Genomic DNA, 57671 nt, shown 5'->3' on the forward strand with positions numbered 1-57671 from the left:
GTCGAACTGACGTAGGCATACTGGCGGTCCCACTTTATCAGCGGAATTTTGTTCAGCGCTGGCGCGCGCCAGGGTTCGTCCGGGAAAAACTTGCGCGCACGTGGCCCGCCTTGAATCCACAGGTTGCCGAACTTGTGGTTCTTGTAGATCGAATAATTGCCCGCATCGAACCACGATGCGATTTCAATCGGGTCCTGATTGCGCTGGTATGGCACATCATCAATGCGCCCCTTTGGATACATATCCAGCAACATCGCCCCGAAGGATTTGATCGACGATGCATCAAGCCAGTCCGTCAGCGCACGCAGAGGGCGGGTATCACAAAACGGATAGACCAGAAATTCGTCCGGATCGACCACAAGGCACCAGTGCCCGTGCGCGTATTTCAACTGCAACCAGTTGAGCCAATCGACCCCGAACCGCGCGCGTTTGTAACTTCCCTTGGTCGTCCATAGTGACACATCGGGCTGGTCGGCAAGGTATTCGCGCCCGCCATCATCGCTGTCGTTATCAACCATCAGAAAATGGTTCACACCCTTGTCGCGATAATACTTCAGGAAATAGGGCAGGCGGATGTCTTCGTTTCGGAAGGTCGAAAAGACGAGGATATCGCCCTTTTTGATCTGCTTGGTGCGGTCCTGAACCGGTTTCAGTTGCCGACGTTTGCGAAACGCACGGATGCGCCAGCGCTTGCGCTGCAACCTGAGCCGATATGACTGCCAAGCACCCATCTAGTTCCCTTGATCTTCAGAGGCGCCCAGCCTCACACACCCGCGATATCATGTCATGCTTAACACGATCTTGAAATGATCTGCCCAACTTGGCGCGATCATCTTGCTTCTGGCGCGTGAATCCTGCTGCTCTGCGATCGATTTAACTGCCTTTTCCCACTCATAACTGTCTGTGACGTCTAGGTAAACGCCCCTGTCGCCCAGCACTTCGCGCCAGATGGCAAGATCGCCACAGATTACGGGCGTTCCCCGCGCTGCCGCTTCGACGGGCGGAAGGCCGAATCCTTCGGCAAACGAAGGGAACAGCATCGCGCGCGCGTTTTGGGTCAGCGCGGCAATCGCGCCATCACTTAGGCCCGCCAACTCGGTGACGCCCACGATGCCGGCATCAAGGCGCGCGAACACGTCCTCGTTCTGCCAACCCCGGCTGCCACAGATGAACAACTGCGGCGCATCGGCACCCAACCTTTCCCAGACATCCAGCAAAAGCCTGTGGTTCTTGCGTGGTTCAATTGTGCCAACGGTGATAAAATAGGGTCGGGTCAGGTCAAGTTCTTGCGGGATCGCAGTTACATCAGGCACGGCCAGATCCGCGCCCAGATGCGCCACGACCGAACCAGCATAAGGGTCAAGATCTTCGCGCGCGATATAGGCATCCAACCGGTCTTTGGTGTCTTGCGAATTAAAGATGATGCGGTCCGCCAGCCCAATCGCAGCACTGATCTTGTCGCGAAACTGCGCAACGGTATTGGGCCGCTGCATGTCCGGCAGTTCAAGCGGTATGATGTCATGGATCAGGACATTCACGCGGTTGCCTTCGTATCGAAACGGTCGCAACGCGGCTCGGGTCAGATTGCTGTGCGCAACGGTATAGTAGTCCACATCGCCCAAACCGGCGATCAACACTTTCAGGTTGCGCGGACGAGCCCGCTTGATCGCATGTCGTCGCGCAAATCCAAGTGCCGCTTGTTGCGGCTTAGTCAATCTGCGCGAAAGCCGCGACAACAGCCCCGCGCGGCCCCAATCTCCGGACAGAACCGCCGCATCAAAAGCCCGGATGCCGTTCCGATCCAGCAAAAGCCAGCCAAGCGACGTGCGGATCAATCCAAAGGCGGGCGTATCATCGGCAAGAAACTGGCGTAGATAGGCCAGTTCGACCCGATCAACGCCGGTGAGCATACGCCCGGCGCGCGACATCAACCGCGTAAGGTTCAGTAATCGTGTGGGTGGAATATGGTCCAACGGGACCTACTGCGCGGCCTGACGCATCGACATCATCTCGCCGAGATACTGGCCGAATTCTTCGCGCAGGTCTTCACGGGCCAAACCAAAGGCCACAGTCGCCTGAAGGAACCCCGCCTTGGAACCGCAGTCAAACCGTTGACCACGGAACCGGAACCCGTAAACATCGCGATCCTGCGCAATTTCTTCGGCAATGGCATCGGTCAGTTGAATTTCGCCGCCTGTGCCCGATTTGATCCGGTTCAGGTTCTGCATAATCTTCGGAGTCAGAATATAGCGGCCGATCACGGCCAAATTCGATGGCGCCTCGTCAGCAGGGGGCTTTTCGACCATGCCTTTGACGGACACCATGCTGCCCATGTCCTCTTTGATATCAAGCACACCATAGGACGATGCCTTGTCTTGTGGCACTTCCATCGCGGCAACCATACAGCCACCGGTTTCGGCATGCGCTTCGACCATCTGCTGCAAGCAGGGCTTTTCGGCTGCGATCACGTCGTCAGGCAGGATCACGGCAAAGGGTTCATTCCCCACCAGACGGCGCGCGCACCAGACCGCATGACCAAGGCCAAGCGCTTTGTGCTGGCGGATATAGGCAATCGCGCCGCTATCCATGTTGGTGGTTTTGAGAACCTCAAGCAGATCATCTTTACCTTTTTTGCGCAGATTGTTCTCAAGCTCGGGCGAGTGGTCAAAATAGTCCTCAAGCGCGGATTTCCCGCGCGATGTGACAAAGATAAATTCCTTGATGCCTGCCGCACGCGCCTCGTCAATCGCGTATTGGATCAAGGGGCGATCAACCAGCGTCATGATTTCCTTGGGCACCGATTTCGTCGCAGGAAGGAACCGTGTCCCCAGACCGGCCACAGGAAAAATTGCCTTGGTTACTTTTTTCTTCATCTTGCTACCCACTCACCAGCCCCGATGTGTTCGGGATCATTTGGTTAAGCTTAACACGGGAAACCGTGTCAAAAGAATGACCAATCCCCACATCGGGCGGGGAAAATCCGGCCATAGTTGTCAATTCGCACCGCTCCGCACCGGGGCGACACGGTCAACCTCGCGTTTCAGGCGGCGGGGCCAACTGTAGGGCCACCACAGGCGATCACTGCGCAGCGAGCGTCCGAACAGCCCGCCGCGCTGTTCCCAATAGCCATCCCGATGAAAGGCAACCCTGTGATAGCGCCCAGAAGTGGAGAACAGGTAAACACTGACAATCGCGCCGTCCCGCACAGCCCGCGCCGCATCAATGCGTCGTTTGCCCCAGTTCCAACGCCGCGCCGACAGCACCACATGGTCTTTGGCCTGCACGAACGGCGCGAAGGCAAGAAAGGGTGATTGCGCCTGATCAAGCGGTGGCATCACCGCAAGCTCACGCCCCCCTGCCTCGGCGGCACCCTTGTCGAACCCCCGAAGCAAAAGCGCCACATCACCGGGCATCAGATTGCCCGCCACCATATGACCAAGCAGCCGTTTGCGTTGCTGCGCGCGTTCAGCGGCAATCACCCCGGCGTGTTCCGCATTGGGCGCATGACGCCGCAGAAATACGGCAAGACTGGCACCAATCTGCGTCAGGTCCCTGGGCGCGCGATTTGCAGCGCGATAGTCGCTGGCCGCAAACCCGTGATGCACCTGCGCACGCGGGGCGATCGCGGTACTTGCTCCTGTTGCCGCCAGCCGCATATTCAAATCACTTTCGTCCAGATAGAACGCATAGGCCGGATCGAACCCGCCAAGCCGCGCAAGAACATCGCGCCGGAACGCCATGTTCGTGCCCTCGGTCTTGATCCCGCGCGTGGGCGTTCCTTGCAGCGCGGTCGGTCGGGTGTCATCGACTGCAATCGGAGCGGAACTGCCATCAGGGCGAATGTCGCGCGCCTTCCATTGAAAACTGATGCCGTTGCGCCCGATGACAAAGCCACCGACAGCGCTGACGGTTTCATCCGCAAACGGCGCGACAAGATAAGACAACCAAGTTGGTTCAGGCACGGCGTCATCGTCAATAAAGGCAACGATTTCGCCCGCGGCTTGGGCGATGCCAAGGTTGCGCGCTTGCGAGATGTTGGGTGCATCGAACGGAACCGTCTTGATCCGGTCTGCCAGCCCGTCAATGGCTTTCAGGCCTGCCCGGTCGGCGACAACGATTACCTCGAAATGCGGATAGCGCAGTTGGCTGATGCCCGTCAGGCACAAACGCAAAGCATCGGGACGCCCACGGCTGACAACAATGATGCTGACGTTTGCTGCGCTCACACGGCCCCCATTTGCTGCAACATCAACTCGATGCGAGGCACGTCTTCGGGGTTGTTCAACTCCCAGAACTGACGACCGCGCGCTTCGACCTCAACGCAAAGCATATGCGCGCCGCGTTCAAGGAACCGCAGCTGCTCGAGCCCTTCAAGCTGCTCCAGCGGTCCTGCAGCCCAGCGGGGATAGGCCGCAAGGGCGGACGGGCGGTAGGCGTAAACACCAACGTGATGAAAAACAGGTGTTTCGTCGTCATCACCATAGGTCTTTCCCGTATAGGGTATGACCTCTTTCGAGAAATAGAGCGCGTTGTGATCGGCCCCGAAAACAGCCGTTGTGCCACCCACACGCCCTGCACGGCGATCTTCTAGAAAACCGTTCAGCGCGCGCCCTTCGGTGCGCAGCACGGGCGTTGCAACTTCGGCCACCGGATGCGCGCGCAAGGCGCTAACCAGATCTTCGACGAACCATGCAGGCGTCAGGGGCGCATCGCCTTGCAAGTTGACGATCACATCGTAACCGCCACCCAAGGTGTCAAAGGCTTCGGCGCAGCGTTCGGTGCCGTTCTGGCAAGCCTGCGATGTCATCACCACTTCGGCGCCGAACGCCTCGCTTGCTTCCTTGATCCGGTCATCATCCGTTGCGACAACCACGCGGTCAGCACCCTGCACGGCCTTCGCCGCCTCCCACGAGCGTTTGATCAGGCTTTTGGCCTGCCCGTCCGCACCGCGCAATTCGACCAGCGGTTTGCCCGGATAACGGGTGCTGGCGTAACGGGCGGGAATGACGATCAGGGTGCCCATGCTATGCCTGCTTCAGTTCAACGCCGGGGGCATAGGCAATAAAGAACGGGTTCGCGAACCCTACTTTGCCATACCCAAGTATTTCGTGGTTATCGAACCGGACCACATGCCCACCCGCACCCGTCAAAACAGCATGGCCGGCGGCAGTATCCCATTCCATCGTGCGGCCAACGCGCGGATAAATATCGGCCTCGCCCGTCGCGATAAGACAGAATTTCAGGGACGAGCCAGCACTTTTCATATCTTTGACAGCGTATTTGTTGATGTAGTCGTCCGTGGCCTGATCACGATGCGATTTCGATGCAACGACCATCAGCGCGGTATTATCGGGCGAGGACACTTTGATTGGCGTGGTCGGGCCGGCGGTATCCTTGGCGAAATCACCTGTTTCTTCAACGGACTGACCATCAGGACGGGTATAGAACAGGCGGCCTTTGGCAGGCGCATAGACGACACCGCGCACAGGCACACCATCAACGACATAGGCGATATTCACCGTAAAATCGCCACGGCGGTGCACGAATTCCTTGGTGCCATCCAGCGGATCGACAATCAGAAAGGTGCTGGCAGTCTGCCCGTGGGTCGCCGCCTGTTCTTCGGTCACAAGGGTCACATCAGGAAAGGCGGCGCGCAGGCCCGCGGAAATGATCGCGTCAGCCGCTTCATCGGCGACAGTGACAGGGCTTTCATCGCTCTTGGTTTTCACTTCAAAATCGGGGCCGTTGTAGATCTCCATGATCTTGTCGCCCGCTTCCAGGGATAGACGACGCATCACATCGCCCAGCTTGTCAAAATCCATGCCTTCGGTTCCTCATGTGGCCACACAAACACCCCACGGCCTTGTTATTGAAAAAAGGGGGCAATCCCCTTATGGTCTTGTGCTAAGAGATCGGCAAGATTTTCGTGCCAAACAAAGGCACAGCGGCAAAGGCAGGCCCACAATGTTTGAAGACACACGCCCCTCAACAAGGTCACGTACGGCCTTTTCCATGCTTGGGCTGATTTACCACAGCATCGTGCGCGATATCCGCAAGGATAGCCGCAACGCGCTGGTTGGCCTGTTGATGAACATGATGCAAACGATTGTCTTTGTGACGGCGTTCTATTTTATGTTCACGGTGCTGGGCCTCAAGGGTAACGCGATCCGCGGTGATTTCCTGCTGTATATCATGTCGGGCATCTTTTTGTTTCTGACCCATACCAAGGCGATGACAGCCGTGTTCCGATCAGAAGGTCCATCATCGGCGATGATGAAACACGCGCCGATGAACACGATTATCGCGATCACGGCTGCGGCGCTTAGTTCGCTTTATATTCAGGTTCTGTCGATGGCGACGGTGCTGTTCATCTATCACGTGGCCATCACACCTGTTTATATCGACGATCCCATCGGCGCTTTTGGGTGCTTGTTGCTGGCGTGGTTTTCCGGTGCCGCGGTTGGCGTGATTTTTCTGTCGCTCAAACCCTGGTTGCCCGGTTTCACGCAAATCGCATCATCAATCTATGCGCGGGCAAACATGATCGCTTCGGGCAAGATGTTCGTGGCCAATTCGCTCCCCAGCACGATGCTAGCCCTGTTTGACTGGAATCCGCTGTTTCACTGTATCGACCAATCGCGCGGCTTTGCGTTTATCAACTACAATCCGCACTACAGCTCGATCAGCTATCCGGTGATCGTCAGCGTTGTGCTGATCATGATTGGCATGATGCTGGAATTCTACACGCGCAAGAACGCATCCATCAGCTGGGAAGCCGCACGGTAATCTGGCGCAGGAACGCTACGGCCAGCTCTTGATTCCGTCCGGTCGCACCCCACAGGGCGCTGCCGATGTGTCTTGAGTTGGGCCAAAGAACCGACACTCAGCGGCAACTTCTGCAAAATAGGCGAAAATGCTGTGCTGGCATAGGTTGCAGCGCTTTGAACCCGTCCCTATATACCCCAGTGATCCGCGAGACGGGCTTGCCCCCTATCGCACTAACTATCGGGCGCGGATGCCGGAACGGGTCCGCTCCGCTCAAACTGCCTTAAGAAGGGATTTGAAACATGGCCAAAGTCATTGGTATTGACCTCGGAACCACCAACTCTTGCGTTGCCATCATGGATGGCTCCAAGCCACGTGTTGTCGAAAACTCGGAAGGCGCGCGCACCACACCGTCGATCGTCGCTTTTACGGATGACGAACGCCTTGTCGGCCAGTCTGCCAAACGTCAGGCCGTCACAAACCCCGAAAACACCGTCTTTGGTGTCAAGCGCCTGATCGGTCGTCGCAATGACGATGCCGATCTTGCCAAGGACAAAAAGAACATGCCGTTCAGCGTCATTGATGGCGGCAACGGAGATGCATGGGTCGAAGCCAAGGGCGAGAAATACTCTCCCAGCCAGATTTCCGCATTCATCCTCGGCAAGATGAAAGAAACCGCCGAGAGCTATCTTGGCGAAGAAGTGACGCAGGCCGTGATCACGGTGCCTGCCTACTTTAACGACGCCCAGCGTCAGGCAACCAAGGACGCCGGCAAGATCGCCGGCCTTGAAGTGCTGCGCATCATCAACGAACCAACAGCCGCTGCGCTGGCCTATGGCCTTGATAAGACCGAAACCCACACCATCGCGGTTTATGACCTTGGCGGTGGCACATTCGACGTGACCATTCTGGAAATCGACGACGGGTTGTTCGAAGTGAAATCCACCAACGGCGACACCTTCCTTGGTGGTGAAGACTTTGACATGCGCATCGTCAACTATCTTGCCGAGCAGTTCAAAAAAGAGAACGGCGTTGACCTGACCAAAGACAAGATGGCCCTCCAGCGTCTGAAAGAAGCTGCCGAAAAGGCCAAGATCGAACTGTCCTCGTCCAGCCAGACCGAAATCAACCAGCCGTTTATCTCGATGGACGGCGCATCGGGCCAGCCCCTGCACCTTGTGGTCAAGCTGACCCGCGCCAAGCTGGAAAGCCTTGTGGGCGACCTGATCAAGGCCTCGATCAAGCCATGCCAAGCCGCGTTGAAAGACGCGGGCCTGACGATCAACGACATCGACGAAGTCGTGTTGGTCGGTGGTATGACCCGCATGCCCAAAGTGATCGAAGAAGTGACCAAGTTCTTTGGCAAAGAGCCAAACAAAGGTGTGAACCCTGACGAAGTTGTCGCCATGGGCGCCGCCATTCAGGCCGGCGTTCTGCAAGGCGACGTCAAAGATGTGGTTCTGCTGGACGTGACACCGCTGTCGCTGGGTATCGAAACGCTGGGTGGCGTATTCACCCGGCTGATCGACCGCAACACGACGATCCCGACGAAAAAGTCGCAGATCTTCTCGACTGCCGAAGATAACCAGAACGCCGTAACGATCCGGGTGTTCCAGGGCGAACGCGAAATGGCGCAAGACAACAAGATGTTGGGCCAGTTCAACCTTGAAGACATCCCCCCCGCACCGCGTGGTCTGCCCCAGATCGAAGTGACCTTTGACATCGACGCCAACGGCATCGTGTCGGTGGGCGCATCCGACAAGGGCACCGGCAAAGAGCAAAAGATCACGATCCAGGCCTCGGGTGGCCTGTCGGACGAAGACATCGAAGCGATGGTCAAGGACGCCGAGGCAAACGCCGACGCCGACAAGGAACGCCGCGAGATGGTCGAAGCCCGCAACCAGGCGGAAAGCCTGATCCACTCGACGGAAAAATCGGTCGAGGAACACAGCGACAAGGTTGACCCGACCACGATCGAAGCGATCGAACTGGCCGTTGCCGCCCTCAAGGACGACCTTGAAGGTGACGCGACTGCCGACAAGATCAAGTCCGGCATCCAGAACGTGACCGAAGCGGCCATGAAGCTGGGCGAGGCGATCTACAAGGCCAGCCAGGACGAAGCTGGCGAAGAAGGCCCCGCGAATGTGGACGACGATATCGTCGACGCCGACTTCGAAGACCTTGATGGCGACAAGCGCGACTAAGCGCAGGTGAACAAAAAGACCGGCCCCGTAATGGCGCGGGCCGGTCTTTGCCTTCCCAAGGGAAAACAAAGTCATGGCAAAACGCGATTATTACGAAATTCTGGGGGTCTCGAAGGGCGCAAGCGCCGACGAGATCAAGAAGGGCTATCGCACCAAGGCGAAAGAGCTTCACCCGGATCGTAACGCCGACAACCCCAAGGCAGAAGCCCAGTTCAAAGAAGCGAACGAGGCCTACGAAGTCCTGAAGGACGCCAACAAGAAGGCGGCCTATGACCGCTATGGCCACGCCGCATTTGAAAACGGCATGGGCGGGGGTGGCGGTCGCCCCGGCGCTGGCAGCCAAGGCGATTTCGCCAGCGCGTTCAGCGATGTGTTCGACGACTTGTTCGGCGATTTCATGGGCGGCCAACGTGGCGGCGGCGGCGGACGCCGTGCCGCACGCGGCAACGACCTGCGCTACAACCTGCGCATCGACCTTGAAGAGGCATATACCGGTCTGCAAAAGACGATCACCGTGCCCACCGCTGTTGAATGTGACACGTGCCATGGCAGCGGCGCCGAAGGCGGCGCCGAGCCACAAACCTGCCCGACCTGTTCAGGCATGGGCAAGGTCCGCGCACAGCAGGGCTTTTTCACCGTCGAACGCACCTGCCCGACCTGTAACGGCATGGGCCAGACGATCAAGAACCCCTGCAAGTCTTGCCAGGGCCAAGGCCGTGTCGAGAAGGAAAAGTCGCTGTCGGTCAATATCCCCGCAGGCGTCGAGACCGGCACCCGTATTCGCCTTGCTGGCGAGGGCGAGGCAGGTATGCGCGGTGGCCCGACCGGCGATCTGTATATTTTTATCGAAGTGCGTGAACACAAACTGTTCGAACGTGAAGGCAACAACCTCTTTTGCCGCGTTCCTGTGTCAATGACCGATGCAGCACTTGGTGGCGACATCGAAGTCCCGACCATCGACGGTGGGCGTTCACGCGTGAAAATCCCACAAGGCAGCCAATCGGGCCGTCAAATGCGCCTGCGCGCCAAGGGTATGCCGGCCCTGCGCGGTGCCGGTGCGGGCGATATGTTCATCGAACTTGCCGTTGAAACGCCTGTGAACCTTACTGGCAAACAGAAAGAGCTGCTGCGCGAGTTTGACAAGCTGGCAACTGACAACAACCCGCAAAGCACCAGCTTCTTTAGCTCGGTCAAGTCGTTTTGGGACAGTATGAAGGGCTGATCTTAGCCCTTCATTAACCAAACGGTAAGGGAATCGCGCCAGTCTGGGCGCATGAAACAACTTCGCGCCATGGGCGAAATGCCCCTCCCCTTGCTTGACCCCGATTTGATGGGCCAGGACGAGGTCACGATCGTGCCTGCCATGCCCAAGGCCGCAAAACTGCCGTCCTACCTTGGTGATCACCGCAAACGCCTGCGGGAACGCTTTATGGCTGGCGGCGCGGATGCCCTGCCTGACTATGAAATGCTCGAAATGGTGCTGTTTCGTGCAATCCCGCGGCAAGACGTCAAACCGCTGGCGCGCACCCTGATTGACACCTTTGGCGATTTCAATCGCGTGCTATCGGCGCCACCGGCCCGGCTGACCCAGATCAGCGGCGTCGGTGATGCGGTGGTGTGCGAGTTGAAACTGGTCGAGGCAGCATCGCAGCGCCTTGCGCGGGCCAAAGTCATGCAGCAACACGTGATTTCAAGTTGGGATGCTGTGCTGGATTACTGCCACACCGTGATGGCCCATCGCGATACCGAACAATTCCGCGTCCTCTATCTTGACCGCAAAAATACCCTCATCGCAGACGAGGCACAGGGCAAAGGCACCATTGATCACGTGCCGGTTTACCCGCGCGAGGTCGTGAAGCGGGCGTTGGAACTGAACGCAAGTGCCCTGATATTGGTGCACAATCACCCCTCTGGTGATCCAACGCCATCTGACAGCGATATCGACATGACGCGCCAGATCAACGAGGCCGCAAGCGCACTGGATATCACCGTGCATGACCACCTGATCATCGGCAAATCACGCGAACTCAGTTTTCGATCTGCCGGACTGCTTTAGCCACGATCAGCGACCCACAATTCAACACGGCGGTTGATCTGCTGACCCCAGATTGTATCGTCGCATGCCATTGGCAAAGCCTCGCCAAAGGCTTCGGTCTCAAGCGTAACAGATGGCGGCAAACCTTCGCCCAAGGCCGCGACGACAGCGCGGCGCACAACGTCAGCCCGCGCGCTTGATAGATCACGGTTCGCAATTGCAGGGCCACGCCCGTCACTGAAACCGACCAGCATCAACACGCGCCCGTCATGGCGTCCGTCATAAATGTCACGCGCCAGTTGCAGCACATTCGAACGCGATTGCGCATCCAGTCGGGTCGACCCCGCCTCGAACCGGAAGGTTGTCGACAAACGCACTTGCGGACCCAGAACCCGCACCATGCGCTGCAATTCGACCAGTGGCACCTCGGCCCCCGCTGCACTGATGGCCTGCGCAAACCGGTCCCCCTGTTGCCCAATGGGTATCGGAATCGCGGTCTGGTCAACAAAGCCCGCGCGCCGGATTACCAATTGCGCCGCGGGGCGGCGCAGCCAGCCAAGGAGCGCGTCCAATTCGGGATGCAAACGGCGTTCGGGCAAATACAAAAACAACGGCATGGTCAGCGGGTAGTCCTCGGTCTTGAGGGTCATTCGCCCCGCGGCAACACCGATCCCGCATTCCCCGATTAATCGCAAAGGCTGCGTGTCGCCCAGCGCGCCAAATGGCAATACGCCGATGCCGCGCGGATCATTCATAAGGGCCGCCGCCAACCCCTCGGGTGTGGCATAGCGTTGAGCATCAGCCGATACAGTGCGCTCGGCAGGCCCAAGGATGCGCGTCTGAAATCCCTGCATCTGACCCATCCAGTCGGGCAAAAGGTGCAATGAAATCGCGCCCTCGGGTCTGCCCACCTCGGCCCAATTCGTCACCTCGCCCGCAGAAATACGTGACAGACTTTCAAGCGAGATTTGTGTCATGCCCGCTTCGGGCGAAACAACGGCAACCAAAGCGTCCAACGCCACAATGCGGCTGCGCCCTTGCCGGTCAAGCCGCCCAAGGCCCGACTCGCGCGCAAGCGCTAATTCGGCGGCGGTGACTTCGCGGGCTGACATGACGATATCGGCCTCGTTGGCCACAAGATCGGCAAACCCGTCCGCACTTGTTGTCGAACGCACGATAATTTGCATCAGGTTGCCGCCCGTGTCCGAGCGGATATGGAAGGCCACAACGCCATCGATTCCCGGTTCAACCGTGACACTGGCCCCGATATCACGCGCGTAGGCGGTGATCAGAGGTGGCAAAATGATCTGTCCCATCCGTTGAGCGCCAGAAAAGCGCACAGTTGGAACAAAAGTCGCATCAGGACAGGACGCGCCGTCACAGATCAACCCATCATAGGCAAGCGTCACTTCGCCAGCGGTCGTATCCACCCGAATAAACTGCCCGTCATAGCCAAGAAATTGCCCCGATACAGCGAAATCACTGTTGGGCGAGGATAGCTGAATGGCGCTGTCCTGTGCCCGTGCAATCGAGCATAGACAAACGAAAAGTGCGGCAAGATATGCCGCACTCTTCAATCCAAAAAAGCTGTCACCATTCTGTTTCCACGTCATCTCGACGCGAGTGTCAGGTCCTGGAACATATTTTTCAACAGAATAAAGTCACCGACCGCGTCGCAATCGGGCATCACCATGGTCAGATCAAGCGCTTGTGTCTCGGCACCCGGCGTAATCTGGATCGACTGCGCAGCGATTTCACGACCACAGTTACCTGCGGTGATTTCGGCCTCGACGCTTAGGACGACATCGCCGTTCAGCGCGCCCATGCCGGACGGAAAGGAATAAACTTCGACCATGAACGCGGCATCGACATCTGCAGTGCCCATGCGCGACATAAAGCCGTTCGCGCCTGTTGTAGCGCCGTCCATGTCACCCATCGCGGCAGACCAAACGTGGCCATCTTGTCCATATTCGGCACCGAATTCCAGCGCGTGAAGCTGCAGGCCGGTGTCCCCGCTCCACTGCAAAACAGCGCGGTCATAGTTCGCCACTTCGGGCGTTGTAAGAGTCGCAACCGCGCCTTCGCCATTGTCAAATGCGGCAATAAACACCGCCATTTCAGCAAGCGACGGGCTTGTGAATTCCGCGTTGCCTTCATCATCAGTGACGACCGTGAACATCATGCCCTGATGGTGGATCGTAGCGGCCGCGTTCGGCTGACATGGGGCTGACAGAAACAGATCAACCATCGCCATTTCTACCGCAGCGCCAATCATTTCAACGGTGCAGGCTTCGGCGGCAATCGGGTCTTCAAGGATTGCATCCGTCACGGGCGTATCTGTTTCCACAGCCGCAATCTGCACCGGAGCTTCGACACGGTCGGGTGCTTGCTCGACTTCGGGCACAGCGATTGCAGCAATCACATCATCAGCTCTCGGTGCAACGATCATCGGGCCGTTGTCGATCTTGGGTGCCAAACCAGCCTCCTGAACGGGGGCCACGTCTTGGACTGTCATGGGTGCAGTTTCGGCCATCGGCGCAGCTTCACTGACCTCGTCAGGCATCGTGATTGGCGCAACCGCTTCGGCTGCTGCAGGCGGCGGCGCATCATTCCCCAAACGGGACGCAAGCGCATCACCATTCTGCATTACAAAACCAATTCCAAGCGCCACCGCAAAGGTGCCACCTGCCATTACAATCTGCTTCGTGCGGGACATGAAATGCCTCCTTTTCCTGACGGATTTGGAGGCAATGTGCCTATTGATGGTGGCCTTAGAAGGTCACGACAAGGGTATGTTCAAGGCTGAATTCGGGCAAAAACCGGACGGTGGCGCTAGGCCAGCCGCCCGTGGCAATGTTTGAACTTCTTGCCTGATCCACAGGGGCACTGGTCGTTTCGGCCCGGATTCCCCCATGTTTTGGGGTCATTTTCGTCAAACCCGTCCGCGGCGGTCGCCAACGCTGGCGCAACCGCACCGGCGGCGGCCGCGGCGGCCTGCATCTGCTTTTGCTGCGCTGTGACCTGCGCGATCATCGCTTTTTGCTCTTCTTCAGTCATCGGACGGATTTGCGCCAGTTTCTGGGTCACGTCCTCGCGCAGGCTGTCCAGCAAACCTTCAAACAGCTGAAAGCTTTCGGTCTTGTATTCATTGAGCGGATCGCGCTGGGCATAGCCACGGAACCCGACGACCGAACGGAGGTGTTCCAGCGTCAGCAGGTGTTCACGCCATTTCGCGTCGATCGTTTGCAGCAGGATCTGCTTTTCGATGTTGCGCATCGTATCCGCGCCGAAACTATCGGTCTTTTCAGACATGAACTTGTCGGTCGCGTCTTCCAGACGCTCGCGCACATCTGACTGATCAACGCCATCTTCATCCGCCCAGGCCATCACCGGCAGATCAATCCCAAGCTGGGCGATCACAGCGGCATAGAGCCCCTCGGTATCCCACTGATCCGCATAGCTGCGCGGTGGCAGGTACTGGTTCACAAGATCCTCGATCACCTGATGGCGCATGTCCTGTGCGATCTCGGCCAGGTCCTGGGCTTCCATGATTTCGCGGCGCTGACCAAAGATGACCTTGCGCTGGTCGTTCATGACATCATCGAATTTCAACAGTTGTTTGCGGATGTCAAAGTTGCGACCTTCGACCTTGGCCTGCGCGCGCTCCAGCGATTTGTTGACCCAAGGGTGCACAATCGCCTCGCCGTCTTTCATACCCAAGGACGACAATACCTTGTCCAGCCGTTCAGACCCGAAAATGCGCATCAGGTCGTCTTCCAGTGACAGGAAGAACGACGACCGGCCGGGATCACCCTGACGGCCGGACCGCCCCCGCAGCTGGTTGTCGATCCGGCGGCTTTCATGACGTTCCGTGGCCAGGACAAACAGGCCACCGGCGGCGATCACCGCCTCCTCGTCGGCCTTGTGCGCCGCCTCAATGCTTTGACGCACTTCTTCGTTGTCATCATTGGGATCGGCGTCAATGGCCTGCATCACCTGCATTTCGACATTACCGCCAAGTTTGATGTCGGTCCCGCGGCCAGCCATGTTGGTGGCGATTGTCACGGCGCCCAGCTTTCCCGCATCAGCGATGATCTGCGCTTCTTGCTCGTGCTGACGGGCGTTCAGCACGTTGTGCGTGATCCCTTCCGCGGTCAGCATCTGGCTTAGGGCTTCAGATTTTTCGATCGAGGTCGTGCCAACTAGGATCGGCTGGCCCTTGGCATTCGCCTCTTTCACGGCTTTGACAACGCCGTCGAATTTTTCCTTGGCGGTGCGATAAACCTGATCGTGATCATCGACGCGGGCGATGGGGCGGTTGGTCGGCACTTCGACAACACCCAGCCCGTAGATTTCAGAAAACTCTTCGGCTTCGGTCAGTGCGGTGCCGGTCATGCCGGCCAGCTTGCCATAAAGGCGGAAGTAGTTCTGGAACGTGACGGACGCCAGGGTGACGTTTTCCGGCTGAATCTTGCAATCTTCCTTGGCTTCGATCGCCTGATGAAGCCCGTCCGACAAACGCCGGCCTGCCATCATCCGGCCCGTGAACTCGTCGATCAGCACAACCTCACCGTCACGCACGATGTAATCCTTGTCGCGCGTGAACAGCTTGTGCGCGCGCAGACCCTGGTTGACGTGATGCACGACTGTTGTGCTTTCAGGATCATAGAGCGTCTGGTCCTTGGGCAAGATACCCTCGAACTGCAGACGGTTCTCGAGGAATTCGTTACCTTCATCGGTAAAGGTCACGTTGCGGGTCTTTTCATCGAGCGAGAAGTGTTCGTCGGTCAAAAACGGGATCAAGCCATCAATGGTTTTATACAGCTCGCTGCGGTCCTGCGCGGGGCCGGATATGATCAGTGGCGTGCGGGCCTCGTCGATCAGGATGCTGTCCACCTCGTCCACAATCGCGAAGTTGTGGCCGCGCTGGTGCATCTGGTTCAGTTCAGACTTCATGTTGTCGCGCAGGTAATCGAACCCAAGTTCGTTATTGGTCGCGTAGGTCACATCGGACTGATAGGCGGCATTTTTTTCGTCGTCGGGCTGCTGCGGATAGATCACGCCCGTGGTCAGGCCCAAGGCACCGTAAACCTTGCTCATCCACTCGGCGTCACGTTTGGCCAGATAGTCGTTGACGGTGACGATATGCACGCCCTTGCCTGTAAGCGCATTGAGATAGGCTGGAAAGGTCGCGACAAGGGTCTTGCCCTCGCCGGTTTTCATTTCGGCGATATTTCCCTGATGCAGGAAAATCCCGCCCATCAGCTGTGTATCAAAAGCCCGCAGGCCCAACGCCCGTTTCGCGGCTTCACGGCAGTTGGCAAAGGCTTCGGGAAGGATCGCATCAAGCGATTCACCACTCATGGCACGTTTTGCAAGTTCTTCGGTCTTGGCCTTGATGCCTTCGTCATCGAGTTTCTCAAACTCTGGCTCCAGCGCGTTGATTTTTTCGACCAGCGGGCGCGTGGCCTTGATCTTGCGGTCATTCGGTGTGCCAAACACCTTTTTGGCAATTGTTCCGATACCCAGCATGTTCTCTCCGCTGCCTGCCTTGGTCAAATAATGAGGAGGTTGGTTGCCCCTGTCGGGCATGGCCCCTAGAAATAGCGCCAAGACCGGCCCCCTAAGGACCATAAAGCGATGTAAGGGGCCGCATACACACTGTCAACGTCACGCACCCGCGTGGCCCATCAAGGGATCGTTAATATGCACTTTAAGGCGAAATTTTTGGCCACAGCCGCACTCTCGCTGGTTATTTCCACGGCAGCACAGGCGCAATCCGCGAGCGACGTTGTCGCAACCGTGAACGGCACGGACATCACACTGGGTGAAATGATCATCACGCGGGCGCAACTTCCGCAGCAGTATCAATCGTTGCCCAACGACGTGCTGTTCACCGGTATCCTTGACCAGTTGATCCAGCAGCAGCTTTTGGCTGACCAGCTTGAGGTCGAACCCGCCCGCGTTGCCATCGCCCTCACAAACGAGGCGCGCAGCCTGCGCGCGGGTGAAGTGATTACCGCAATCACCGATGGTGCAGTGACTGACGAAACCCTGCAAGCCGCCTATGACGAACGTTTCGCGGGTGCCGAGCCTGCCACGGAATACAATGCCGCGCATATTCTTGTCGAAACCGAAGAAGAAGCCGTCGCCGTCAAGGCCCGCGTTGATGGCGGTGCCGATTTCGCCGAAACCGCACGTGAAGTTTCAACCGGTCCTTCCGGCCCCAACGGCGGCGATCTGGGCTGGTTCGGTGCGGGCATGATGGTTGCACCATTTGAAGAAGCCGTGCTTGCGCTTGAGGTCGGTGACGTGTCCGGCCCCGTGGAAACGCAATTCGGCTGGCACATCGTCAAGCTGAACGAAACACGCGCACAGGCGTTGCCAACGCTGGATGACGTCCGCGAAGAGTTGACGGGCCAGTTGCAATCGTCCGCGATCGAATCGCGCTTGACAGAACTACAGGACGCAGCCGAGATCACGATGCCGGACGAAGGTGCTTTTGACCCCGAAGTTCTGATCAATCTTGACCTGTTGAAGGTAGAATAAGCATGGTCTTGTCGCCCCTCGCTCCTGCTGCGTTTCCAGACCTTCCCGTCATTGACGGGGTGCGGTTTTCCGCGGCGGCGGCGGGGGTGCGATACCAGGGCCGCACCGATGTGATGCTTGCTGAACTGGCCCAAGGGTCTGTTGTTGCAGGTGTCTTTACGCGGTCGTCGACCCGGTCATCTCCGGTTCTGGATTGCGAGGCCAAAATCAAAAAGGGCGGCACAGGGCGTGCTGCCTTTCTGGTCAACTCCGGCAATTCCAACGCCTTTACGGGGGCCGCTGGCGATGGCTCGGTTGCGGCAATCGTTGATGCCGTTTCGGATGTGACGGGTGTCGACCCCACTCGCGTCTTCACCTCCTCGACGGGTGTGATTGGCGAACGTCTTCCCCATGACCGGATCATTGCAAAGCTGACTGAACTGAACGCTACACTTGCTGCGGACGCCATCGCACCTGCGGCCAAGGCCATCATGACCACCGATACTTTCGCCAAAGGTAGCGGCCGCACTGTCGCGATTGACGGCCAGACGGTCAAGATCGCCGGTATCGCCAAAGGGTCCGGCATGATCGCGCCCGATATGGCGACCATGCTGGTATACATCTTTACGGATGCGATGATCAGCCAACCCGCACTGCAATCGCTGCTTGGCACTTTGACCGATCAGACATTCAACTGCATCACCGTCGATAGCGACACTTCCACCTCTGACACGCTTTTGATGGGCGCGACCGGCGCATCTGGTGTCGAGGTTGGCGAAAGCGTCGCGTTTGCCCAAGCCCTGCACGATGTCATGCTGGATCTTGCCCATCAGGTGGTGCGTGACGGCGAAGGGGCGACAAAATTCGTCGAGGTGCGGGTGAGTGGCGCTGCGACGGACAGCGATGCCCGCAAGGTTGGTCTGGCTATCGCCAACAGCCCCTTGGTCAAGACCGCGATCGCTGGCGAAGACCCAAACTGGGGCCGCATTGTCATGGCGGTGGGCAAATCCGGCGCGCAGGCAGATCGCGACAAACTGACGATCCGGTTTGGCGATATTGTGGTTGCCGTAAACGGCTGGGTTTCACCCGATTACACCGAAGCCGCCGGTGCCGCCTATATGCAACAGCAGGAACTGCGTATTGCGGTTGATATGGGGCTTGCGGGTGGCCTGGCAACGGTCTGGACCTGCGATCTGACCCATGAATACATTCGTATCAACGCGGACTACCGGTCTTGAAAACGGTTCTCGTTTCGGCTGTCGCGCTTATTGATGTGGACGGGCGCGTGTTGCTTGCCCAGCGTCCCGAAGGCAAATCCATGGCCGGTCTTTGGGAGTTTCCGGGTGGCAAAGTCGAACAGGGCGAAACGCCCGAAGCCGCGCTGATCCGCGAATTGCACGAAGAGCTGGGGATCAACACATGGCGGTCTTGCCTCGCGCCACTGACCTTCGCCAGCCACGCCTACGATGATTTCCACTTGCTCATGCCCTTGTTTGTCTGCCGCAAATGGGAGGGCACGCCTGTCGCGCAGGAGGGGCAAACGCTCGCCTGGGTTCACGCGCGCGACCTACGCAACTACCCGATGCCACCCGCCGATATTCCGCTAATACCAATCCTGCGCGACTGGCTTTAAGCGAATTAAGGCAAATTTGCGGCAAGTTTGGCAACAATGTGTCAAAAATTAGTCGACCATTAACCAAATTGCCCCTAGGTTATCCACAGGACTTCATCTGGGGAGGATTCGACATGCTACGCACAATCATGGTCGGTAGCTGTGTTTCGGTTCAAGGTATTCTGGTGCGCACGCTCGCAAATGGCAAACTGGTCGTCAGTGTTGGCGAGCGGACTTTTGAAGGTAAGCCTGTCTAGGCAGGACGCACCGACATTCCAATGCAAAAGGGGACGCGCTGGCGTCCCCTTTTTTGTTTCTTGCGCTGGCTGATTACAGCGAACGTTCGATTTCTTCGCGCTCGAAAATCTCGATGACATCGTCGGGGCGAATATCGTCGTAGTTTTCAAAGGCCATACCGCATTCCTGACCGGACTGCACTTCTGGCACTTCGTCCTTGAAACGCTTGAGGGTCTTGAGCGTGCCCTCGTGGATCACGACATCGTCACGCAGCAAGCGCACGCCAGCTGAACGGCGCGCAACGCCTTCAGTCACAAGGCAGCCCGCAACTTTGCCGATACCTGTCACTTTGAACACTTCCTTGATCGTCGCATAGCCGATGAACTTCTCGCGGATTTCCGCGGACAGAAGGCCCGACGCCGCCGCTTTAACGTCATCCACAAGGTCGTAGATTACCGAATAATAGCGAATCTCGACGCCCTTTTGGTTCGCCGTGTTACGGGCCGAAGCATTTGCACGCACGTTAAAGCCGAACACAGGCGCACCCGAAGCTTCGGCGAGGCCGATATCGGTTTCCGTGATCGCGCCAACACCGGAATGCAGCACGCGCACGCGGACTTCATCGTTGCCGATTTTCTCCATCGCCTGAACGATCGCTTCCGCAGAACCCTGCACATCGGCCTTGACCAGAATGGGCAGTTCGCTGACGTTTTCGTCGGCCTTGGCGTTGGCCATCAGCTGTTCAAGGGTTGTCGCGGCACCGGCGGCGGCGCGCTTTTCCTTGGCGGCTTTCTCGCGGTATTCGGCGATTTCACGCGCCTGCGCTTCGGTTTCGGTCACGTTCAAGACATCGCCCGCTTCGGGCGTGCCGTTCAGGCCAAGAACCTCGACAGGAACCGAAGGGCCAGCCTCTTTGACGCGCTCGCCCTTGTCGTTGATCAGCGCGCGGACCTTACCGTATTGTTCGCCGACCACAAAGATATCGCCCTGACGCAGGGTGCCGTTCTGCACCAGAACAGTCGCAACAGGGCCACGGCCCACATCAAGTTGCGCCTCGATCACGGCACCTTGGGCGGCGCGATCAGGGTTGGCCTTCAGTTCCAGAATTTCCGCCTGAAGCGCAATCGATTCAAGCAGTTCATCAAGGCCCTGACCGGTGATGGCCGACACTTCGACGTCTTGCACTTCACCTGACATCTTTTCGACGATCACCTCGTGCTGCAACAGATCGGTGCGCACTTTGTCCGGATTCGCCGCGGGTTTATCGATCTTGTTGATCGCGACAATCATCGGCACCTTGGCAGCTTTGGCGTGGTTAATCGCCTCGATGGTTTGTGGCATCACCGCATCATCAGCGGCAACAACCAGCACAACGATATCCGTCACATGTGCACCGCGTGACCGCATTGACGTAAACGCCGCGTGGCCCGGAGTATCAAGGAAGGAAAGCACCTGACCGCTATTGGTCGTGACCTGGTATGCGCCAATGTGCTGCGTGATCCCGCCAGCTTCACCGGCGACAACCTTGGCGTCACGGATCGCATCCAGCAGCGATGTCTTGCCATGGTCAACGTGACCCATGATCGTGATGACCGGAGGGCGGTCTTTCAGATCTTTGGGATCCTCTTCGATCTTGGTGATCACGTCTTCAACGTCGGAATCGGACACGCGCACAACGGTATGGCCGAATTCCTCGATGATGAGTTCGGCGGTATCCGCGTCAATTGACTGGTTCTGCGTGGCCATGATGCCGTTGTTCATCAGCGATTTCACCACATCAGACACGCGCTCGGCCATACGGTTGGCAAGTTCGGACACAACAATCGCTTCGGGCAGTTTCACGTCGCGCACGACCTTTTCGCGCTCGACGTTCTGGCCCATCGCTTTTTGACGGGCGCGCTCCTGCTTGCGCTTCATCGCGGCCATTGACCGCTGGCGGCCGCCCTCGCCGCCCGACAGCGCCTGGTTCAGCGTCAGCTTGCCAGAACGGCGGCCATCGTCGCCACCCTTGTTGCGGGTATTGCGCTGTTCGCGATCGGATTCATTCTTGCGCGGTGCAGCTTGTGGTGCCGAACGGGTCGGGCCGCGCACGGCAGCCGCATCGGGATCAACAACAGCGGCGGGTGCGGCAGCGGCCTGTGCGGCTGCTTCGGCTTCGCGCTTCTTGCGTTCTTCTTCCTCGGCCTTGGCTTTCAGCGCCTCTTCGCGCTCGCGTTCTTCACGCTCTTTGGCTTCCGCGTCGGCGCGGCGTTCTTCGCGCTCGGCGGCGCGTTCTTTTTCCTCGGCTTCGCGCTTGGCGGCGTCTTCGGCTTCGCGTGCCTTGGCCAACGCAAGTGCCTTCATGCGGCGCTCAAGCTCGACATCCGAAATTCCGGCTGGACGCTTGGATGGATCACCACCCGCAGGTGAGCCGCTGGAAACGGCTGGCTTTGCCGCACCGGGCTTTGGCACCACAACGCGTTTGCGCTTGGTTTCCACCACGACGTTCTTGGTGCGCCCGTGGCTAAAGCTTTGCTTGACGTTCGCAGGACGCGATCCGCCCAGACCAAGAGGTTTTTTGCCGTCGTTATCGCTCATTTAGCTACTTATCCTTCCCGGCAGCACTGTCGCTACCGTCAATCTCGCGCAAGCCTTTCAGCTTTGTGGCTTCCTCTACAACACGATTGCCGAGTCCACCAGCCGCGAGCGCGCCATGTATCACACTTTGGCGCCCAAATGCCAAACCCAATTCCTGTGCCGTCAAACAGCCAAAGAACCGGGCACCTTCGGGGGTCCACAACTTGGCCTTCCCCCGTTCAGAACCATCGCTGGCTTGCAGCAAAACACGCACGCGCGCGCCACCTGCCAGCCAGCTTTTCACTTTTTCAAACCCGCAAACCGCATATCCGGCCTTGCGGGCCATCGCGATCAGGTCGACCACGCGGCGCACTTGCTGGCGCTCCACCTCGTCCACAAGGTTGTCAGGCACGTTCACAGGCTGTTTCGCAGACCGCGAAAACTGCCCCTTTGCCGCTTTTTCAAGCACCGCACGTTCGGCCGTCACATACATCCCGCGACCCGGTAACTTGTCGAACACATCGGCAAAAACCAGAATCTTCGGGTCCGACAACAAACCGGATCAGCCCCGACTTTGGCTGGACCTCGCCTGTGACGATGCACTTGCGCTCCGGTTCGTCCCGTTTTCTGGATTGACCACCTCGTGCCATGTCGCGCCCTCGAAGGCCTGCGATCAGGCCTCCGCCTCCAGTTCTTCTGCGTCGTCGTCAGGTTCAGCAACAAGATCAGCAGGGTCAACCCAACCCAGCATTACGCGGGCCGTCATCACCATGTCCTGTGCTTCTTCCAGCGAAACATCGAATTTTTCAAGCACGCCGTCATCTTTGACGCGTTCGCCGTTTTCGGTCGTCCAGCCACCGGCCAGTTCCCAATCGGCACATGTTGCAAAGTCCTCAAGCGTTTTCACGCCGTCTTCGGCCAAGGCCTCAATCATCTGGGGTGTCAGACCCTCGAATGCAACAAGGCTGTCCTCGACTCCCAACTCGCGGGCATGGTCAAGGGCGGCCTTGTTCGCGGCTTCCAGGACATCGCGGGCGCGGGCCTGCAATTCGTTGGCGGTATCTTCGTCGACACCGTCGATCACCAGAAGTTCGTCCACTTCGACATAGGCGACTTCTTCAAGATTGGTGAACCCTTCGGAAACCAGAAGCTGGGCAAAGAATTCATCAAGGTCCAGCTTGTCCATGAACAGCTTGGTGCGGACTTCAAATTCGGCCTGACGACGCTTGGATTCCTCTTCCTCGGTCATGATGTCGATGTCGAGACCGGTCAGCTGCGAAGCCAGACGCACGTTCTGACCACGACGGCCAATCGCCAGCGACAGCTGTTCTTCGGGCACGACAACTTCGATTTTGCCGGCTTCTTCGTCCAGAACAACCTTGGACACCTCGGCGGGCTGCAACGCGTTCACAAGGAAGGTCGGCATGTCTTCATTCCAAGGAATGATGTCGATCTTTTCGCCCTGCAATTCATTCACAACGGCCTGCACGCGGGAACCACGCATACCAACGCAGGCACCCACGGGGTCGATGCTGCCATCATAGGAAATCACGGCGATCTTGGCACGCGAGCCGGGGTCGCGGGCCACGGCCTTGATTTCGATGATGCCTTCGTAAATCTCGGGCACTTCCATCTTGAACAATTCGGCCATGAACTGTGGATCGGTGCGGCTCAGGAAAATCTGCGGACCGCGCTGTTCGCGGCGCACTTCCTTGATGTAGCAGCGGATACGGTCATTGGGGCGATACGCTTCGCGACCGATCTTTTCATTGCGGCGCAGGATTGCTTCGCCAGCACCCACATCAACAATGACGTTGCCGTATTCCTCGCGCTTGACCAGCGCGTTGATGATGGTGCCGGCCTTGTCCTTGAATTCTTCGTATTGGCGGTCGCGCTCGGCTTCGCGCACTTTTTGCAAGATCACCTGCTTTGCCGATTGCGCGGCGATGCGCCCCATTTCAACGGGGGGCACTTCTTCGATGAACTGCTGACCCACTTCGGGGTTTTCCATGTATTCCTTGGCTTGCTCGACGGTGAACTCGGCCTGATAATTCTCAAGCTCCTCCTCGTCGACAACCGTGCGCACACGGGTGAACGTTGCCTTGCCGGTCTTGCGGTCGATATGAACACGGATGTCCATTTCCGCGCCGTAGCGGGACTTCGCAGCACGGGCGAGCGATTCTTCCATCGCTTCGACAACCAGATTTGGGTCGATCATCTTTTCGCGCGCAACAGCCTCGGCGGTTTGCAAAAGCTCAAGCTGGTTAGCGGAAGTAATAGCCATCAGTCGTTCTCCTCATCAGTCCCATCCACGATGGTCTGCACTTCATCGAATTGTTTCTCGTCAATTTGGCCCGCGTCTTTGCGGCCCTTCAATACGTCACGGATTAGGTCATCCGTCAGCACCAGTTTGGCATCGGTCAGCCAGTCAAATTTCAAACCAATCGTCACGGTTTCGCCGTGGTCTTCGATCTCGATCAGCACTTCATCGCCCTCGGTACCAGCGATCTGCCCCTTGAAGCGGCGGCGACCGTCGATCATTTCGTCGGTCTCCAGCTTGGCCTCAAAGCCTTCCCACTGGTCAAAATCTTTCAAGCGGGTCAGCGGGCGGTCGATACCGGGGCTGCTGACCTCAAGCGTATATGCCTCGACAATCGGATCCTCGACATCCAAAACGGCGCTGACGGCGGTGCTGATGTCGGAACAATCGTCAACTTCGATGGTGCCCTCAGGTTTCTGTGCCATGATCTGCAAGGTGCTTTCCTTGCCCGTCATCAGACGCACACGCACCAGTTCATAGCCCATGTCCTCGATGACGGGAGCAATGATTTCGGCGATACGGCGGTCAATGGCCGCTTTGGCGATCAGATCAGACAAGGTTACTCCAGACACAAAAAAACGGGCGCGCGGCCCGTTGGAAATTCCGGTGGGCGCTGGGGGTGGAAGCCAGCGCGCCGCTGTTGAAAACGGATATAGGGCGGTTCGGGTGAGTCTGCAAGTAGATTGGCGCACATGTCCAAAAACTGCCGCAATCTCGCGTTAACCACGCTGTCAGACGAAACCAGACTGGAGAAAAAGATGGATTATGGACTCTTGATTACTGTTGGTGCGGGCTCGTTCCTGTGCGGTGTTGCGCTGATGTATCTTGTGATGTCGCGCACGATGAAAAAGCGCGCTGCCGAAGCAGGCATGACCGCCTAAGACAAAAAGCCCCGCCAAACGGCGGGGCTTTTCGTTTCTAATGGCAGGTTGGCCTTATGCCTTGGACCAACGCTCGGCCATGCGGCCATTGTCCATCTGCCAGAGGTTGCCAACCGTTTCCGGCGTCTGGATCGACGTGGCAAGACCCTGCACGTAGTTGGCGAACATCGGAATGATTACGCCACCTTCGTCACGCAGGATCATCTGCATTTCGCCATACTGTTCGGCGCGCTTGGCGCTGTCCAGTTCGGCACGGGCGGCCAACAACAGCTCCTGAAAGCGCGGGTGATCCCACTGGCTGTCGTTCCACGGCGCGCCGACTTCGTAGGCGGTCGAGAACATCCAGTCTTCGGTCGCGCGCCCGGACCAATACGAAGCACACCAGGGCTTTTTCAGCCAGACGTTCGACCAATACCCATCAGCCGGTTCCTGAATGACGTTGATGTTGATACCTGCAGCCGAGGCAGACGCCTGATAAAGTTGGGCCGCATCAACCGCACCTTCAAACGCTGCCGAGGAAGCAGAAAGATCGACGTCGATGCTGTCAAGGCCTGCTTGCTGCATGTAGAAACGTGCCTGATCGGGATCGTATTCCAGCTGCTCCAGTTCCATGTAGTAAGGGTTTGCAGGGCCGATGGGTGTATCGTTCGCAACCTGCCCGTGACCCAGCAGGATCTTGTCGACCAGTTCTTGACGATTTACGCCGTATTTCAGCGCCTTGCGCACGTTCACATCATTAAACGGTGCAGTGCCTGTCAACATGGGGAAGGTATAGTGCTGGTTGCCTGTCACTTCCTGAATGCGGACATTCGGGTTGGCGTTCAGCAGCGCTTCGGTCTTGAAGTCGATCCGGTTGATCGCGTCGACCTGACCGGTCATCAGCGCATTCATCCGTGCCGTGTTGTCGTTGATCGCGATGTATTCGATTTCATCAAAGAAACCGGCGCTGTCACCTTTGTAGTGATCAGGATAACGGGTTGCGGTCATGCGCACACCGGGATCGAACGACTGTACCTGATACAGGCCCGTGCCGATCCCGTTGGCAATCGCCTCTTCGATCATGCCGGCGGGATACATCATGATGTGATAGTCTGACATCAGATAGGGGAAGTCGGCGTTGCCGCTTGCCAGCACGAACTGCACCTGATGATCGGTGATCTTGTTCATTTCGGCCACGGCTTCGACAATCGGCTTGGCGGCCGACTTGGATTCTTCCCCAACGTGCATCTGCAGGGATTCAATCACATCATCTGCACCAAAGGACTTGCCGTTGTGGAATGTCACACCCTGACGCAGATTGAATGTCCAGGTCTTGGCATCTGCGCTGGCTTCCCAGCTTTCCGCGAGTTCGCCAACAAGGCTGCCGTCAGCGGCAACTTCGGTCAGGCTGTCAAAAACAGCGCCCTGACAGCAGGCAATCATGAAGATGTCCGAGTGCGTGCGCGCATCCCAGCTATCGCTGGTGTTGGCGCCCGAAAGGCCCGCCGTCAATTTGCCGCCGCGTGTCATTTGTGCGCGCAGGGGCATGCCCGTTGCGGCCAGAACACCGGCTGCGACACCGGTCTTGAGAAGTCCGCGTCTGTTCATCGTTGTCATATTATTCTCCCTTGTTGGTCGTTTAAGTCGCCCGATGGAGGGCGATTCGTTTTACATCTTATCAACTGCAGCATCGCCAATGTTATCAACTCCGCGTTCCGCGAGCAGATTATCGAGCCAATCCGGGTCCATTTCAGGGACCGAAGACAGCAATAGATCCGTGTAGGCATGGTGCGGCGGTGTGAACATGGCAGTTTTTTCACCCTGTTCGACAACGCGGCCGTCTTTCATCACCACGACTTCGTCGGCAATGGCCCGCACCGTGGCCAGATCGTGCGTGATGAACATATACGACAGGCCCAATTTATCCTGAAGATCGGCCAAAAGGCGCAAAATCCCCTCGGCAACCAACTGGTCCAATGCGCTGGTCACTTCATCACAGATGATAAATTTCGGTTCGGCGGCAAGCGCGCGGGCAATCCCGATGCGCTGCTTTTGCCCGCCCGACAACTCCGATGGAAGCCGGTTGAAATACTCGTCCGGCTCAAGCTCGATCTGTTCAAGCAGTTCATTGACGCGGCGGCGGCGGTCGCCTCCGGTCAGCCCCGTGTAAAACTGCACGGGTCGCCCGATGATCTGACCAATGGTCTTGCGCGGGTTCAGCGCCGTATCGGCCATCTGGTAAATCATCTGTGCCTGACGCAACTGATCCTTTGAGCGTTTGCGATAATCCCCCGGCAGCACCTTGCCATCAAAGGCAATCTCGCCCGTCGTAGGCGGCAACAACCCGGTGATACAGCGCGCGGCGGTCGATTTGCCCGACCCGCTTTCGCCCACGACAGCCACAGTGCGGCCCGCGTGAATATCAAAGCCGACATCATGCAAAACCTTGACCTTGCCATAGGCGGCATCAACGCCCCTCACCGACACAACCGGCACGGCGCCACTTGCAACGGCGGGCTTGGCGGGGCGCTCAAAACTGCGCACGGCCCACAGGCTTTTGGTGTAATCCTGCGTTGGGGCGGACAGCATCGTGCGGGTATCCGCCTGCTCGACCTCGTCACCGCGCAGCAGCACCTTGATCGTGTCGGCCATCTGCGCGACCACAGCAAGATCATGCGTGATATAGATTGCGGCGGTGTCGTATTCCTCGACGATTTCACGGATCGCGGCCAGCACTTCGATCTGGGTGGTCACGTCCAGCGCAGTGGTCGGCTCGTCAAAGATGATCAGATCGGGGCGGCACGACATGGCCATCGCCGTCATTGCCCGCTGCAACTGGCCACCCGATACCTGGTGCGGATAACGGAAACCGATGTTGTCGGGATCAGGCAGGCGTAGTTTTCGATAAAGCTCGATCCCGTCCGCGATGCTTTCGGCGCGCGACATGACACGGTGCTGCACCGGCGCTTCTGTATGTTGGTCGATAATCCGATGCGCGGGGTTGAAACTGGCCGCGGCGGATTGCGCCACATAAGCAATGCGTTTGCCCAGCAAATTACGTTTGACAGAAGCAGAAGCCTTGACCAGATCAACGCCGTCAAATTCAACCGTCCCGTCGGAAATGCGCACGCCGTCACGGGTAAAGCCCATCGCGGCCAGCCCGATCGTGGACTTGCCCGCACCACTTTCGCCGATCAGCCCCAGCACTTCGCCCTTTTTCAGGTCCAGATCGACACCGTTGATGATCGGGTTCCAGGTTTCGTCAGACCGGCCTTCGATCTTGAGACCTCGGATTTTCAGCAACTGATCGGTCATTCTTTCAGCCCCGAAGATTTGTGCAGCATCCAGTCGACGACAAAGTTCACACCCACGGTCAGCAAGGCAATCGCGCCTGCGGCCAGCAGTGGCGGCAAGGCAGCCGTCGGTGCAAAGGCGGCGTAGTTGATAAAGGACGCGCTATCACGCACCATCGTGCCCCAGTCAGCCAGAGGTGGCTGGATGCCAACACCCAGGAACGACAGGGCCGCAATCGTCAGGAACACAAAGCAGAACCGCAGGCCAAATTCAGCCAGCAAGGGCGCCGTGGCGTTGGGTAGAATTTCCTTGAACACCAGATAGCGCAGCCCTTCGCCACGCAATTTGGCCGCTTCGATATAGTCCATCACGACGATATTCGCGCCGACCGCACGGGCCAGACGGAACACGCGGGTGCTGTCGATCACGGCAATGATCACGACCATGAAATAGGTAAGCGGAATACCAATGATCGGCGCCCAGACACTGGCGATCGTCATCAAGAGAAGCGCAAAGATCAGCGAAGGAATCGCCATCAGCACATCAACAGCGCGCGACAGCAACTGGTCAAGCCAGCCGCCCAGCGTGGCCGCAAGGAACCCAAGTGATGCGCCGATAAAGAACGCCAGCATGGTCGTCACGAACGCGATACCAACGGTGTTCTGCGCGCCGTAGATCAAACGGCTAAGGACATCGCGCCCGATCTGGTCGGTCCCCATGATATGATTTGGATCACCGCCCAGTTCAGGATTTCCGCCGGGCACGATATTGGCAACCGGAAGAATTTCAGCCTGACCATAGGGGGCCAGCAGCCCCGCAAAGATCGCAACGAATGCATAGACCAGTATGACAAGCACCCCAAAGGATGCGGTCAGCGGCATGGAGCGGAACATCTTGCGCGACCACTGGGTGCCGACAGCGCGGCCAAGCATGCGGAACAGATAGGCGGCGATGGCAAAGATAATGAAACCTTCGACTGCCCGCCCTACGAAATAGAACTTGTTGGCGACAGCGGCTTCACCGCTCATGCTTTGCAAATAAGCCCAGATGACGCCAGCGACGAACACCGCTGCCAGAACATATCCATATGCAACGCCGTAAGGCATGTCGCGAAACGCGGGCGCGTTGCCCGTGGCCGCCTGCCCCGCAGCGCGCATGGCCCAGGCAACTGCGCCCATGACGACAAGCGCCAGAATGATCCACAACCACCAGGTCATTTCGGATGCCTCAGACGGGGATTGCTGATGATCGACAGGATGTCAGCCGTAAGGTTCAGCAGAATATAGGCGGCGGCAAAAATCAGGCAGCAGGCCTGCACCACCGGAATGTCGCGGATTTTCACGCTATCGACGAACAGTTGGCCGATGCCGGGATAAACGAACACCACTTCGACCACGACAACACCGGTGATCAGATAGGCAAGGTTCAAGGCGATCACATTGATGATCGGCGCCAGCGCATTGGGCAGCGCATGTTTGACGATCACGCGCATAGGCGACATCCCCTTGAGGCGCGCCATTTCTATATAAGGGCTGGCCAGCAAATTGATGATCGCGGCCCGCGTCATCCGCATCATATGCGCCATCACCACCAAGGTCAGCGTCAGGGCCGGCAAAAGTGATTTCTCGAATCGTTCGCTCAGCGGCATGCCCTCATAGATATTGGACAGGCTGGGCAGGATCGGGTTCAGCACCGCCAGAAACAGGATCAGCACATAGGCCATGAAAAATTCGGGGCTGCTGATGCTGGAAAGGGTGAAGATGTTGGTGAACTTGTCAAACGCCGAATTGCGATAAAGCGCGGCCAGCACACCCAGCAAAAGCGAAATCGGCACGGCAATCATCGCCGTGACACCCGCCAGGAACAGCGTGTTGGAAAAGCGCGGCGCGATCTGTTCGACCACGGTCACGCCCCCGCCACCACCAAGGTTGGTCTGAAAATTCAACTGCGCGAAACTGGTGCCAAGATCGCCTGTCAGCATTCCGCCAAGCCAGTCGAAATACCGCACAACCATCGTTTGATCGAGACCAAGATCACGGCGGATTGATGCAACCGCATCAGGCGTTGCGCTTTGTCCAAGGATCAGTTCGGCAAAATCACCCGGCAGCAGGTTCACCGCCACAAAAATAACGATCGACACAACCAAAAGCGTCACAAGGCCCAGCGCCAAGCGTTGAATTATAATTCGTAGGACAGTGTCCAAGTGTTCGTTTCCCCGCAGGTTTCCGCAAGCGTAGCGGCTTGGGACCACTTGTAAACCCTAAAGGCCCAAGCTGGTGCGCTGCGACCCGATCGCATCCATCGTGTTGATCAACTCGCGCGTGATACCCGGTTCGGAAAGCGCGTGACCGGCCTGTCCAATCATTTCCAGCCGCGCTTTGGGCCAGTTCTGCGCCAGTCGATAGGCAGAATGAGGCGGGCATATCATGTCATACCGCCCCTGCACGATCACTCCGGGGATATCCTTGATCCGGTCCATCCGCGCCATGATTTGTTGGTCCCGCGAAAGAAATCCTGCGTTCAGGAAATAGTGGTTTTCAAGCCGCGCAAAGGCACGCGCATACTGCGAGGGGCTTTCGCCTGACATGCCATCGGAACTGATCGAAGCAAGCGCATTTTCCCATGTCGCCCAAGCACGCGCAAACCGGATTTCCAACGCTTGATCACCCGAAAACAGGCGTTTGTGATAGGCCGCAATCAGGTCATTGCGTTCGCTTTCAGGCACCAGGCTTGCGAACTTTTGCCAAAGATCGGGCCAGAACTGTCCTGCGCCACCACCATAAAACCAGTCCAGTTCGGGCTGGGTCATCAGAAAAACACCGCGCAGGATCAATGCCGCCGCGCGGTCTGGATGCTCTTGCCCATAGACCAGTGACAGCGTGGCGCCCCAGCTTCCGCCAAAGACAATCCAGCGATCAATACCAAGCGTTGTGCGGATCAGTTCGATGTCGCGCACAAGGTGCCAGGTCGTGTTGTCCGCGACACTTGCATGTGGTCGCGAACGCCCGCACCCGCGCTGATCAAACAGGATCACACGATATACATCTGGATCGAAGTAGCGGCGCATCGCGGGGCTGCAGCCACCGCCCGGACCACCGTGAAGCACAACAACGGGAATCCCGTCAGCCCGCCCGCATTGTTCAACGTAAACCCGGTGGCCCTCGCCAACCTCCAGCATCCGCTGATCAAAAGGGTCGATCGGCGGATAAAGTCGCGTCTCTGCGCGCTTTTGACCTGAGACCTTGTCCATATTAGTCCTATACACCCACGCAGAGGCGTGATCCATGCCCAGCGATGTCACGAGGAAAAAAGCAATGCAAGCTGCGCGCAATACCGTTGATCCTGCCGAAGTCGCCAAATTCGAGGCGATGGCCGCCGAATGGTGGGACCTTGAGGGCAAGTTCAAGCCGCTGCATATGCTCAACCCGACGCGCCTGGACTATATCACGCGCCAGATCGCCGCTAAGTTCGGGCGTGACCTGACCGCAGATCAACCTTTTGCGGGCCTGCGAATCCTCGATATCGGCTGTGGCGGCGGGCTGTTGTGTGAACCGATGGCACGGCTTGGGGCCACGGTTGTTGGTGCTGATGCCGCCGCGCGCAACATCCCCGTCGCGCAGGTGCATGCCGAACAGTCAGGCCTGACGATCGACTATCGTCACACCACGGCCGAAGCGATGGCTGAAAACGGCAAACAATTCGACGTGGTGTTGAACATGGAAGTGGTCGAACATGTGGCTGACCCGCTGGCCTATCTGACCGCCTGCCATGACCTTTTGAAATCCGGCGGGTTGCACATCTGCTCGACGCTGAACCGCAACCCGAAAAGTTTCGCGATGGCGATTGTCGGGGCTGAATGGGTCATGCGCTGGCTGCCCAAGGGCACGCATGAATGGAGCAAATTCATCACACCCGATGAATTGTTCGGTTTGCTACGTCAGGCTGGCCTGAAACCTGTTGATCGCAAGGGGTTTCAGTTCAATCCGCTGGCATGGACATGGCGAATTTCAGATCGGGATTTGTCGGTGAACTATGTCACGGCAAGCCTGCGGCCCTAACCTTCGTCGGCAAGCCGGATCCGCATTTCACGCAGGATCGGCAAAACCGCGCGCACCCTTTCGCCGCCAACCTTGCTCACGACATCGGCAATCAGCGGCGTTATCGCGGCCAGCCCCGCATCGCGCGCCGCCAGACCCGAAGGGCTGATCGACACCATCTTGCGCCGCGCATCTTCCCAATCAGGGCGGATATGCACCCAACCGGCCCACTCAAGCTTGCCCAGCGTATTGGTCATCGCCCCGCGCGTCAGGTGAAACGTGCGCGCAAGCTGCGCTGGACTGCGCTCGCTTTGGGTATGGGCAAGGTGGTTCAAGACCGAAAAATGCGACAGCTCCATTCCCTTGGGAAGGGCCTTGGCCACGCGGTTACGCGCCAACTGGTCAACGGTCAGAATTTCGCTGAAAAGCGATACCGCAAGGCTGTCGGTTACATCATTCATCCGGACCGCTAAAACTCGCATCATGTCTCAGCGCGGGAATGCGCTGCCGTGCTTGTGCCACTTCTGCGAGGTCAAGATCAACGATTGTGATTCCGGTTTCCGTGCCTGCATCGGCCAAAACTGCGCCCCATGGCGACACCGCAAGGCTGTGGCCGTGCGTTGAACGGCTTTTCCCCGATGTGGCGGCATGGGTTCCGGTTTGGGCCGCAGCCAAGACAAAACAGCCCGTTTCAATGGCGCGCGCGCGCAACAGCGGTTCCCAATGGGCCGCGCCGGTAACTGGCGAGAATGCAGCGGGGATCAGCAAAATGTCTGCCCCCGCTTGGGCCAGCGTGCGGTGCAATTGGGGAAAGCGCAGATCATAGCAAATCGTCAGCCCGACTTTTCCAAAAGGGGTATCTGCCAGAACGGCGCAATCGCCTGCCCGAAATCCCGCCGACTCGCGGTATGTTTCTTCGGTGCTCACTTGCACATCAAACATGTGGATCTTGTCATAACGCGCAACGATGTCGCCAACAGGCGAAATCAGGAACGACCGGTTCGCAAACCGCCCATCAGGATCATCAGTGCGCAACGCCAGTGACCCGATGGAAACCCAGACACCCAAGTTGCGTGCCGCGTTACGCAAGGCGAAAAGTGACGGATCGTCCCGCTCCTGTCGCAAAACAGCACGTTGGTGCGCACGGTCCAGCGACACACAATTCGTGACTTCAGGGGTCAGGATAAACTGTGCGCCCGCAGCGGCGGCATCGCGCATCATCCCCGTCACCAGCGCGGTGTTCCGGTCCGGATCGTCCGAGGAACAAATCTGAAGAAGGGCGACCTTCACGCGGCCAAAAGCGGGTCAAGCTTGCCGGACCGTTCCAGTGCGTGCAATTCATCGCTGCCACCGACATGTTCATCCCCGATGAAGATTTGCGGCACGGTGCGACCACCATTGGCGCGCTGAATCATCTCGGCCTTGCGGTCGGGGTTTGCCATCACGTCCACCTCGACAAAGGCGACGCCCTTGCCGTTCAGCAGACGTTTGGCCGCGTGACAGTAGCCGCAAAACGGCGAGGTGTAGATTTCGACTTGTTTCATGTGCAAGGGCCTTTCGTGCAGCGTTGCCCCTATTTAGGCATCCTTTACCACGCGGGCTAGGGCCAACACATCAATTTGACGCGCCCCTGCGGTGCGGCAGGCCTCGGTCGCGGCGGCAAAGGTGGCACCGCTGGTCATGACATCATCGATCAATAGGACGTGCTTGCCTTTCAATGCCGCCCCGCGTTTGGGGTGCGGAGCAATGGCATTTTGCAGCGCCGCAAACCGCTGGTCGCGGCTGTGACCTTCAAGCGGACGGGTGCGCGCGCTGCGGACAAGGTCATCGGGCAAAACGGTGCGGCCCGTCGCATGGCCCAGCGCCTTGGCCAGTTCTGCCGCTTGATTGTATTTGCGCTGCAACAGGCGTGTCCAATGCAACGGCACAGGCACGATCACGGTCGCATCGCTGATCAGATCACGCGCCGTTTGCGCCATCCAGACGCCCGCCGGGCGCGCCAGATCGGTCCGGTCCCCGTGTTTCAGTGACAGCACCAGCCGCCGCCCGGTTTCACGATACACCAGCGTTGCGCGGCCCCGGTCCCAAGGGCGCGCTGTGGCGATACAATCGTCGCACACCTCGCGTTCGCCCGTATCCTCCCCGATCAGGGGCGTGCCGCAACAATCACATACCAGCCCACCTATAAACGCGGTGTCGCGCCAGCAATCACCACACAGCGCGAAGTCTGTTTCGGTTAGCGCGTCACAAATCAGGCACTGTGGCGGATAGACCAGCCGGATCGCGCTTTGCATTGGCATTCAATTCTCCTACATCGGGGTCATGCAAGATGCCCCGCTTCTGTTTGACCGCCCCGCGCTGCGCCTGCGCCGTGCCCGCGCGGCCCGTGACCCCGCCCTTTTCATTCAAGAGGCCGTGGCCGACGAGGTTCAGGAAGAACTCATTGAGGTTAACAGAACGTTTACAGCACCTGCCGTTGTAACCGGCTGGCCCACGGTTTGGGCTAACCGCCTGCCCGATGCTACTGTCGTAGCCGATGACGAAACCCTTGCGCTGGAAGTGGGCGCGCATGATCTGGTCATTCACCACTTTGCTTTGCATTGGGCGAACGATCCGGTTGGCCAGTTGGTGCAGGCACGCCGTGCGCTGCGCCCCGACGGGCTGTTGATTGCAACGCTGTTTGGCGGACAAACGCTGCAGGAGTTGCGCAGCGCCTTGGCCGAAGCCGAGTCGCGTATCCAAGGCGGGCTATCGCCGCGTGTCGCGCCGATGGGCGAAATCCGCGATCTGGGCGGGTTGCTGCAGCGCGCCGGATTCGCCATGCCCGTGGCCGATGGTGGCGCGTTCAACGTCAGCTACACCAGCGCATTGCACCTGATGCGCGACCTGCGCGGAATGGGTGAAACCAACGTCATGACGGCCCGACAACGCAGGGCAACGCGCGCGGATGTGCTGCGTCTTGCAGCGCAAATCTATCACGACAGTTTCGCTGACAGTGATGGCCGCATCCCTGCAACCTTTGAGGTCGTCACCTTGACCGGTTGGGCACCTGATGACAGCCAGCCCAAACCCCTGCGCCCCGGTTCGGCAACCCATCGGCTTGCAGATGTTCTTGGAACTGACGAAAGCAAACTGGACCCGACACAGGATTGACCTGCGCGCTGATCCGGTTACTTCACTACAAACCGCAACGAAAGACACGCTGATGACCGCCACCTGCCCTGCCCATGCACCTGCCGACCACCCGAAGATTCCTTCTGAAAAGGTTGGGGTGCTTGTCGCCAACCTTGGGACGCCGGACGCTACGGACTATTGGTCGATGCGGCGCTATTTGGGTGAGTTTCTGTCCGACAAGCGCGTGATTGATTATTCCGCATGGCTTTGGCAGCCGTTGTTGCAGCTTGTGATCCTGTCAAAGCGGCCCTTTACCAGCGGTGCCGCTTATAAGTCCATCTGGAACGAGGCGGCAAATGAAAGCCCGCTGATGACGATCACAAAGGCACAGACAGCGGCCTTGAAAACGGAAATGGCACAGCGCTATGGCGATGATGTGATGGTCGATTTCTGCATGCGCTATGGCAATCCGTCGACGGAATCCAAGGTGCGCGCGATGGTCGATGCAGGTTGCACCAAGATCCTGTTTTTCCCGCTTTATCCACAATATGCCGGGGCGACATCAGCAACCGCGAATGATCAGTTCTTTCGCGCGCTCATGAAGGAAAAGTGGCAGCCGATTGCCCGTGTCGTGCCGCCGTATTTTGACGATCCTGCCTATATTGATGCCTTGGCGCAATCGGTCGAAAAGGCCTACGCGAGCGCGGACAAGAAACCTGATATACTGGTGTGTTCCTATCACGGCGTGCCGGAACGCTATCTGCGCGAGGGCGATCCCTATCATTGCCAATGCCAGAAAACGACGCGCCTGCTGAAGGAACGGCTGGGCTGGGACGACGCCCTGATCAAAACAACGTTCCAGTCAAAGTTCGGTCCCGAAGAATGGCTCAAGCCCTATACTGTGGAAGAAGTCGCGCGACTGGCCGAATCAGGCAAGAAAAACATCGCCGTTTGCGCGCCCGCCTTTTCAGCCGACTGCATCGAGACGCTGGAAGAAATCAACGAAGAGATCAAAGAAAGCTTTGAGCATGCAGGCGGTGAACACTTCACCTATATTCCCTGCCTCAACGACGACCCGGCGCATATCGCGGCGCTATCGGGCGTTATTGCGCAAAACCTACGTGGCTGGTTGGACGAATAAGCATCGCAAATAGGAAAAGGCCACAAGCATCAGCTTGTGGCCTTTTCTTTAGATCAAACTGATCCGCTTCTATTAGGAAGCAGCAGCTGCAATCAGAGCAACCAAGATCAGTGGAACGATCAGGCCGGCACCGGAAGAAGAACCAGCGGTCTCTTCCATGATTACGACTGGTTCCATTTCCATGACCGGTTCGGACATGCCGCCAGCGAAGGCGGTCGAAGCTGCGGCAGTGAATGCGGCGGCGAGAACGATTTTTTTCATTTCACAATCTCCAGTATTGGCCCGCTCCCTAAAACAAATGAGGACGGCAGCAGGCACCCAAGTCTTACCTCGTAAACAGTCTTAACCAGCAATCAAGCGAAATTGCAAAGGCTTGCGTGGGTTTCGCCACAAAAATGGCCAAAAATGTCGTCAAATAAGCAACACTTGCGTCCCGACGGTCGTCATCGCGAAAAGTTCGGAGATATGCTCATTGTAAAGACCGATGCAACCATTGGACGAACGCCGCCCGATCTTGCGCGTGTCGTGGGTGCCGTGGATGCGGTAATAGGTCCACGACAGATAAAGCGCGTGGGTGCCCAGCGGGTTATCAGGACCGGGGCCAACAAAATCAGGCCATTCGGGATTGCGTTCGCGCATTGACGGGGTCGGGCGCCAGCTTGGCCCTTCAACCTTCTGAATGACTTCAGTGCGGCCTCGACGGGTCAAATCTTCGGTCAGCGGCACGCTTGTGGGATAAAGCTTGTAGACGCTTTGATCCTGATTCCAGAAGTGCAGCGCGCGGGATTCCGTATCCACAAGGATCGCACCATTCGCAAGCGTGTCAAAATAGGGGCGCCAGTCCAATGACCGGAAGCTCGAAATATTTCGGCGAAGGGTCTGCGAAATATCGCCTTCAAGCTCGGTCGAGTTTGCATTTTGCGCCATCGCGGATGTGCCGACAGCCGCAGCCGTGCCAGCCAAAAAGCCGCGCCGCGTCAGCGCATTGAAGCTTTTGTTGCCCATGTGTTGATCTCCAACTGGTCAGAACGCCGTTCAAGCCACACGTTTATTGCCTGATTGTGGCTTTCGCAATTCAAACCCGCTCACTTTGGCGTCAATGCGCCGATGTGGGTTTGAACTGCAACGCTGTTGGGGCTATTGGAGGCGTTGACGAGATAAAAGGTGACAAAATGTTGCGTCTTTCGATTGCCCTAAGTGCCTTCATTGCATTGGTTTCTGCCTGTGCGCCAGCCCCGGTAACGCCACTTGGCCCCGACGGGCTACCATTGCCCCAACTTTACAGGATCAGCGAAGCAGACGCCGCCGATGTCCAGTTTCGCATGCTTGATGGCGTAAACGCGCTGCGACAGGCAGCTGGCGTGCCCACGCTAACGATGGATGCGCGCCTGAATGCAGCTGCGGCAACCCATTCGCGCGACATGTCGGTGCAGAACCGCCCTTGGCACTTTGGCTCGGACGGGTCATCGCCCTTGGATCGTGCAAATCGCGTTGGCTACACAGGGCAAATTCGCGGCGAGAACATCTCGGAAACCTACGAGACCGAAACCGAAACCCTTGCCGCCTGGATGCAGCTTCAGAACACGCGCAGCGTTATTCTGGACGGTGCTGCAACCAAAATGGGCTTTTCCTGGCATCAGGAAAGCAACGGCAAGATCTGGTATACGCTGGTGCTTGGAACCTGATATCGCACCCTAAGGATAGATAAAGATCGGCGTGCCATCGCGCACCATCGCATAGATGTCCTCCATCTCGCGGTCGCTCACGGCGATACAGCCAGCAGTCCAGTCAGCATCACGGCGTTTCGCGCGCGGCGTGCCGTGAATAAAGATGTCGCCGCCCGGTGGACGGCCCAGGGCAGCCGCGGCAGCGCGATCCTGATTGTTGGGATAGGAAATACCGATGGACAGATAAAACGCACTGTTGGGATTTCGGCGATCAATCATATATGCGCCTTCGGGCGTGCGCCCGTCGCCCTCGTATTGCTTGTGACCAACCGGCGCGAAACCCAGTTCGAACCCGAAATCGCGCAATACTTCGTTTTCATGCATCAAATACAAACGGCGGCGTTCCTTATAGACCACGACACTGGTCACAGCCGGTCCGTTATATGTCCGGAATTTGTTGGCACAGGCCCCAAGACCCAGCACCGCACCGCCAACAATCAAAGTTCGCCTGTCTATCATGTCTCACTTGCCCAATATCTGGTCTTTGCCATTTGCAACGCTCTTACACCAGAAATCACCAGCCGCCTAGAAATGCTTGCACCGCACTCACCTCACGACCGCGTGAACGAGGCTGCAATCTCGACGTGCGGCGACCAGCGGAACTGATCGACGACATCGACCCAAACAATAGCAAAGCCCGCATCAACCAGGGTTTTGGCATCGCGCGCAAAGGTGACGGGATTGCACGAAATCATCGCGATACGCTTGATGCCTGACTGCGCCAGCGTCGCGATCTGGGCTTGCGCGCCCGCGCGCGGCGGGTCAATCACGGCGGCATCAAAATGGCGAAGTTCATCGGGTTCAAGCGGGCGGCGGAACAAATCGCGCGCTTGTGTTGTGACTTGTTTTAGTCCCTGCGCCTTGCGCCACCCCTGATCAAGAGCGGCCAGCATGGGCGCACTGCTTTCCACTGCCGTCACCACCGCCGTTTCAGCGAGCGGCAAAGCGAATGTGCCGCAGCCGGAAAACAAGTCAACGACCCGGTCTGCGCCTTTGGTCGCTTCCAACGCAGCGGTGCGCAGCTGCGCTTCGCCCTCGCGGGTTGCTTGCAAGAACGCGCCGGCAGGCGGCGTCACATCGGCTCGCCCGAACTGCTGCGTCGGCGCGTTGATTGTCACCACGGGCTCGTCGCCCCATGCAAGGCGGGCAAACCCGTGGCGCTGGGCAAACTCGGCCAGTGTGATCCGCAAAGGGCCATCCAGCGGCTTGTCGGATTCCACCCAGACATCAAGACCAGCCCTGCTATCGGTCACGGTCAGCGCGATCTCGGCCTTGCGCGAGGCGCATAGAACGGTCAGCTCCTCAAGCGCGGGGATCGCAGCACGCAGGCCGGGCAAAAGCAGCTGGCAATCCGGCACGGCAATCACCGCATCGGACGCGCGCGTGTGAAAGCCGACAAGCGCGCCATTCTTGGTGCGCTTGCCTGCAAATTTTGCCCGGCGGCGCGACTGCGGCGGCGAAGTATGGACCGCACGAATTTCCACGTCGATACTATGCGCGGCCAAGGCACGGGTCACGATCCCTGCTTTCCAGCGTTCCACAAACGGATCGGCTGCATGCTGCATCGCGCAGCCACCACAGGTTTTGAAATGCCGGCATGGCGCAGAAACGCGATCGGCGGATGGCGTCAGGATTTGCGCGCTGCCGTCATCACGCAGCCCGATCTCTTCACCGGGAAGGGTGCGCGGAACAAATTGGCCATCGGCCGTACGGCCAAGGCCCTCTTGGGTCAGTGATTCAATCAACATGTCTATTCCGCTGCGTCCCTTGTGCGGATAAACCCGCCTGATTGCCTGTTCCAATACCGCGCATATAGCCCGCCCAGCGCTAGCAATTCGTCATGCGTGCCTTGTTCGGCAATGCTCCCGTTGTCCAGCACAATGATGCGATCCATCCGCGCAATCGTCGAAAGGCGGTGGGCAATCGCCACGACGGTCTTGCCCTCCATCACGGTTTCCAGCGCAGACTGAATGCTTGCCTCGACTTCGCTGTCCAACGCGCTGGTCGCTTCATCAAGCACAAGGATCGGCGCGTCTTTCAGTATGGCGCGGGCCAGTGCGATCCGCTGGCGTTGCCCACCCGACAGTTTCACGCCACGTTCGCCAAGATAGGCGTCATAGCCCATGCGGCCTTTGTGATCTTTCAGCTCGAGAATGAAATCATGTGCCTCGGCCCTTTTTGCAGCGTCCACGACATCGTCAAGCCTGGCGTCAGGGCGGCCATAAAGGATGTTGTCACGGGCCGACCTGTTGAACATCGCCGTTTCCTGCGTGACCATCCCGATCTGTTGGCGCAGGCTGTTTTGCGTCACTGCGCGCAGGTCCTGTCCGTCAATCCTGACGGCCCCGCTTTCGGTATCATAAAGACGCAGCAGCAACGCCACGAGGGTCGACTTGCCCGCCCCCGACGCACCAACAATCCCGAGCTTTTCGCCCGCGCCGATCCGCAAGTGAACATCCCTGATCCCGCCTGTTTCCTCGCCATAGGCAAAGGTAACGTGATCAAACGCAATCTCGCCGTGCGGCACCCTGAGTGTGGTTGCATCGCCGTCATCCACAAGGTCGTGCGGTGGTGTCAGGGTGCGAATACCGTCTTCGACCTCGCCGATGTTGGAATAGATCGCCATCAGCGTGAAGCTGACCCAGCCTGTCATCTGGCTGATCCTGATCGCCACGGCACCAGCGGCAGCGATATCGCCCGCCGTCGATATTCCCATCCGCCACAGCAACAGCGCCCCGATGATCAAGATCACCGGCAAGACACCGGCCACAGTCATCAGCGCAAACCGGAACCCTGTGGACAAATGTCCGAACGACAGCGCCCTGCCCCGCAGCTGCGCCATCGCGTCCAACGCTGAACGATCCTCGTGATCAATGTGGCCGAACAGCTTTACGGTCTTGATGTTCGTGACCGTATCCACAACCTGCCCTGTCACCATCGCCCGCGCAGATGCACGCGCTGCCGAGCGAACGCGAATCCGCGGCATGAACCAACGGATCATTGCAAAGTATAGCCCCAGCCAGAGGATCAGCGCCAAGGCAATCCGCCAATCCATCGCCAACAACAGAAAGACCGACCCGACCAGCGAAGCGAGCGCAAAAAACACAACGTTGATGATTTCCGCTGTGACTTCGGTCACGGCGCGGGCCGTCTGCATCTGTTTCTGCGCGATACGTCCCGCAAAATCGTTGTCAAAGAACGAGACCGAATGGCCAAGGCTCCAGCGGTGCAGGCGACTTTGGACCAACGGATAGATATTGGGCGGCACGACAATCCCGTTGAAGGCCGCACTTGCACCAAAGACAAGCGGGCGCAGGATCACAAAGAACCCTGCAAACGCCAGCAGCAGCACCGCGTTGTCGGCAAAATAGCCCTGCGCGCCGGCATCTGTCGCGCTGTCGATCACAAGGCCCAACAGATACGCGGTGACCACCTCAAGCGTGCCAGCCAGTGCCGACACAAACGCCGCAACACCTAGCGCAGGCCAGGCCCCCGCCAGACACCAGCGAAAGAACGCGGCCAGTTCACGCGGCGGCGGCCCGTCAGCGGGGCGAAACCCGTCGATCATCCCGCCCAGCCAGTGCAACAACCGTGTCACTGCGCCGCCTCGATATCCGCGCCGATAAATCCACCTGATTGCCGCTCCCAGAAGCCCGCATAAAGCCCGCCTTTGGCCAGCAGGCTGTCGTGGGTGCCATCCTCGACGATCTTGCCGTCATCCATGACGATGATCCGGTCCATCCGGGCAATCGTCGACAGGCGGTGCGCAATCGCGATGACGGTCTTGCCTTCCATCATCCCGTAAAGCGTCGACTGGATCGCCGCCTCGACCTCGCTGTCAAGCGCGCTTGTTGCTTCGTCCAGCAGTAGGATCGGCGCGTCTTTAAGGATCACGCGGGCCAGTGCGATCCGCTGCCGCTGCCCACCCGACAGCTTGACACCGCGCTCGCCCACTTTTGCGCTGTATCCCTTGCGGCCCTCGCCATCTTCAAGATCAAGGATAAAGTCGTGCGCTTCGGCCTTCTTGGCGGCAATTGTCATCTCGTCCTCGGACGCATGCGGCGCGCCATAAAGGATGTTGTCGCGCACCGACCTGTGCAGCAACGCACTGTCCTGCTGAACCATGCCAATCGCGCTGCGCAGGCTGTCTTGGGTCACCTTGGCGATGTCCTGACCATCAACCAGAATGCGGCCGCCTTCGGCTTCATAGAACCGTAAAAGAAGCTTGACGAGGGTCGATTTCCCAGCGCCCGAGCGACCAATCAGGCCAACCTTTTGGCCTGCCCCGATCGTCAGTGAAATCGACTGCAGCCCGCCGCTGTCCTTGCCGTAATGATGGCGAAGGCCGTCAATCGTGATCTCGCCCTTGGACACGGTCAGATCTTGCGCATCGGGGTGATCAATCAAGGTGATCGGCTGGGCGATCGTCTCCATGCCCTCCTGAATGATGCCAAGGTTCTGGAACAGGTTCGTCACGGCCCACATGATCCAGCCAGTCATCGCATTCAATCGCAGCGTCAAAGCGGCGGCGGCAGCAATGATCCCCACCGTTGCCGACCCGACAGACCACAGCCAGATTGCCCAGCCGACAACCGCAACGATCAGAAACCCGTTCAGCATTACCAGCGCAAGGTCCATGATCGTGTAAAGGCGCATTTCGCGCTGCAAGGTGCGGCGCGTGTTTTCGATCGCATCGCGCGCGTATTCGACCTCGCTGTCATGATGCGCAAACATCTTGACCGAATGGATGTTGGTGTAACTGTCGACCACGCGCCCGGTCACTTCCGAGCGCGCATCGCTTGATGCCTTGGCAGCGGGGGCAACGCGCCGCACCGTCCAGCGCATCAACAGCATATAAAGGCCAAACCAGACCAGAAGCGGCAACATCAACCGCGGATCCGCATCAGCCAGCAACACTGCCGCGCCCACCAGATAAGCAAGGGCAAACGTAACCGCATCAAAGGTTTGAAATGCCACTTCCCCGGCGGCAGGCGGGGTTTGCATGATCCGGTTGGCGATACGTCCGGCAAAATCATCTTCGAACCAGCCCACGGATTGGCGCAAAACATGGCGATGTGCGCGCCAACGGACGATTGTGCCGAAGTTCGGGATGATGCTGTTATTCAGCAGGCCCACATCCAACATCTGGAATACCGGCCGCAGTAACAGAATAAATAGCGCGACCAGGAACAGCTCGAAGCCGTGCAATGCCCAGACAGCCCCCGGTTCAGCCTGACCCATCAAGTCAACCAAGCGACCCATATAAAAGATCAACCAAACCTCGACAGCGGCAACGACAACCGACATGATTCCCGCAGCCCAAAACACCCGCTTGAACGGGCGCGCATAGCCCATCAGGAACGGCCAGAGGCGCGTTGGGGGCGTGTCGATTTCCTCGTAGGGTTCATAAGGATCGACGAGTTGTTCAAAAAAACGAAACACGGTTGGCTGGCCTTTGTCAGGGTTATCCTTGGGATATAGCCCCAATCACGCCTAAGCAAAACCCGCGACTGCTAGCGCAGCAACTCTGCGCGGGTGAGGGTGAATCCAGACGCGATCCAACGCTGTTCAGCGTTGCCAAGCGCCTTGCCCAAAGCCGGACCACTCAGGTCGAGCATGAAATCAGACGCGGCAAGCGGAAACGACTGGTTCGCCCCAAACACGGCCTTTTCAGCAAGCTTAGTGTCGAATTCCTGCCCCGCCATTGCCGCCCGCAGTGCAAGGATATCAACGGCGCGATCCGCGAACCGATAACCAAGTTCCTGCGCCGCCATGCCGTTACCAAGGCCTTCGCGAAGCTGCGAAAGGTGGGTCATTTCACGCTTCGTGAGGCGCAAAAGGTCGCCAGGATCCTCGCCGCCCAACGCTGCAAGGCGGCGTATCGGATCAGGGGCAAGCCCCGCCTGCCCTTCGACATGCATCAGAACGGCCAGCAACAAGGCATTTGATCCAGGCAAGATGCGCATCAGAACACCCGCGGCCGCCATCGCAGCGACAGATGGCGCGGGATCGGGCGCAGACAGTAGCTTGCGCATCTCGTGCCCGACCCGTTCGCGGGAAAGCTGGTCCAACCCGTCCGTATTGGCCGCGCAGGCAGCCAACCCATCGGCATCCAGCCCGTTTTCGGGATCGCCATACCAGGCATGGAACCGGAAAAAGCGCAGGATACGCAGATAGTCTTCGCGGATGCGCGCATCGGGGTCATCAATGAACCGCACGCGCCGCGCATGAAGATCATCCAGGCCACCCAGCGGATCGGCGACATTGCCATCAGGATCGACATAAAGCGCGTTCATCGTGAAATCGCGCCGCCGTGCATCATCAGTCATGTTACCAGCAAAGGCGACGACGGCACGGCGCCCGTCCGTATCGATATCCTTGCGGAAAGTCGTTACTTCAAATGGGACGTTTTCGGCAAGAATAGTGACTGTTCCGTGGTCAATCCCTGTCGGAATAGCCCGCAATCCCCGGGCCTTGGCCAGTTGCATGACAACCTCCGGCGGGGCATCGGTGGAAAGGTCGAGATCAGCAACAAGTTCACCCAGCAAGGTGTTGCGCACACAGCCGCCGACGAACCACGCCTGATATCCCGCATCCGTCAACACCGCGCAAACGCGGCGCGCTGGGACACTGCCAAGCCATTCAGGCGAAATGCGGGTCATACTGCCATCCGATCTGCGAGCGCGCGAAGCATGCGCGCTGTCGCACCCCAAACATAATAGGGACCATAGGGAACAGTGAAGTAGTAGCGCCGCTGCCCCTGCCAGATACGCGATTCGACATGGAAGTTCGCGATATCAAGAAGATGGGACAGGGGAACTTGAAACACTTCGCTGACTTCGCCCGCTTCGGCGCGTGGCTCGAACGGCTGGCGAATCAACCCGACGATCGGCGTGACGTGGAAACCGGTGACGGTTTCATGGCATGGCAATTCACCAAGGATTTCGACGTTGGCGCGCGGCAGGCCAATTTCTTCTTCGGTTTCGCGCAGCGCCGCATCAAGCAGGGTTGGATCGCCCGGGTCCTGCTTGCCCCCCGGAAAAGCGATTTGCCCCGGATGATGGCGCAAGCGCGGCGAGCGTTTGGTCAGAATCACCTGCGGGTGATCCCTAACCACAATGATCGGAACCAGGACGGCCGCCGGACGAAGAACCCTGTCAGGTGGCAGTTTGAGTTCAGGATTGAGATCGAAATCAGACGTGGCGGCCCCGTCCCTGGACAGGGCTGCCAAAAGGGTCTGCCTCAGATCAGGACGCATCATTGGGCGGGTCTGTCGCCTCGAAACCCAGGGTCTGCGGCTCGAATTCGTAGTGCGCGCCGCAAAACTGGCAATCGGCGGTAACGATTCCCTCGTCGGTCGTCATATGCGCGATATCCTTGGCCGAATAGATCGACAGGCTTTGGCGCACTTTTTCATCGGAACAGGAACACCCGAACTGAACGGGCTGCGGGTCAAACACACGCGGGCCTTCTTCGTGGAAAAGACGCACCAACAGTTCGGTGGGTTGCACCGTAGGCCCGATCAGTTCCAGCGCATCGACAGTATCAAGCAGCAGGTTGGCACGCGACCAGTTTTCACCCTCGTCCGCGTCAAGAATATCCGCCGCATCCAGCAAGCCTTGATCGCCGGACGCGCCATCAGTCGCAACAAACGGGGATGCCTTGGGCATGTGCTGCAGCATTACACCACCCGCGCGCCAGCTTTCGTTCTGGCCCGCCATCCGCGAGCGACCAAACGTCAGGGAAAACCGTGTCGGGAGCTGTTCGGATTGCGCGAAATAGGTCTCAGCACAGGTCGCAAGTGACCCGCCAGCGATTGGCGTGATCCCTTGATAGGGCGTCATGTCGGCGCCCTGATCAATCAACACTGCAAAATAACCCTTGCCGATCTGGCTGAACGGATCGGCGTTGTGATCCAGCCGTTCCGCATCATAGCTTGCATAGGCGCGGATCTGCGCCGGTTCGCCATCGGCTTTGGGTGCGTAGTAATCCGTGGCGATGATGCGCGCCGCACCCTCACCGCGCACCTGTAGCGACAGCTTCCAACGCAGCTTGATCGACTGACCGATCAGCGCCGTCAACAATGACATTTCCGCAACCAAAGCCTCGATCGACGCGGGATAATTGTGCTGGCTCAGCACTTGGTCCAGAACGCCATCAAGGCGCGCAACGCGCCCACGGATATCCGAGGCATCAAGCTGAAATGGCAGGACAGTATCGTCCCAGGCGATTTGAGAGCCGAGGGTCATGGGGTTTCCTTAGACGTCGGGGGTTGGCATACCGCGTCCATATAGGTGCGGCAAGCAAAGGTCCAAGGGGTTATGATCAGACGATACGGCGAAGCCGTGGTATCAAAGCAACGCTATGTCCATCGCGCCGGCGCCTATGCGGTGCTGCCACGCAACGGCAAGCTGCTGGTGACACTGCAAACCCATCCCCGCGTCGAGGTGCAACTGCCCGGCGGTGGCATTGATCCCGGTGAAAGCACTGTGCGCGCTTTGCACCGCGAAGTATTCGAGGAAACCGGCTGGCACATTGCGGCCCCGCGCCGTTTGGGCGCGTTCCGCCGCTTTGTCTATATGCCCGAATATGACATGTGGGCGGAAAAGCTGTGCCACATCTACATGGCCCGACCTGTGCGCCCGCATGGCCCCCCGTCCGAGGATGGACATACCGCGATGTGGCTCTCGCCCAGCGAGGCCTACCACGAACTTGGCAATGCGGGTGATGCCGATTTCGTCGCCCGGCTGTTTGGCCTCATCTCGCCTCGCTTGCCCTGACCCCGATAACCCGATATTGCCGCGCGCAACACGCAAGATGGAGACTGGCCCATGTCCGCACCCAAGAAAGTTGTCCTCGCCTATTCGGGCGGTCTGGATACCTCGATCATCCTGAAATGGTTGCAGACGGAATATGGCTGCGAGGTCGTGACATTTACCGCCGATCTGGGGCAGGGCGAAGAACTGGAACCCGCCCGCAAAAAGGCCGAGATGATGGGCGCGGCGTCGATCCACATCGAAGATCTGCGCGAGGAGTTCGTGCGCGATTTCGTCTTTCCGATGTTCCGTGCGAACGCGTTGTATGAGGGCCTGTATCTGCTTGGCACCTCTATCGCCCGCCCGCTGATTTCTAAGCGTCTGGTTGAAATTGCCGAGGCCGAGGGCGCCGATGCGGTTGCCCATGGCGCGACCGGCAAGGGCAACGATCAGGTTCGGTTTGAGTTGGCCTGCTACGCACTGAACCCCGACATCAAAGTGATTGCGCCATGGCGCGAATGGGATCTGTCCAGCCGCACCAAACTGATTGATTTCGCCGAGAAGAACCAGATCCCGATTGCCAAGGACAAACGCGGCGAAGCGCCGTTCAGCGTGGATGCAAACCTGCTGCACACATCATCCGAAGGCAAGGTTCTGGAAGACCCCGCCGAGGTTGCGCCCGATTACGTTTACCAGCGCACAGTTGCGCCCGAAGACGCACCAAACACGCCTGAATTTATCGAAGTAGGGTTTGAGCGCGGCGATGCCGTGTCAATCAACGGCACAGCGATGTCGCCTGCGACGATCCTGACCAAGCTGAACGAACTAGGCGGCAAGCACGGCATTGGCCGGCTGGATTTTGTCGAGAACCGCTTTGTCGGAATGAAATCGCGCGGCATCTATGAAACGCCCGGCGGCACGGTCCTGCTTGAGGCGCATCGCGGGATTGAACAGATCACGCTGGACAGCGGCGCGGGGCACCTGAAGGACAGCCTGATGCCGCGTTACGCCGAACTGATTTACAACGGCTTCTGGTTCTCGCCCGAACGCTTGATGTTGCAAGCCGCGATCGACAAATCGCAGGAGCACGTGACCGGGACCGTGCGGTTGAAACTGTATAAGGGCGCCGCCACCTGCGTTGCCCGCTGGTCGGATCATTCGCTGTATTCCGAAGCACACGTGACGTTTGAAGACGACGCCGGTGCCTACGATCAAAAGGACGCGGCAGGGTTTATCCAGTTGAACGCGCTGCGCCTGAAACTGCTTGCGGCACGTGATCGTCGGCTAAAAAAATGACGTTGCAGCGGCGGGAAATCGTTTGGGATCACCTGCGCCCGCTGTTCGACCTGAAGGTCGCGGTCGGGCAGGAGGGCCAAGTCGCCCCGAACGAAATCACGCTCGCACAGCAGCCCTACGATCCGGCGTCCTATGTTTGGGGCCTGTGGGACGGCGAAACGCTGGTAGGCCTGTTGGGCATGATCCATCCGCTTGAAAGCGACGAGATGGAAGACGGTGATGACTACGGCGCGGCCTATATCTGGCGGCTGATGATCGGTGCCGATCATCAGGGCAAAGGATACGGACGCAAAGCCATCGCGCTGGCGGGTGAGGTCGCAACCGAATGGGGCTTGCCGCGCATCTGCCTCACGTTCGTCGACAAGGCCGGAGGCGCTGAAGGTTTTTATCTGAAATGTGGTTTTCAGCGCACCGGTCGCATTGACGACGGAGAGCTTGAGATGGTCAGGGATGTCTGACCAAGATCAGATCGCCTGCGTCTGCATTTTTTCGTAGAACGGCAGCGCCGCGCTCACCAGCTTTGCATCATGCCCTGACAGGACCGGCAATGGCCCTTCCGCTCCGGCGAATCCTGTGCTGCGGTGCACGGCCCCATACCAGTGGCGTGCCCAGATGCCATCGGATTTGTGGCCGCCCGCGGGCCAGGTCAGCATCGCGGGATCAAAGGGCAAGTCGATGATTGCACATAGTTTTTTCAGCATTCCGGCGGGATCGTCGCGGATATCGTGGCTGTCGATGACCACGCCACCAACCTTGTCGAACACTTCGACCTGTTGGCGGAAACCGATGTCGTCCAGCGTTACTTCATCGCGTTTCGCACCATAGCTGGCAACCACGCGGGCGGGGTGGCGGATCAGGTGGATATTGATGCAATCCTTGGCCCAGTCCATCGGGAAACCCTCCAGCATGTGCAGACCCATATGCTTCATGTAGAAGTTGGGTTTTTCGTCAGGAATCGATCCTGAACACATGGCCGCGATCATGTCGGGATCACCTTCGTGGGCGGCGATAATTTCATCCCGCATGGGGTGATCGGCACCGGAATGACGCAGGTAGGCGGCATAAAACGGTTCGTCCCAGACCGCGAAATCGGGGCGGTTGCCAAAGGCATACATCATTGCTGTAGAGAGGTTGCGTGGCCCCGACCACATGGCGATTTTCATGATATGGAATCCGTATGGAAAACGTATGGAAAACGTGTGGACGTCATCTGGCGATCTGCGCGGCGATCAAGCCTTTGTAAAGGTCGCGCAAACGCTGGGTCATCGGCCCCATGTCGCCACTGCCGATCTGGCGGCCATCAATTTCGCTGACCGGGGTCTGTGCGCCGAACGTGCCTGTCAAGAACGCCTCGTCGGCGCCATAGGTATCGACGAGGGAAAAGTTGCGTTCAAACACCGGAATGTCGTTGGCGCGACACAGGTCGATCACCTTTTGACGGGTAATCCCGTTCATGCAGTAATCGCCGGTGCTGGTCCAAACCGCGCCCTTGCGCACGATGAAAAAATTACAGGCGTTGGTGGTGTTCACGAAGCCATTGATATCCAGCATCAGCGCCTCGTCCGCGCCGGCCTTTTCGGCGGCGATGCAGGCAAGGATGCAGTTCAGCTTGGAGTGGCTGTTGAGTTTGGGATCCTGGGTCATGGGCAAACCGCGCAAATGCGGCACAGTCGCCAGACGGATCGGGCGGGGCAGTTTGGGGCGCGAATGTTCCATGATAATCACGAAAGTCGGACCAAAACGGGACAAGGACGGGTGCTGGAACGGCAACACCTTGACCCCGCGTGTGATCATCAGGCGTGCGTGGACATCCGTGGTCATGCCGTTGGCTTTTTGTGTTTCTATCAAGGCCGAAATCACGCCTTCGCGGTCCATTCCGATATCCAGATCAATCGCCTTGGCGGCCTCGAACAGGCGGTCGATGTGTTCGTCCAGAAACGCCCATGTGCCATCATAAAGGCGCAAGCCCTCCCAGACGCCATCGCCCAGCATAAAGCCGCTGTCATAAACGCTGACCGTAGCCTGATCCCGCGCCTTTAGCTGGCCATCAACGTAGATCAGGATGTTCTGGTTGCGCTGATCGTCTTCGGCCTGATGGGTTGTGACGTTGTCTGGCATGATTCCTCCGGCTTTTCGGGCAGGCTAGGGCGGGGCGGCAAATGTTCCAATGGGTAAAACGCCCGTGAGCTCACGCTGCGGTGAGTTGAAGCGATCTGCCCCTTGGCGCAGGGTGGCACAAAGAGGAGATCGCCATGACCCGCCGTTCGCGCAATATCAAAACCGCCGTCCTTTCGCTTGCGATTGTGTTGGGCTTTGCCCTTCATTCATCGCCCGCAGCGGCGCGCGATGTTCAGACGACCGTGCTGGCTGGCGGATGTTTCTGGTGCATCGAGGCAGACTTCGAAAAGGTGAGCGGTGTGATTTCAGTCGTATCCGGATTTTCCGGCGGCACCACCGTAAACCCGACCTATCGCGACGTGACGCGCGGCGGCACAGGCCATTACGAAGTTGTCGAAATTACCTATGACGCTGACCGCGTGTCTTATGGCCAATTGCTGCACAGCTTTCTGCGCTCGGTTGATCCAACGGACGCCGGTGGGCAATTCTGTGATCGGGGTGACAGCTATCGCACGGCCATCTTCGTCTCTAATCAGGCCGAACAGCAGGCTGCACAGGCAGCAATTGCCCAAGCCCAGCGCGATCTTGGGCAGCGGATTGTGACGCCAATCTTGGCCACTGCGCCCTTCTATGCTGCCGATGCGAGCCATCAGGATTATTATCGCGGAACAGGTCGCGTTGTGACACGTGGCGGAATCAAGACCCAAGCCGACGCTTACAAATTCTATCGTGAAGGCTGTGGCCGTGATGCCCGCGTTCGCCAGCTTTGGGGAAGCGCCGCGCCCTTTGCCAACTAGGGCTGAAACGCCTGAACTTCGGACAGGTCGGGAATAACGTCAGCCGTGCCATGGCGCGTGACCATCAGCGCGCCAGCCTTCGCGGCAAGCGCAAGTGCCTGCTCCATCGGTAGCCCGCGATCAAGACCGGCAAGAACGTAACCGGTAAACGTGTCGCCCGCACCCGTCGTATCAACGGGCGTCACCGGAATGGCGGGAACGACAACTTCGCCCTTGGCCCCGAACCATTTTGCACCGTCCGCACCAAGTGTAACAATCACATCGGCAACACCCAGGTCTTGGGGCGCCGTGCCCGTCGCGGCGCGCAACTGTTCTGCCTCGACCTCGTTCAAGATCAGAAAATCGAGGTGTTCAAGGACGCGCTGCACAGCTGTCGCGGAAAACGGCGCGGCGGCATAGGCGACTTTGAGACCCATTTTCCGACCGATCTGCGCCGCGACTTTTTGCAGGTTGGTTTCATTCTGGAACACAAGCCAGTCACCGGTTTCGGCCTCGCTGAGTGCGCCTTCAAGCGTTGCGAGCGGGATTTCGTGGTTCGCGGAAGGATGCAAGACGATCGCATTTTCACCGTGCTGGTCAACCATGATGATGGCCTGCGCCGTGTCATGATCGACCTCGGTGATGTGGCGGATGTCGACACCGTATTCCAACAGGCGCTCCACCGTCCAACGCCCGTCTGCACCAACCGCACCGATATGGTTCACGCGGGCGGCGGCACGTGCGGCGGCAACCGACATATTCGCGCCCTTGCCGCCCAGAAATATCTTGCGCCCCGTCGAGGCAAGCGTTTCACCCGGGGCCGGAATATGCGGGACCGCATAAACCATATCGACGTTGATCGACCCGAGGTTCCAGATTGCCATGCTACCCGACCTTGCAGGCGGCGATGACGGCCATGTTCAGAATGTCGTTCACGGTCGACCCAGTCGAACAAATCTGGATCGGCTTGTCGATACCACTCAGGATTGGGCCAATCACCGTTGCGTCACCCATTTCCTGCATCAGCTTGACCGAAATCGAGGACGAGTGCCGCGCGGGCACGACCAGAACATTGGCAGGTCCTGTCAGGCGCGAAAACGGATAGGCCTCTTGGGCGCGGGGATTCAGAGCGACATCGACGGCCATTTCACCCTCGTATTCAAAGTCCACGCCGCGCTTATCCAGAACCACTGGCGCTTGATGCATCTTCTCGGCCCGTTCGGACACGGGGTAGCCAAAGGTCGAAAAGCTGACAAAGGCCACGCGCGGTTCAAGACCCAAGTCACGCGCAACGGCGGCGCCCCGTTCGGCGATATCAGCCAGATCGTTTTCATCGGGCCATTCGTGCACCAGCGTGTCGCCCAATAGCACGATCTTACCTTTGTGCAGGATTGCGGAAATGCCCGCAGCGCCATCCTTGGGTTGCGCATCAAAGACATGGTTGATCAGTTCGAGAACATGCGCGGATTTGCGCGTCGCGCCCGTGACCATCCCGTCGGCATGACCATGCGCCAGCATCAGCGCCGCAAAAACGTGCCGGTCGCGCGAGGCAAGGCGGTGGATATCCTGACGGTCCTGCCCTTTGCGCTGGAGGCGTTCATAAAGGAAGGCCTTGTAGGTATCGAGGTGATCGGTGTTGGCGGCGTTCACCACGCGCAATTCACGCACCGCATCGCCCAGGCCTTCGGCTTCGAGTTTGGATTTCACGTCAGCCTCGCGGCCCACCACAAGCGCGCGCCCAAGTCCGGATCGCTGATACAAAACGGCGGCGCGCAACACGCGCGGATCATCACCCTCTGCAAAAACGACAGTTGATTGCGCGGCCTTGGCGCGGGCATGAATACCGCGCAGGATCGAGGCTGTCGGATCCATGCGCGATTTCAGCGAGGCCTCGTAACCATCCATATCGACGATTGGCCGCCGTGCAACGCCGGTTTCCATTCCCGCGCGGGCAACGGCCGTGGGAATGCGGTGAATCAACCGCGGGTCAAAAGGTGTCGGGATAATGTAGTCGCGCCCGAACGTCAGCTTGCGGCCATAGGCCATGGCAACTTCGTCGGGCACATCTTCGCGCGCAAGGTCGGCAAGCGCCTGGGCGCAAGCAATCTTCATTTCATCGTTGATCCGGCGGGCATGAATATCAAGCGCGCCGCGAAACAGATAGGGAAACCCAAGAACGTTATTGACCTGATTGGGATAGTCGCTGCGCCCGGTTGCAACGATCGCATCAACGCGCACGGCGTGGGCATCTTCGGGGGTGATTTCGGGGTCGGGGTTGGCCATTGCAAAAATGACCGGATTGTCGGCCATGCTTTGCACCATTTCAGGTGTCACGGCACCTTTGACCGAAACACCAAGAAACACATCGGCGTCAACCATCGCCTCTTCGAGTGTGCGCGCCTTTGTCTTGGCGGCGTGTGCCGATTTCCACTGGTTCATGCCTTCGGTGCGACCCTGGTAGATCGCACCTTTTGTGTCGCACAGAATGCAATTGTCGTGCTTTGCGCCCATTGACTTGATCAGTTCGATACACGCAATCCCCGCCGCGCCCGCACCATTCACGACAATGCGCACGTCTTCGATTTTCTTGCCTGACAGGTGCAGCGCGTTCAGCAATCCAGCGGCACAGATCACGGCTGTCCCGTGCTGATCATCGTGGAAAACGGGTATGTCCATTTCCTCTTTGAGGCGCTGTTCGATGATGAAGCATTCGGGTGCCTTGATGTCTTCAAGGTTAATGCCGCCAAAGGTTGGCCCCATCAGGCGCACCGCATTGCAAAATGCATCAGGGTCTTCGGTGTCCAGCTCGATGTCGATGGAATTCACATCGGCAAAGCGTTTGAACAAAACCGCTTTGCCCTCCATCACCGGCTTGCTGCCCAGCGCACCGATATTACCCAGCCCCAGAACGGCCGTGCCGTTGGAAATCACGGCAACAAGATTGCCTTTGTTGGTGTAGTCATAGGCAAGTTCAGGGTTCGCCGCGATCTCTTCGCAGGGCACGGCAACACCGGGGGAATAGGCAAGCGACAAATCGCGCTGTGTTGTCATCGGGACGGTTGCCTGAATCTCGAATTTGCCGGGCGTTGGCTCAAGATGGAAGGCCAGCGCATCCTCGCGCGTGACTCGTGATTTCGACATGTCTCTCTCCCGTAGCGTCGCGCTGTTCTAACGGGTCAGGGCAGGGGGCCGCAACGCCTTCGTTTTCGACTTTTGTCGCTAACACTGGGCCTGTAGGGTCGCGGTGATACCTTGGGGGTTGAATGAACACCGCGCAACACACCGTAACGCCAATGATGGCGCAGTTTCTTGAAATCAAGGCGGGGCATCCTGATGCGCTGCTGTTTTATCGCATGGGCGATTTCTACGAGATGTTCTTTGACGATGCGGTTGCCGCCGCCGAGGCGCTGGATATCGCGCTGACCAAGCGGGGCAAACACAACGGCGAAGATATTCCGATGTGTGGTGTGCCGGTACATAGCGCGGAAGGGTATTTGCTGACGCTGATCCGCAAAGGGTTTCGTGTTGGGGTGTGCGAGCAGATGGAGGACCCGGCCGAAGCGAAAAAGCGCGGATCCAAGTCCGTTGTTCGCCGCGAGGTGGTGCGCCTGGTCACGCCCGGCACGCTGACCGAGGATTCGCTGCTGGATGCGCGCAAGCACAACTTTCTGGCCGCCTTTGCCGAGGTGCGAAATGACGCGGCTTTGGCTTGGGTCGATATTTCGACTGGCGAGGTGCGTGTCATGGCCTGCACGCCTGTACGACTGGGGCCGGAATTGGCGCGGCTTGCCCCGCGCGAGGTGCTGATGACCGAAGCAGGTGAGGCAAGTTATGGTGAAACAGTCTCGGATTCCGGTGCTGCGCTGACCTGTCTGGGGAATGCCGCGTTTGATAGCACAAGTGGTGAAAAGCGACTGCTATCGCTTTATGGGGTCGCGTCTCTCGATGCCTTTGGGTCGTTCACGCGGGCCGAGGTTTCGGCCCTGGCCGGCCTGATCGAGTATCTTGATATCACGCAAAAGGGGAACCTGCCGTTGCTGCGCCCGCCTGTGCAGGAAGGGCAGGTCAAAACGATGCAGATCGACGGCCCGACACGTCGGTCGCTTGAATTGACCCATGCGCTGGCGGGTGGGCGCGCGGGGTCGCTGTTGTCGGTGATTGACCGCACGGTGACTGCGGGTGGCGCGCGGGTGCTGGAACGGCGGTTGTCTTCGCCGTCGTGTGATCTGGCCGTAATAGGCGCGCGCCATGATGCGATTGCCGCGATGCTGGATAACACGCGGCTGATGGCTGATATTCGCGCTGTCTTACGCGGCGTTCACGATGTGGACCGCGCGTCTTCACGTCTGGCACTGGGGCGCGGTGGCCCGCGCGACCTTGCCGCGATTCGCAATTCGTTGGCTGAAGGCGAGAAGTTGTTTGATATGGTGTCGGACGCTGAACTGCCGGTAGTCTTGGCCGACGCGCGGGCTGATTTGACAGACCACGATGAGTTACACGAACTTCTGGATGCCGCCTTGGTGGCGGAACCACCGCTTCTTGCGCGCGATGGCGGGTTTATTGCTGCCGGATTTGACGACGATCTGGATGAGGCGCGCAAGCTGCGCGACGAGGGGCGCTCGGTTATTGCATCGCTTCAGGCGCAGTATGTGGCGGCAACCGGAATCAATGCGCTGAAGATCAAACACAACAATGTGCTGGGTTACTTCATCGAAACCACAGCGACCCACGCCGAAAAGATGCTGGCACCGCCCCAGAACGAGACATTCATCCATCGCCAGACCACGGCCAATCAGGTGCGGTTCACCACGCTGGAACTTAGCGAGCTGGAAACCAAGATTCTGAACGCAGGTGGGCGGGCGTTAGAGATCGAAAAGAGACTCTATTCCAGCTTAACTGACGCTGTTTTGGAAAAGGCTGCGCCTGTCAGCAGTCTGGCGCAGGCCTTGTCAGAGTTCGATTTTGCCACGGCACTGGCCGATCTGGCGCGCGCGCAGGACTGGTGCCGCCCCGTGATGGAAGACAGCCGCGCCTTTGCGGTAACGGGCGGGCGCCATCCTGTCGTTGAGCGCGCGCTGCAAAAAGAAGGCGCGCCGTTTGTCGCCAACGATTGCGGCCTGACAGACGCACCGATCTGGTTGCTGACCGGCCCGAATATGGCGGGTAAGTCAACGTTTCTGCGCCAGAACGCCCTGATCGCCGTGCTGGCGCAGGCAGGCAGCTATGTGCCGGCGCGCGAAGCGGTGATCGGCGTGGTCAGCCAGTTGTTCAGTCGTGTCGGCGCCTCGGACGATCTGGCGCGGGGCAGGTCGACGTTTATGGTTGAAATGGTGGAAACAGCGGCGATCCTGAACCAAGCCGACGATCGCGCGCTGGTTATACTGGACGAAATCGGCCGCGGTACGGCCACGTATGACGGGCTGTCGATAGCCTGGGCCACGCTGGAACATCTGCATGATGTAAACCGCTGCCGCGCGCTGTTTGCCACGCATTACCACGAAATGGCGGCGCTGTCGGCCAAGCTGGACGGTGTTGATAATGCGACTGTGACCGTCAAGGAATGGGACGGCGATGTCGTATTCCTGCACGAAGTAAAGCGCGGCACGGCGGATCGCAGCTATGGTGTGCAGGTGGCGCGATTGGCTGGGCTTCCGCCCGCAGTCGTGGAACGCGCAAAAGTGGTGCTGGAGGCCCTCGAAAAAGGTGAGCGCGAAGGGGGTAGCACTCAAAAGGCGCTGATCGACGACTTGCCGCTGTTTTCAGCGACACCTGCCGCACCCGCCCCGCAAGCGCGCCGTGAAAGCGCGATTGAGGCTGCGTTAGAGGCGGTTCACCCCGATCAGATGACACCACTGGAAGCGCTGGAGGCGCTATATCGGCTTAAGGACCTGGGCAAGTAACCAGATACTAGCTGGCCGGTGTCGAGGAAACGCCAACCTGCGCGGGACGTAGTAGGCGATCATGCAACATAAAGCCGCTGGCGGAGACCTGAATGATATCGCCCGCCTTGGTGCCCGGCAGGGGCGCTTCGAACATGGCTTCGTGCATCTGCGGATCAAAGCGTTCGCCAACGTCGGGGCGGATCACCTCGACGCCGTGCTTTTTGAAAACGTTGCGCAACTCGCGCATGGTCAGTTCCACACCTTCAAGCAGTGCCTTGTCGCCGTCTTTGCCGTCCTCGGTCGCCATCAGCAAGGCACGCTCGAGGCTGTCATAGACGGGCAGCATATCGCGGGCGAGCTTGGACCCACCATAGTTTTCAGCCTCGCGCCGGTCACGTTCGGCGCGCTTGCGG

General features: G+C 58.5%; 53 protein-coding genes and 1 pseudogene (2 of these 54 cut by a window edge). 18 read left to right on the plus strand and 36 right to left on the minus strand.

Annotated features, from left to right (window positions below; genetic code table 11):
• The 6 genes from SJY21_RS10140 to cysQ form a co-directional block, all read right to left on the minus strand.
• Window positions 1–731: the 5' portion of a glycosyltransferase family 2 protein gene (locus tag SJY21_RS10140; RefSeq protein WP_377509841.1), read on the minus strand. Its footprint begins 280 nt before the window's first position; 731 of the gene's 1011 nt are visible here — the first part of the coding sequence; it begins with the start codon at window positions 729–731; its stop codon lies off the left edge, out of view.
• 48 nt (window positions 732–779) lie between these two features.
• A complete protein-coding gene (locus SJY21_RS10145) occupies window positions 780–1910 on the minus strand; it encodes a glycosyltransferase family 4 protein (protein WP_377509844.1) in 1131 nt (376 codons plus the stop codon).
• Between the two features lie 69 nt (window positions 1911–1979).
• A complete protein-coding gene (gene galU, locus SJY21_RS10150; RefSeq protein WP_377509847.1) occupies window positions 1980–2873 on the minus strand; it encodes a UTP--glucose-1-phosphate uridylyltransferase GalU in 894 nt (297 codons plus the stop codon).
• 120 nt (window positions 2874–2993) lie between these two features.
• Window positions 2994–4226 carry a glycosyltransferase family 2 protein gene (locus SJY21_RS10155; protein ID WP_377509850.1) on the minus strand — a complete coding sequence of 411 codons (1233 nt, stop codon included), beginning with the start codon at window positions 4224–4226 and terminating at the stop codon, window positions 2994–2996.
• Window positions 4223–5023 (minus strand): 3-deoxy-manno-octulosonate cytidylyltransferase, encoded by an 801-nt coding sequence (locus SJY21_RS10160; protein ID WP_377509853.1) that lies wholly within the window; start codon window positions 5021–5023, stop codon window positions 4223–4225. The genes SJY21_RS10155 and SJY21_RS10160 overlap by 4 nt, the downstream gene beginning before the upstream one ends.
• Window position 5024: 1 nt before the next feature.
• On the minus strand, window positions 5025–5822 hold the full coding sequence (gene cysQ / locus SJY21_RS10165) for a 3'(2'),5'-bisphosphate nucleotidase CysQ (protein ID WP_377509856.1): 798 nt from the start codon (window positions 5820–5822) through the stop codon (window positions 5025–5027).
• 142 nt (window positions 5823–5964) lie between these two features.
• Here cysQ and SJY21_RS10170 point away from each other — a divergent pair, with 142 nt between their 5' ends.
• The 4 genes from SJY21_RS10170 (at window position 5965) to radC (ending at window position 11025) form a co-directional block, all read left to right on the plus strand.
• On the plus strand, window positions 5965–6786 hold the full coding sequence (locus SJY21_RS10170; protein WP_377509859.1) for an ABC transporter permease: 822 nt from the start codon (window positions 5965–5967) through the stop codon (window positions 6784–6786).
• A 281-nt stretch (window positions 6787–7067) separates the two neighbouring features.
• Window positions 7068–8969: a molecular chaperone DnaK gene (gene dnaK, locus SJY21_RS10175; RefSeq protein WP_377509862.1), complete on the plus strand. Its 1902-nt coding sequence runs from the start codon at window positions 7068–7070 to the stop codon at window positions 8967–8969.
• Between the two features lie 73 nt (window positions 8970–9042).
• Window positions 9043–10191: a molecular chaperone DnaJ gene (dnaJ, locus tag SJY21_RS10180; protein WP_377509865.1), complete on the plus strand. Its 1149-nt coding sequence runs from the start codon at window positions 9043–9045 to the stop codon at window positions 10189–10191.
• A 51-nt stretch (window positions 10192–10242) separates the two neighbouring features.
• Window positions 10243–11025, plus strand: coding sequence for a DNA repair protein RadC (radC, locus tag SJY21_RS10185; protein WP_377509868.1), 783 nt, complete (start codon window positions 10243–10245; stop codon window positions 11023–11025).
• On the opposite strand, the gene SJY21_RS10190 is transcribed toward radC, so the two are convergent.
• From SJY21_RS10190 to secA, 3 genes are all read right to left on the minus strand, one after another.
• Entirely contained in the window at window positions 11022–12617 is a 1596-nt protein-coding gene (locus tag SJY21_RS10190) for a phosphate ABC transporter substrate-binding/OmpA family protein (RefSeq protein ID WP_377509871.1), read from the minus strand. The two genes, radC and SJY21_RS10190, sit on opposite strands and share 4 nt — an antisense overlap.
• The gene (locus SJY21_RS10195) at window positions 12614–13720 is read right to left on the minus strand and encodes a hypothetical protein (protein ID WP_377509874.1); all 1107 of its coding nucleotides are present in this window, start codon (window positions 13718–13720) and stop codon (window positions 12614–12616) included. Before SJY21_RS10195 ends, SJY21_RS10190 begins: the two co-directional genes overlap by 4 nt.
• Before the next feature lie 116 nt (window positions 13721–13836).
• Window positions 13837–16536: a preprotein translocase subunit SecA gene (gene secA / locus SJY21_RS10200; RefSeq protein ID WP_377509878.1), complete on the minus strand. Its 2700-nt coding sequence runs from the start codon at window positions 16534–16536 to the stop codon at window positions 13837–13839.
• Window positions 16537–16710: 174 nt separating this feature from the next.
• On the opposite strand from secA, the gene SJY21_RS10205 reads away from it, so the two are divergent.
• The 4 genes from SJY21_RS10205 to SJY21_RS10220 all read left to right on the plus strand — a co-directional run bounded on the left by SJY21_RS10205 (window position 16711) and on the right by SJY21_RS10220 (window position 19401).
• Window positions 16711–17553, plus strand: coding sequence for a peptidylprolyl isomerase (locus tag SJY21_RS10205; RefSeq protein WP_377509881.1), 843 nt, complete (start codon window positions 16711–16713; stop codon window positions 17551–17553).
• 2 nt (window positions 17554–17555) lie between these two features.
• A complete protein-coding gene (gene argJ / locus SJY21_RS10210; RefSeq protein ID WP_377509883.1) occupies window positions 17556–18770 on the plus strand; it encodes a bifunctional glutamate N-acetyltransferase/amino-acid acetyltransferase ArgJ in 1215 nt (404 codons plus the stop codon).
• Complete coding sequence (mutT, locus tag SJY21_RS10215) at window positions 18767–19165, plus strand: 8-oxo-dGTP diphosphatase MutT (RefSeq protein ID WP_377509886.1); 399 nt, start codon at window positions 18767–18769, stop codon at window positions 19163–19165. Before argJ ends, mutT begins: the two co-directional genes overlap by 4 nt.
• Before the next feature lie 113 nt (window positions 19166–19278).
• On the plus strand, window positions 19279–19401 hold the full coding sequence (locus SJY21_RS10220; RefSeq protein WP_377509889.1) for a hypothetical protein: 123 nt from the start codon (window positions 19279–19281) through the stop codon (window positions 19399–19401).
• Between the two features lie 73 nt (window positions 19402–19474).
• Here SJY21_RS10220 and infB read toward each other — a convergent pair whose 3' ends face one another.
• From infB to rimP, 4 genes and pseudogenes are all read right to left on the minus strand, one after another.
• A complete protein-coding gene (gene infB, locus SJY21_RS10225) occupies window positions 19475–21958 on the minus strand; it encodes a translation initiation factor IF-2 (RefSeq protein WP_377509892.1) in 2484 nt (827 codons plus the stop codon).
• A gap of 4 nt (window positions 21959–21962) precedes the next feature.
• Window positions 21963–22587, minus strand: a pseudogene (locus SJY21_RS10230) (RNA-binding protein).
• 23 nt (window positions 22588–22610) lie between these two features.
• Window positions 22611–24221, minus strand: a complete 1611-nt coding sequence (gene nusA / locus SJY21_RS10235) for a transcription termination factor NusA (protein WP_377509895.1) — start codon at window positions 24219–24221, stop codon at window positions 22611–22613.
• Window positions 24221–24814, minus strand: coding sequence for a ribosome maturation factor RimP (rimP, locus tag SJY21_RS10240; RefSeq protein ID WP_377509898.1), 594 nt, complete (start codon window positions 24812–24814; stop codon window positions 24221–24223). Before rimP ends, nusA begins: the two co-directional genes overlap by 1 nt.
• Window positions 24815–25015: 201 nt before the next feature.
• On the opposite strand from rimP, the gene SJY21_RS10245 reads away from it, so the two are divergent.
• Window positions 25016–25138 (plus strand): hypothetical protein, encoded by a 123-nt coding sequence (locus tag SJY21_RS10245; protein ID WP_377509902.1) that lies wholly within the window; start codon window positions 25016–25018, stop codon window positions 25136–25138.
• 54 nt (window positions 25139–25192) lie between these two features.
• Here SJY21_RS10245 and SJY21_RS10250 read toward each other — a convergent pair whose 3' ends face one another.
• Genes SJY21_RS10250 through pip form a run of 5 tightly spaced genes read right to left on the minus strand, consistent with a single transcriptional unit; the run spans window position 25193 to window position 31661 of the window.
• Window positions 25193–26734: an ABC transporter substrate-binding protein gene (locus tag SJY21_RS10250; protein ID WP_377509905.1), complete on the minus strand. Its 1542-nt coding sequence runs from the start codon at window positions 26732–26734 to the stop codon at window positions 25193–25195.
• Between the two features lie 51 nt (window positions 26735–26785).
• Window positions 26786–28432: an ABC transporter ATP-binding protein gene (locus SJY21_RS10255; protein WP_377509908.1), complete on the minus strand. Its 1647-nt coding sequence runs from the start codon at window positions 28430–28432 to the stop codon at window positions 26786–26788.
• Complete coding sequence (locus tag SJY21_RS10260) at window positions 28429–29628, minus strand: ABC transporter permease (RefSeq protein ID WP_377509911.1); 1200 nt, start codon at window positions 29626–29628, stop codon at window positions 28429–28431. Before SJY21_RS10260 ends, SJY21_RS10255 begins: the two co-directional genes overlap by 4 nt.
• Window positions 29625–30614, minus strand: a complete 990-nt coding sequence (locus SJY21_RS10265; RefSeq protein ID WP_377509914.1) for an ABC transporter permease — start codon at window positions 30612–30614, stop codon at window positions 29625–29627. The genes SJY21_RS10260 and SJY21_RS10265 overlap by 4 nt, the downstream gene beginning before the upstream one ends.
• Window positions 30615–30671: 57 nt before the next feature.
• Window positions 30672–31661 (minus strand): prolyl aminopeptidase, encoded by a 990-nt coding sequence (gene pip, locus SJY21_RS10270; protein ID WP_377509917.1) that lies wholly within the window; start codon window positions 31659–31661, stop codon window positions 30672–30674.
• A 64-nt stretch (window positions 31662–31725) separates the two neighbouring features.
• On the opposite strand from pip, the gene ubiG reads away from it, so the two are divergent.
• Window positions 31726–32469 carry a bifunctional 2-polyprenyl-6-hydroxyphenol methylase/3-demethylubiquinol 3-O-methyltransferase UbiG gene (gene ubiG, locus SJY21_RS10275; protein WP_377509920.1) on the plus strand — a complete coding sequence of 248 codons (744 nt, stop codon included), beginning with the start codon at window positions 31726–31728 and terminating at the stop codon, window positions 32467–32469.
• Here the strand turns inward: ubiG and SJY21_RS10280 are convergent.
• From SJY21_RS10280 to SJY21_RS10295, 4 genes are read right to left on the minus strand one after another with little or no spacing between them, the layout of a single operon-like run.
• Window positions 32466–32909 (minus strand): MarR family winged helix-turn-helix transcriptional regulator, encoded by a 444-nt coding sequence (locus SJY21_RS10280; protein ID WP_377509922.1) that lies wholly within the window; start codon window positions 32907–32909, stop codon window positions 32466–32468. The genes ubiG and SJY21_RS10280 overlap by 4 nt on opposite strands.
• Entirely contained in the window at window positions 32902–33738 is an 837-nt protein-coding gene (locus SJY21_RS10285; protein ID WP_377509925.1) for a carbon-nitrogen hydrolase family protein, read from the minus strand. The genes SJY21_RS10280 and SJY21_RS10285 overlap by 8 nt, the downstream gene beginning before the upstream one ends.
• A complete protein-coding gene (grxC, locus tag SJY21_RS10290; protein ID WP_377509928.1) occupies window positions 33735–33992 on the minus strand; it encodes a glutaredoxin 3 in 258 nt (85 codons plus the stop codon). The genes SJY21_RS10285 and grxC overlap by 4 nt, the downstream gene beginning before the upstream one ends.
• A 33-nt stretch (window positions 33993–34025) precedes the next feature.
• Entirely contained in the window at window positions 34026–34748 is a 723-nt protein-coding gene (locus SJY21_RS10295; RefSeq protein WP_377509931.1) for a ComF family protein, read from the minus strand.
• Window positions 34749–34770: 22 nt separating this feature from the next.
• Between SJY21_RS10295 and SJY21_RS10300 the strand changes: the two genes are divergently transcribed.
• Both SJY21_RS10300 and hemH read left to right on the plus strand, forming a co-directional pair.
• Window positions 34771–35601: a methyltransferase domain-containing protein gene (locus SJY21_RS10300; RefSeq protein WP_377509934.1), complete on the plus strand. Its 831-nt coding sequence runs from the start codon at window positions 34771–34773 to the stop codon at window positions 35599–35601.
• 52 nt (window positions 35602–35653) lie between these two features.
• On the plus strand, window positions 35654–36703 hold the full coding sequence (gene hemH, locus SJY21_RS10305) for a ferrochelatase (RefSeq protein ID WP_377509937.1): 1050 nt from the start codon (window positions 35654–35656) through the stop codon (window positions 36701–36703).
• Window positions 36704–36775: 72 nt separating this feature from the next.
• Here the strand turns inward: hemH and SJY21_RS10310 are convergent, their stop codons facing one another.
• Window positions 36776–36964, minus strand: a complete 189-nt coding sequence (locus tag SJY21_RS10310; RefSeq protein ID WP_377509940.1) for a hypothetical protein — start codon at window positions 36962–36964, stop codon at window positions 36776–36778.
• 150 nt (window positions 36965–37114) lie between these two features.
• On the minus strand, window positions 37115–37708 hold the full coding sequence (locus tag SJY21_RS10315) for a L,D-transpeptidase (protein WP_377509944.1): 594 nt from the start codon (window positions 37706–37708) through the stop codon (window positions 37115–37117).
• 167 nt (window positions 37709–37875) lie between these two features.
• Between SJY21_RS10315 and SJY21_RS10320 the strand changes: the two genes are divergently transcribed.
• Window positions 37876–38388 (plus strand): CAP domain-containing protein, encoded by a 513-nt coding sequence (locus SJY21_RS10320; protein WP_377509947.1) that lies wholly within the window; start codon window positions 37876–37878, stop codon window positions 38386–38388.
• Window positions 38389–38397: 9 nt separating this feature from the next.
• Here SJY21_RS10320 and SJY21_RS10325 read toward each other — a convergent pair whose 3' ends face one another.
• From SJY21_RS10325 to SJY21_RS10355, 7 genes are all read right to left on the minus strand, one after another.
• Window positions 38398–38889 carry a murein L,D-transpeptidase family protein gene (locus SJY21_RS10325; RefSeq protein WP_377509950.1) on the minus strand — a complete coding sequence of 164 codons (492 nt, stop codon included), beginning with the start codon at window positions 38887–38889 and terminating at the stop codon, window positions 38398–38400.
• A 92-nt stretch (window positions 38890–38981) separates the two neighbouring features.
• Window positions 38982–40178: a class I SAM-dependent RNA methyltransferase gene (locus tag SJY21_RS10330; RefSeq protein WP_377509953.1), complete on the minus strand. Its 1197-nt coding sequence runs from the start codon at window positions 40176–40178 to the stop codon at window positions 38982–38984.
• A gap of 2 nt (window positions 40179–40180) precedes the next feature.
• Window positions 40181–41998 (minus strand): ABC transporter ATP-binding protein, encoded by a 1818-nt coding sequence (locus SJY21_RS10335; RefSeq protein WP_377513210.1) that lies wholly within the window; start codon window positions 41996–41998, stop codon window positions 40181–40183.
• A 26-nt stretch (window positions 41999–42024) separates the two neighbouring features.
• The gene (locus SJY21_RS10340) at window positions 42025–43872 is read right to left on the minus strand and encodes an ABC transporter ATP-binding protein (RefSeq protein ID WP_377509956.1); all 1848 of its coding nucleotides are present in this window, start codon (window positions 43870–43872) and stop codon (window positions 42025–42027) included.
• A gap of 71 nt (window positions 43873–43943) precedes the next feature.
• Window positions 43944–45092, minus strand: coding sequence for a CCA tRNA nucleotidyltransferase (locus SJY21_RS10345; RefSeq protein WP_377509959.1), 1149 nt, complete (start codon window positions 45090–45092; stop codon window positions 43944–43946).
• The gene (locus tag SJY21_RS10350) at window positions 45089–45688 is read right to left on the minus strand and encodes a CoA pyrophosphatase (protein WP_377513212.1); all 600 of its coding nucleotides are present in this window, start codon (window positions 45686–45688) and stop codon (window positions 45089–45091) included. Before SJY21_RS10350 ends, SJY21_RS10345 begins: the two co-directional genes overlap by 4 nt.
• Window positions 45678–46679, minus strand: a complete 1002-nt coding sequence (locus SJY21_RS10355; RefSeq protein WP_377509962.1) for an Hsp33 family molecular chaperone HslO — start codon at window positions 46677–46679, stop codon at window positions 45678–45680. The genes SJY21_RS10350 and SJY21_RS10355 overlap by 11 nt, the downstream gene beginning before the upstream one ends.
• Before the next feature lie 72 nt (window positions 46680–46751).
• Between SJY21_RS10355 and SJY21_RS10360 the strand changes: the two genes are divergently transcribed.
• The 3 genes from SJY21_RS10360 to SJY21_RS10370 are packed head-to-tail and all read left to right on the plus strand — an operon-like array spanning window position 46752 to window position 48940.
• The gene (locus tag SJY21_RS10360; protein WP_377509965.1) at window positions 46752–47210 is read left to right on the plus strand and encodes an NUDIX domain-containing protein; all 459 of its coding nucleotides are present in this window, start codon (window positions 46752–46754) and stop codon (window positions 47208–47210) included.
• A 51-nt stretch (window positions 47211–47261) separates the two neighbouring features.
• A complete protein-coding gene (locus SJY21_RS10365; RefSeq protein ID WP_377509968.1) occupies window positions 47262–48482 on the plus strand; it encodes an argininosuccinate synthase in 1221 nt (406 codons plus the stop codon).
• Window positions 48479–48940 (plus strand): GNAT family N-acetyltransferase, encoded by a 462-nt coding sequence (locus SJY21_RS10370; protein ID WP_377509971.1) that lies wholly within the window; start codon window positions 48479–48481, stop codon window positions 48938–48940. The genes SJY21_RS10365 and SJY21_RS10370 overlap by 4 nt, the downstream gene beginning before the upstream one ends.
• 6 nt (window positions 48941–48946) lie before the next feature.
• Here the strand turns inward: SJY21_RS10370 and SJY21_RS10375 are convergent, their stop codons facing one another.
• Window positions 48947–49645: an HAD family hydrolase gene (locus tag SJY21_RS10375; protein ID WP_377509974.1), complete on the minus strand. Its 699-nt coding sequence runs from the start codon at window positions 49643–49645 to the stop codon at window positions 48947–48949.
• Between the two features lie 43 nt (window positions 49646–49688).
• Entirely contained in the window at window positions 49689–50600 is a 912-nt protein-coding gene (locus SJY21_RS10380) for a D-amino acid aminotransferase (protein ID WP_377509977.1), read from the minus strand.
• Window positions 50601–50734: 134 nt separating this feature from the next.
• On the opposite strand from SJY21_RS10380, the gene msrA reads away from it, so the two are divergent.
• Complete coding sequence (gene msrA, locus SJY21_RS10385; RefSeq protein ID WP_377509980.1) at window positions 50735–51397, plus strand: peptide-methionine (S)-S-oxide reductase MsrA; 663 nt, start codon at window positions 50735–50737, stop codon at window positions 51395–51397.
• Here the strand turns inward: msrA and SJY21_RS10390 are convergent.
• Window positions 51394–52260 (minus strand): ribokinase, encoded by an 867-nt coding sequence (locus tag SJY21_RS10390; protein WP_377509983.1) that lies wholly within the window; start codon window positions 52258–52260, stop codon window positions 51394–51396. The two genes, msrA and SJY21_RS10390, sit on opposite strands and share 4 nt — an antisense overlap.
• Window position 52261: 1 nt before the next feature.
• Window positions 52262–54517: an NADP-dependent malic enzyme gene (locus SJY21_RS10395; protein WP_377509986.1), complete on the minus strand. Its 2256-nt coding sequence runs from the start codon at window positions 54515–54517 to the stop codon at window positions 52262–52264.
• 122 nt (window positions 54518–54639) lie between these two features.
• Between SJY21_RS10395 and mutS the strand changes: the two genes are divergently transcribed.
• Entirely contained in the window at window positions 54640–57276 is a 2637-nt protein-coding gene (mutS, locus tag SJY21_RS10400) for a DNA mismatch repair protein MutS (protein ID WP_377509989.1), read from the plus strand.
• A gap of 7 nt (window positions 57277–57283) precedes the next feature.
• Here mutS and SJY21_RS10405 read toward each other — a convergent pair whose 3' ends face one another.
• Window positions 57284–57671 carry the 3' portion of a nucleotide exchange factor GrpE gene (locus SJY21_RS10405; RefSeq protein ID WP_377509992.1) on the minus strand. It continues 194 nt past the right edge of the window, so the window shows 388 of its 582 coding nt (coding positions 195–582); its start codon lies beyond the right edge, outside the window; it ends in the stop codon at window positions 57284–57286.

Origin of the sequence: Octadecabacter sp. R77987, assembly GCF_042466115.1 — a bacterium.
Classification (GTDB): Bacteria; Pseudomonadota; Alphaproteobacteria; order Rhodobacterales; family Rhodobacteraceae; genus SW4.

What these genes read in the sequence shown, in the direction of transcription:
- SJY21_RS10145 (WP_377509844.1), bottom strand. Translation starts at nt 1,910, where the DNA reads ATGCTCACCGGCGTTGATCGGGTCGAACTGGCCTATCTACGCCAGTTT.
- galU (WP_377509847.1), bottom strand. Translation starts at nt 2,873, where the DNA reads ATGAAGAAAAAAGTAACCAAGGCAATTTTTCCTGTGGCCGGTCTGGGG.
- SJY21_RS10160 (WP_377509853.1), bottom strand. Translation starts at nt 5,023, where the DNA reads ATGGGCACCCTGATCGTCATTCCCGCCCGTTACGCCAGCACCCGTTAT.
- cysQ (WP_377509856.1), bottom strand. Translation starts at nt 5,822, where the DNA reads ATGGATTTTGACAAGCTGGGCGATGTGATGCGTCGTCTATCCCTGGAA.
- SJY21_RS10170 (WP_377509859.1), top strand. Translation starts at nt 5,965, where the DNA reads ATGTTTGAAGACACACGCCCCTCAACAAGGTCACGTACGGCCTTTTCC.
- dnaK (WP_377509862.1), top strand. Translation starts at nt 7,068, where the DNA reads ATGGCCAAAGTCATTGGTATTGACCTCGGAACCACCAACTCTTGCGTT.
- dnaJ (WP_377509865.1), top strand. Translation starts at nt 9,043, where the DNA reads ATGGCAAAACGCGATTATTACGAAATTCTGGGGGTCTCGAAGGGCGCA.
- radC (WP_377509868.1), top strand. Translation starts at nt 10,243, where the DNA reads ATGAAACAACTTCGCGCCATGGGCGAAATGCCCCTCCCCTTGCTTGAC.
- SJY21_RS10190 (WP_377509871.1), bottom strand. Translation starts at nt 12,617, where the DNA reads ATGACGTGGAAACAGAATGGTGACAGCTTTTTTGGATTGAAGAGTGCG.
- SJY21_RS10195 (WP_377509874.1), bottom strand. Translation starts at nt 13,720, where the DNA reads ATGTCCCGCACGAAGCAGATTGTAATGGCAGGTGGCACCTTTGCGGTG.
- secA (WP_377509878.1), bottom strand. Translation starts at nt 16,536, where the DNA reads ATGCTGGGTATCGGAACAATTGCCAAAAAGGTGTTTGGCACACCGAAT.
- SJY21_RS10205 (WP_377509881.1), top strand. Translation starts at nt 16,711, where the DNA reads ATGCACTTTAAGGCGAAATTTTTGGCCACAGCCGCACTCTCGCTGGTT.
- argJ (WP_377509883.1), top strand. Translation starts at nt 17,556, where the DNA reads ATGGTCTTGTCGCCCCTCGCTCCTGCTGCGTTTCCAGACCTTCCCGTC.
- SJY21_RS10220 (WP_377509889.1), top strand. Translation starts at nt 19,279, where the DNA reads ATGCTACGCACAATCATGGTCGGTAGCTGTGTTTCGGTTCAAGGTATT.
- infB (WP_377509892.1), bottom strand. Translation starts at nt 21,958, where the DNA reads ATGAGCGATAACGACGGCAAAAAACCTCTTGGTCTGGGCGGATCGCGT.
- nusA (WP_377509895.1), bottom strand. Translation starts at nt 24,221, where the DNA reads ATGGCTATTACTTCCGCTAACCAGCTTGAGCTTTTGCAAACCGCCGAG.
- SJY21_RS10245 (WP_377509902.1), top strand. Translation starts at nt 25,016, where the DNA reads ATGGATTATGGACTCTTGATTACTGTTGGTGCGGGCTCGTTCCTGTGC.
- SJY21_RS10250 (WP_377509905.1), bottom strand. Translation starts at nt 26,734, where the DNA reads ATGACAACGATGAACAGACGCGGACTTCTCAAGACCGGTGTCGCAGCC.
- SJY21_RS10255 (WP_377509908.1), bottom strand. Translation starts at nt 28,432, where the DNA reads ATGACCGATCAGTTGCTGAAAATCCGAGGTCTCAAGATCGAAGGCCGG.
- SJY21_RS10260 (WP_377509911.1), bottom strand. Translation starts at nt 29,628, where the DNA reads ATGACCTGGTGGTTGTGGATCATTCTGGCGCTTGTCGTCATGGGCGCA.
- pip (WP_377509917.1), bottom strand. Translation starts at nt 31,661, where the DNA reads ATGGACAAGGTCTCAGGTCAAAAGCGCGCAGAGACGCGACTTTATCCG.
- ubiG (WP_377509920.1), top strand. Translation starts at nt 31,726, where the DNA reads ATGCAAGCTGCGCGCAATACCGTTGATCCTGCCGAAGTCGCCAAATTC.
- SJY21_RS10280 (WP_377509922.1), bottom strand. Translation starts at nt 32,909, where the DNA reads ATGAATGATGTAACCGACAGCCTTGCGGTATCGCTTTTCAGCGAAATT.
- grxC (WP_377509928.1), bottom strand. Translation starts at nt 33,992, where the DNA reads ATGAAACAAGTCGAAATCTACACCTCGCCGTTTTGCGGCTACTGTCAC.
- SJY21_RS10295 (WP_377509931.1), bottom strand. Translation starts at nt 34,748, where the DNA reads ATGCCAATGCAAAGCGCGATCCGGCTGGTCTATCCGCCACAGTGCCTG.
- SJY21_RS10300 (WP_377509934.1), top strand. Translation starts at nt 34,771, where the DNA reads ATGCAAGATGCCCCGCTTCTGTTTGACCGCCCCGCGCTGCGCCTGCGC.
- hemH (WP_377509937.1), top strand. Translation starts at nt 35,654, where the DNA reads ATGACCGCCACCTGCCCTGCCCATGCACCTGCCGACCACCCGAAGATT.
- SJY21_RS10310 (WP_377509940.1), bottom strand. Translation starts at nt 36,964, where the DNA reads ATGAAAAAAATCGTTCTCGCCGCCGCATTCACTGCCGCAGCTTCGACC.
- SJY21_RS10315 (WP_377509944.1), bottom strand. Translation starts at nt 37,708, where the DNA reads ATGGGCAACAAAAGCTTCAATGCGCTGACGCGGCGCGGCTTTTTGGCT.
- SJY21_RS10320 (WP_377509947.1), top strand. Translation starts at nt 37,876, where the DNA reads ATGTTGCGTCTTTCGATTGCCCTAAGTGCCTTCATTGCATTGGTTTCT.
- SJY21_RS10325 (WP_377509950.1), bottom strand. Translation starts at nt 38,889, where the DNA reads ATGATAGACAGGCGAACTTTGATTGTTGGCGGTGCGGTGCTGGGTCTT.
- SJY21_RS10330 (WP_377509953.1), bottom strand. Translation starts at nt 40,178, where the DNA reads ATGTTGATTGAATCACTGACCCAAGAGGGCCTTGGCCGTACGGCCGAT.
- SJY21_RS10335 (WP_377513210.1), bottom strand. Translation starts at nt 41,998, where the DNA reads ATGATCGACGGGTTTCGCCCCGCTGACGGGCCGCCGCCGCGTGAACTG.
- SJY21_RS10345 (WP_377509959.1), bottom strand. Translation starts at nt 45,092, where the DNA reads ATGACCCGCATTTCGCCTGAATGGCTTGGCAGTGTCCCAGCGCGCCGC.
- SJY21_RS10350 (WP_377513212.1), bottom strand. Translation starts at nt 45,688, where the DNA reads ATGCGTCCTGATCTGAGGCAGACCCTTTTGGCAGCCCTGTCCAGGGAC.
- SJY21_RS10355 (WP_377509962.1), bottom strand. Translation starts at nt 46,679, where the DNA reads ATGACCCTCGGCTCTCAAATCGCCTGGGACGATACTGTCCTGCCATTT.
- SJY21_RS10360 (WP_377509965.1), top strand. Translation starts at nt 46,752, where the DNA reads ATGATCAGACGATACGGCGAAGCCGTGGTATCAAAGCAACGCTATGTC.
- SJY21_RS10365 (WP_377509968.1), top strand. Translation starts at nt 47,262, where the DNA reads ATGTCCGCACCCAAGAAAGTTGTCCTCGCCTATTCGGGCGGTCTGGAT.
- SJY21_RS10370 (WP_377509971.1), top strand. Translation starts at nt 48,479, where the DNA reads ATGACGTTGCAGCGGCGGGAAATCGTTTGGGATCACCTGCGCCCGCTG.
- SJY21_RS10375 (WP_377509974.1), bottom strand. Translation starts at nt 49,645, where the DNA reads ATGAAAATCGCCATGTGGTCGGGGCCACGCAACCTCTCTACAGCAATG.
- SJY21_RS10380 (WP_377509977.1), bottom strand. Translation starts at nt 50,600, where the DNA reads ATGCCAGACAACGTCACAACCCATCAGGCCGAAGACGATCAGCGCAAC.
- msrA (WP_377509980.1), top strand. Translation starts at nt 50,735, where the DNA reads ATGACCCGCCGTTCGCGCAATATCAAAACCGCCGTCCTTTCGCTTGCG.
- SJY21_RS10390 (WP_377509983.1), bottom strand. Translation starts at nt 52,260, where the DNA reads ATGGCAATCTGGAACCTCGGGTCGATCAACGTCGATATGGTTTATGCG.
- SJY21_RS10395 (WP_377509986.1), bottom strand. Translation starts at nt 54,517, where the DNA reads ATGTCGAAATCACGAGTCACGCGCGAGGATGCGCTGGCCTTCCATCTT.
- mutS (WP_377509989.1), top strand. Translation starts at nt 54,640, where the DNA reads ATGAACACCGCGCAACACACCGTAACGCCAATGATGGCGCAGTTTCTT.